We start from the raw sequence: 47,307 nt of genomic DNA, 5'->3' as shown, positions 1-47,307 counted from the left end.
CGTGCTCCGTGCTCCGTGCTCCGTGCTCCGTGCTCCGTGCTCCGTGCTCCGTGCTCCGTGCTCCGTGCTCCGTGCTCCGTGCTCCGTGCTCCGTGCTCCGTGCTCCGTGCTCTGTCTAGAGCATGGCTTTTGATAAGTTCAAAACGTTCTTTTTCACTCGAGATCTGATAAAACGTATTCACATCTTCTTTTAAGAAATAATGCAAATATGGGCGTGGCTCCATGAAGAAATTTTTACTTGCTTCCTTTAATTCATGCATGCTGATAATAGATGTTGCACAGATCATACCGACCAGTATCCAAGAGTGTTGTTTACGTACCAGCCACATAAGCCAAAACATTAAAATGATACAAATAAATAAGGTGTAGGGGTATTCAATGAGTTCACTGAGGAAAAGAAGAAAGGTGTCGATGAAATAAATTTGCTCACCTTCCCACCTATAGCCGATGAGCCAAGTCGTCAGGGGAACACTAAATAACAATACCATATAAATAGATAGCTTTTTAATCATATAATCACTTCCTGTTAAATAATATCCTAAAGGCAATACCACTAAAAAAGTTATATCGTTTTTGTATGATGGTCGAAGCATAACGGATAATTTCAGAATAAGCTATGATATGAAGCCAAAGAACAGATAATATTATGATTCTTTACTATAAATAACGCTTTCCACGGATTGTTGACGTTATCTGACGCGGCATTCAAACGGATAATGGAACAAACCGTACGGATTGTTCGTTAAACGGGTATAAGCGTGAATAAAAAAGCTTCTTTTAAGTTGCCTTAAAAGAAGCTGTTAATAATCGAGAAGGGAAGATTAGAAATCCATCAATTCTTTTTCTTTATCCGCCAAAATTTCATCGACTTTTTTGATGTAAGTATCGGTGATTTTTTGTACGTCTTCTTGCGCTTTACGCTCTTCGTTTTCACTGATTTGTTTTTCTTTCTCTAATGCTTTGATTTTATCATTCGCATCGCGGCGCACATTACGGATAGCCACTTTGGCTTGTTCGCCTTCGCCTTTCACGATTTTGATTAAATCGCGACGGCGCTCTTCCGTTAACGGCGGAAGCGGAACGCGGATGGTTGTACCTGCGGAAGACGGGTTTAAACCGAGATCGGAGGTTAAAATCGCTTTTTCTACCGCACTGATTAAAGAACGATCAAATACGGTGACCGCTAATGTACGGGCATCTTCGGCGACAACGTTAGCCAACTGGCGGAGCGGAGTCGCGGAGCCGTAGTAATCTACTTGAATGGCATCCAATAAGCTTGGTTGTGCGCGGCCGGTACGGATTTTAGCAATGTGCCCTTTTAATGCTTCCAAGCTCTTCTCCATACGATCTTGCGTATCTTTTTTGATTTCGTTGATCATTATTTTGTTCCTTTGATATAAACGATAAAACGCTCGAATTCTACCTAATTTCTACGCTTTTTCCTAGTGTTAAGTGAAAGGCTTATGATAGACTTTGCATACTTCCGCGCATGACAAGCGGTCAGATCATTCCCATTTTTTGCAAAACAAAAAGAGGTAATTATGTACCAACAACATATTTTGGCAGAGTTGAAAGAAGCTGCAGACGTTTTAGATAAATTTATTCAAGATGAACATAACCTAAAATTGATTCAGGAAGCGGCGTTGTTAATTTCAAACAGTTTTAAGCAGGGCGGAAAAGTGCTTTCTTGCGGTAACGGCGGTTCTCATTGCGATGCGATGCATTTCGCCGAGGAATTGACCGGGCGCTACCGTGAAAATCGTCCGGGTTATCCTGCCATTGCGATTTCGGATGTCAGCCATTTAAGTTGCGTCAGTAATGATTTCGGCTATGAATATGTGTTTTCCCGTTATGTTGAAGCGGTCGGGCAGAAAGGAGACGTTTTATTCGGGTTATCGACATCCGGTAATTCAAAAAATGTCTTAAATGCCATTCAAGCGGCGAAAGCGAAAGGCATGAAGGTGATTGCCATGACCGGTAAAGACGGCGGGCAAATGGCAGGATTGGCGGATGTGGAAATTCGCGTACCGCATTTCCGTTATGCAGACCGTATTCAAGAAATCCACATTAAAGTTATTCATATTTTGATGATGTTGATTGAATTTGAAATGGCGAAAGAGAGATAAAAAAGGGCGCAGATCAAAATCTGCGCCTCTCTTTTATATTTTGTTTTTACGGCTTTTTTTCCATTTCCAAAACAGAAAAAGTCCGCCGATGACTAAGAGAATCCAAATGACCATCTGTCCGCGGTGAATTTGTTCTTTTAGCCAATCTAAGTTTTTTGCACCGAAATCACCTAAATATACCCAAATCGGCACGGAGATAATCGCCGCGACAAAATCCACGATAAGAAAGCGGGTGAATGTTACGCGGCGGGTAATACCGGAGACCAAATAAACCACGGCGCGCAATCCCGGTAAGAAACGTGCGACAAACAGTAATTTCCAACCCTGCTTTTCAAAACGCTCTTGCACAATGACAAAACGCTCCGGCGTCGCAATTTTTCGAATTAACGGGAAGGTTAAAATTTTCGTGCCGTAAATGCGCCCCAACCAATACATGGTGCTGTCACCGACTAATACGCCGAGCATACTGACGACCAACATCCAATGCACATTGGTATAACCCAAACCGGAAATTACGCCTCCCGACACCAAGGTAATGTCTTCGGGAATCGGTACGCCGAATCCGCACGCCAACAATACTAAAAAGACAGCCCAGTAACCGTAGCTACTAAAAAAATGAATGAGATATTCCATTAATTCTCCTTAATGATTTAAATTGCGAACAGAGCTACGTTCAACGAGTTCCGGATAGAATTCCAACACTTTCGGTTCGGATGATGTTTCACTGTGTTGGATCCTGTCTAAGAGTAAGTTCAGTGCCATTTGTCCTAATCGGGTTTTCGATTGGTGAATCGTGGTTAGCGGCGGCGCATAGAAACGGGAACTGTGGATATTGTCATAACCGATGACGGAAATATCTTGCGGAACCGACAAGCCTTTTTCGGTAATAGCTGAAATCACGCCTAACGCCATAGCGTCACAGCCGCAAATCACGGCAGTCGGTAAGTGCTGAAGTTTAAGCAGATTATTCATGCTTTCATAGCCGCCTTCCGGCTGGAAATCATTTTCAAAAATCCACTCTTGACGAATCAGTAAGCCCGCTTCGGTCATGGCTTTGACGAAACCGTCATAGCGTGCTTTTGCCGTGGTTTTGTACAAGTCGCCGGCAATAATGGCAATATCACGATGACCTTTGTCGATTAAGTAACGGGTTGCCATATAACCACCGTCAAAACTGTGATCGATAATACGATCGCTCTTACCGTCGTTCGGACCCCAATCCATGACCACCATCGGGATGTTCGTGCCGTTAAACAAGGCAAGTGAATTTTCGGTATATTCGGAACACATGACCAAAATCCCGTCAACCCGCTTCGTCACCAGCATATCCAAATGATTTTGGATTTTCTCCGGTTCGTTTTGCGTATTACATAAAAACAATGAATAGCCCTGTCGATAACAGTATTCTTCAACCGCCAATACAATTTCGGCGAAGTAAGGCGCTTCGCTGGTGGTAATGATCATGCCGATGGATTTCGTGGTATTGACTTTTAAACTGCGTGCCACGGCACTCGGCGAATAGTTTAATGCAGATACTGCATCCCAAACTGCCTTGGTCGTATCTTCAGCCACAAATCTTGTTTTATTAATCACGTGAGATACGGTTGTGGTTGAAACGCCGGCAAGTTTGGCAACATCTTTAATGGTAGCCATAAATTCCCTCACTTAAAAAATTCGGGCTATTATAGCTAACTTTAAGAAATAGCATAAATAAAATAACTGCTTGCATTGCATTTTTAACAAATCGTTTTAGAATAACCGCGTGTTCAAATCAAATTTAGGAGAATCAGCCATGGGAACATTTGGTTATGCGATGCTGACGGTAGTCGGTGCATTGGGAATGATTGTGATATTTGCCTATAATATTTTCTAACAAATATAATACGGAGATGGTGAGTCAGCGACATTGACTCGCCATTTTTATTGCCTTTATTTCTTATCGCCGTATGACTAAACTTACCTTCGCAACACTTTCATTGAATGAAAACGGCACGCCCGTTTCCGAACAATTTGACGATATTTATTTTTCCACCCAAGACGGTTTGGCGGAAAGTCGGTATGTTTTCCAAGACGGTAATCAGCTATGGCAGAAATGGCAATCGCATTCGCGAGCCCATTTTGTGATTGCCGAAACCGGCTTCGGGACCGGTTTAAATTTTTTGGCGATTGCCGAACAATTTGAACGTTTTCGGGCGGCGTTTCCGACCCACCCCTTAACCCGATTGTATTTCATTTCATTTGAGAAATTTCCGCTCACCTCGGCGCAATTGGTGCAAGTTCATGCGAACTATCCTCAATTTGCAAAATTTTCGCAAAAACTGACCGCTTGTTGGCAACCGAGACAGGTGGGGTGTCAGCGTTATCATATTGACGGAATTTACCTCGATCTGTGGTTCGGTGATTTGGCGGAAAATTTACCGCAATTGGGCGATCGGGCGGCAGGTTCAATCGATTGTTGGTTCTTGGACGGTTTTGCCCCCGACAAAAATCCTGACATGTGGAATGAACGGCTTTATATGCAGATGTTTCGTTTAACCCGTTTAGGCGGCTCTTTTGCCACCTTTACCGCAGCAAGTCAGGTGAGACGGGGATTACAAGCGGTCGGTTTTGAGGTGAAAAAACGCAAAGGCTTCGGTAAAAAGCGGGAAATGTTGTGGGGCGAAAAATTACATGAAATGTCACCGACGGCTTATCGTTTCCCTTATTTTTTCCAACCGTCCTCGCAGGACGAGGACGACGTTGCGGTTATCGGCGGCGGGGTCGCGAGTTTGTTTATCGCATTATCTTTATTGGAGCGCGGGAAAAAAGTCACGTTGTATTGTAAAGACGAACAGTTGGCGCTTAATGCCTCGGGCAATAAACAAGGGGCGATTTATCCGCAACTCAGCGACGACGATGAGCGCAATGTTCGTTTTTATGTGCATGCGTTCGATTACGCCTTGCAGCGATTGGCACAACTTAGCGAAAAGGTGGAATTTGAATGTGCTTTGAGCGGGGTGGCGCTGTACGCCTATAACGACAAAACGGCAAAAAAATTACACCATATTGCAGAACAAGGTTGGGATGACGCGCTTTACCGGCTCTGTTCCGCCGTGGAATTGAGTGATTTATTGGGATTGACGGTGCCGAACGGCGGTGCATTTATGGCTCAAGGCGGGTGGTTATCACCGCAGCAGCTTGTGCAACAGGGCTTTCGCTATTTGGAAACATTGGGATTACGCATAGAATTGAATCACCATGTCGAATCGATTCGGTTTGAAAACGGTCAGTGGCATTGGTTACATCAAGGAAAGACGATTTCCCACCAAGTCATGGTGTTGGCAAACGGACATACGCTGACCGAGTTTGCCCAAACGAAAGGCATTCCGCTTTATCCTGTACGCGGGCAAGTCAGCCAAGTTCCGACAACGCCGCTACTCTCAACGTTACAATGCGTGGTCTGTTACGACGGTTATTTGACCCCGATGTCGCCAAGCACTCAAACGCATTGTATCGGTGCAAGCCACGTGCGTGATAATGCGGATAACGGTTTCAGCATTGCCGAACATCAGCAAAATATTGCAAAACTTCAACAAAATCTGACCGCTTGTGATTGGACGGAAAATATCGATCTGTCGCAACACCTTGCCAAAGTCGGCATTCGGGCGGCATTTCGGGATCGTGTGCCGATGGTCGGTGCCGTACCACAGTTTGCCGAACAGAAGCGGCAGTATGCGAATTTATACAATCAATTACGCCGTAGAGAAGCGATTGAACCGGCGGCATATTATCCGCAATTGTATATGGTGGCGGGGCTTGGTTCGCGCGGATTGACAACGGCACCGTTGCTGGGCGAAATCTTGGTAAGTCAATTGTGCGGGGAACCGATACCGTTGAGTGAAGAGATTCTACATAATTTAAGCACCAACCGAACGTGGATGAGGCACTTATTAAAAGGCAGAACGGGATAAGCGGTCGGCAGCACACGGTATCACCACATTTGCAAAATTCGAGCCGAAACCGACCGCTTGTCAAACAGCGAAATTAGGCGTTATTCAATAAGAAAATCCCCTTATTCATTAAGTGAATATAATGTTGTTGGCGGTTTTCATCGTAATGTTCGGGATTGAGATTCACCAAAATTTCTTTACCTTGCCAACGCACGACCACTTCCCAGTGATTACCCATGTAAACGGCGTGCTTGATTTCGCACCGCTGATTCTCATCGCCTTGAGCCAATAGCTGAACGGCTTCAGGTCGAATACCGACCAAACAATCGCCGTTCGGCACATTGAAACGTGCCGCGTCTTCTAACGTAAAACGGAACGTGCCGATCTGAATGGTATCTTCCGTCCGTTTGCCGTCCAAAATAGTCGACTCGCCCATAAAATTGGCTAAAAACAGCGAATTCGGCTGCAAATAAAGCATTTTGGCGGTGTCTTTTTGTTTAATGATGCCCTTATCCATTACGATAACTTCATCGGACACCGCAAAAGCTTCGGTTTGATCGTGCGTCACATAAAGTGAAGTTATGTTTAACCGTTGTTGCAATTCGCGAATTTTTTCCCGCATGGAACGGCGCAAATTCGCATCCAAGTTACTGAGCGGTTCGTCAAACAGTAACACTTTCGGTTTGAGAATCAAGGCGCGCGCCAAGGCAACGCGCTGTTGTTGACCGCCTGAAATTTGATCGACATAACGATCTTCAAAACCGGCAAGATCGACCAATTCCAACGCTTCTTTTACCCGCTGTTGGCGCTCGGCTTTCGGCACGCCTTGCATTTTTAAGCCGTAGCCGACGTTATCGCCAATCGACATGTGTGGAAACAGTGCGTAGGATTGAAACACGATACAAATATCGCGCTGTTGAATCGAGCTGTGGGTGACATCTTCACCGTCAATGAAAATTTGTCCGCTGGTCGGGCTTTCCAAACCGGCAACCAAACGTAATACGGTAGTTTTACCGCAGCCGGACGGTCCGAGTAGTGTGACCATGGTGCCTTTTTTGATCGACAAGGTTAAATTATCAATAACCGTGGCTTTGCCAAAGGATTTGGTTACGTTTTTTAAAACTAAAAAATCACGTTGTTGTTCCATGTTGTTATCCTTAATTCATTTTTTTCGCTTTAGAGCGGGCGATGCGGGTGTCTCCCACAATCCAGTCAAATAAGAAGATGATTGCCATCATGACGACGATTAAGATCGAACCGTACGCGATAGCGATACCGTATTCGCCGTCTTCCACCCGATTTAGGATGTAGGACGTCGCCACTCGGGTATCCGCCGTAACGAGGAAGACAATGGCGCTCACGGTTGTCATCGCCCGTACAAAGCTGGTAACTAAGGCGGAAAGTAACGCCGGTTTGAGTAACGGCAATACGACGAAGAAGAGGGTTTTCAGTGAACCGGCTTTGAGTGATAGGGACGCTTCATCCAGTGATTTATCCAATTGTCCGAGTCCGGCTATGGCGGCGCGCATACCGACAGGCATGTTCCGCATCACCATAGACAAAATGATGATAATACCGGTACCGGTCAGATAGATCGGTGCATTGTTAAAGGCAAGGATATACGATACCCCGGCAACGGTGCCAGGAACGGCAAAGCAGAGCAGTGTTAAAAATTCCAAGGTTTTTTTTCCTTTGAAATCGCGGCGGACGGTAATGTAGGCGATCAACAAACCGAAAAGTGCCGTAATCGGGGCGGCACTTGCCGCAAAGATCACGGTTTGAATTAATGACGGCCATGCACCGTCGCTAAAACCTTGTCCGAAGAGGCTGCGGTAATTGTCTAATGTCAGCGTGTAATCGACCCCCCAGTTTACGGTAAAGCTGCCGTAGAAAATACTGCCGTAGAGTACAAGGTTAAATAACACCCAAGCACTGAGCGTTGCAATAATCGCAGCTTTCATTGTACCGGGTAAATCTTGAACGTCTCCCCGATAGGATTTCCCTGAAACGGTGACATACGAGCGATTACCGATCCATAAGTATTGAATGACGAAGATCGCTAAGGAAAAGACCAATAAGATGGATCCTAACGTACTGGCGGAGGCGTAATCCAATTGTGAGCCGGCGATGTAAAAATAGATTTGCGTGGCGATAACGTCGAAGCTTCCTCCCAATACCAATGGTGTACTGAAATCGGCAAGGGATTGAATCACGACAACCAAAAAGGAGTTGGCAAGCGCCGGTTTTAACAGCGGAAAGATGATGTTAAAAAACGCTTGATAACGGTTTGAACGTAATGTGTATGCGGCCTCTTCAACAGATGGATGAATCGATTTTAATGCTCCCTCCAAAATCATAAATGACATTGGTGTCAGTGCCAGTGTATGAGCGATGACAATGCCGGTAAAGCCGTAAAGCCAGTTATTATTGAAGCCTAAATATTCGACAAGAAATGCCGTGACGTAACCGGAACGTCCGAGCATCAGGGTTACTCCGAGTCCGACCACAAACGGCGGTGTGACGATCGGTAAAATGGAGAAAATTTTACCGATAAATGCCGTACGTTTGGCGATTCTGGTCGTGTACAGCGCAAAGGCAAGGCCGAATAAGGTGGAGAGAATGCCCACCGTGGTCGCGACGCTTAATGAGTTTGTGATGACGCGCAGTACATAAGGCTGTTTTAATATGCTAACGACTTGGCTCGGTACGAATTCACTGCCGTCATAGAACATGGAGATAAAAATGGCGACGGTCGGATAGACGATAAAGAAGAAAATCAACAAAATAATGCTGATTAATGAGGCAATGATAAAGCGATCGCCTTGCATGATTTTCAAGTTAGCCAGCGCATTGGTCGCTAAGGCAATCAGGGTAACAATGATAAACATCACCGCATAGCCGAGGCTGACTTTGGCAATAATTGCCGAAATAAAAATAAACAGAAAAAGCACGGCAATACCGAGTAATTCTATTTTGCTGCGTAATGGACTTTGGGTTTTATTAGGAATTAAAAATGCCAACAGTGGTAAAAACCAAGCCCAAGTCACATTGAGGCTTGACCAGCCCATTGCGGCAAGAAATTCATCGGATGTCGATTCAAATAAGCCGTAATCCAAAGCGATTGACGGCATGAGTGCAAAGCCCAAAAAAGAAAGCAGCACCCAAAAAGGCGGTCGGGAAAAAAAAGCAGTTTGCATAAGACCTCACAAAAATAATTTTTGTACAACGGGTTCTGTCGTGCGACACAGTATCTATGCCGAATATAGAATTAACGGACGATATGTTAAACGTTTCCCCCTACATTATGTAGGGGGATGAGGATAAAACGCAGGCGATTAAGCAACATTGCCGATTAATTGGCTAATTTCACTTCGGATACCCATTTATCGATTAAACGTTTACGCTCGTCGGTCGAACCGTATTTCTCAAAATTATAGTCGATCAACTTCAAGGTTTTCGGATCGAGTGAATACGGTGAAGGTTCCGCCGTCGTATTGGTCAATACTTGGAAGGCTTCACCTTTTTGCCATGAAAGCTCTTGAGCTTCTTTGGACAATGCCCAATCGACGAACAGTTTGGCATTCTCCAAGTTGCGGGAGCCTTTTAAAATACTGACACCGCCTAATTCATAACCAGTTCCTTCACTCGGTACGACCATTTCGATATTGGCGCCGTTTTTCTTCTCAACGGAATAGTCATGCAGGAAACCGATACCGATAGTGGTTTCGCCGCGGGCGGTATTACGGGATGGTGTAATACCGGATTTGGTATATTGAGAAACGTTTTTATGCAATTTTTTGAAATAATCAAACGCTTTTTCTTCGCCCCAAAGCTGAACGAAGGTTGCAATTGCCGTGTATGCCGTCCCGGAACTTTGCGGATCGGCAATTTGGATTTCACCGGCTAAGCGCGGGTCGAGCAAATCTTCCCACGAAGTCGGGACTTTTTCGATACCAAGTTTTTTCAAACGGTCAAGGTTCACGCCGAATCCTAAAATTCCCATGTAAATAGCGGACGTGTAGTTCCCTTTTACTTTTGCCGGATCGCGGAATTTTTCTATGATTTGAGACAGATTCGGGGATTGATAGGCTTCTAGTAGCCCCATTTCACCGGCTTGAGATTGCGGATCAAAGGTCCCGCCGTACCATACGTCGGCCTGCGGGTTATTTTTTTCCGCTTCGACTTTTGCCAAGGTGCTACCCGAACCGTTACGGATAAATGAGACTTTTACATCGTATTTTTTACCGAAAGCTTGGGTTTCCTGTTCGCACATTAAATTGGTCGCACTGCAATAAACGACCAAACGCCCGGCGGCATTGACTTCGGTTGCGATCACAGAACTTAAGAATAAAGAAGAAAGAGCAAGAGAAAGCGTTTTGAGTTTCATAACGTATCCTTTTAATTATCAGATGGAAAACGTTACCACTATAACGAATTTTGAGACTGAAAACTGTGAGTTCATTCACAAATAAATCAATAAACTATAAAAATTTTACATATTCTTAAGCATGAAGCTGTAAGTTCTCCTTTTGAACCTCGTCTAATCGCATGCCAATATTGAATTGGCTAAGTTAGTCAACATTGTTATTCATTATTTCTGATTGAAGGAGATTTCAAATGAAAAAATACACATTTACCGCATTAATCGCACTTGTCACCATGTCAGCTTATGCAGCGGACAACAAAACGGAGATGAAAACGGATCAAATGCAGCCTTGTATGGAAATGAAAGGAGATAAATGCATGAAGCCGGCGGAAATGAAGATGGAAACCATGAAAGAGAAAACATCCGAACAGACGGGAATGAAATCCGAACAGATGATGGAGATGAAATCGGATGACGCGAAGAAAATGATGTCGGATGAAATGATGAAAAAACCGGAAATGAAAAAGTAATCCGACATAAAACAAGCGGTGGGATTTGCAAAATAATTTGCAAATCTCACCGCTTGTAATCTATTGCATATAAGGTAAAACGCTATTTTTTACTTATTGCACCTAAAATGCCGCGCATAATTTGCTTCGTTACTTGGTTGCGCAAATTCCGTCCGACGGATTGCGCCACACTGCCGACCAATTGTTCGGCGATGCTTTGTTCGCTTTTTTTCTTCGTGCCGAAAATACTGCCGAGCATACCGCCGAGGAAACTCTCTTCTTCCGCTTTGGTTTGCTCCGCCGCCTGTTGCTGTGCTTGGCTTTGGCTGTTCAGTACTTCAAATGCTGATTGATTATCGACGAATTGACTGTAGTGAAGATATAAGTCATCCTGCCTTACTAAGGCTATACGTTCGTCGGCTGAAATCGGTTTTAATTGGCTTTTCGGCGGATAAACATAAGCAATTTCCACCGGTGTCGGCATCCCTTTTTCGTCTAAAACGGAAATTAACGCTTCTCCTACGCCAAGCTGGGTAATGGCTTCCACGACATTGACCGACGGATTGGCACGGAAGGTTTCGGCGGCGGATTTGACCGCTTTTTGATCTTTCGGGGTAAAGGCGCGTAGCGCATGTTGCACGCGGTTACCTAATTGCCCTAAAACCGATTCGGGTAGATCCAACGGATTTTGTGTCACAAAATATACGCCGACCCCTTTTGAACGGATCAAGCGAACCACTTGTTCGATTTTATCGACCAATACTTTCGGCGCACCGTCAAACAATAAGTGGGCTTCATCGAAAAACAGCACGAATTTCGGTTTGTCGGGATCACCAACCTCCGGTAAATTTTCAAACAGTTCCGCCATAAACCACAGCAAAAATGCGCCGTACATCCGCGGTGAATTGATCAATTTTTCCGAATTCAAGATATTGATGACACCGCGTCCGTCGCGGGTTTGCATCCAGTCGTTTAAATCCAGAGCAGGCTCACCGAATAGATTTGCAGCGCCTTCGTTTTCAAGAGCGAGCAAGGCGCGTTGAATGGCTCCGACGCTGGCGGCGGAGACATTACCGTATTCCAATTGGAACGTTTTGGCGTTCTCCGCCACGAATTTGAGCAGGGTACGCAAATCTTTCAGATCGATAAGGAGCAAACCTTTATCGTCGGCGACACGGAAGACAAGATTTAATAAACCTTCTTGGGTGTCGTTTAAATTCAACAAGCGGGCGAGGAGCATCGGCCCCATTTCGGAAATGGTGGTGCGCAGCGGAATACCGCTTTCGCCGAACACATCCCAAAATGAAACGGGAAACCCGGATAAATAGCCTTCTCCGCCGAGATTGAATTGCTCGATACGTTCTGCAATTTTCCCTTGATAACTGCCCGCTTGTACCAAACCGGACAAATCACCTTTTACATCCACTAAAAAAACCGGTACGCCGTCATCACTGAACGCTTCGGCTAATTTTCTTAAGGTGACGGTTTTTCCCGTTCCGGTTGCCCCGGCAATCAAACCGTGGCGGTTTGCCATTTTGGCCGTTAAAGCAATATGTTGACCGTTTTTGGTTTGGGCAATGGCGTAACTCATAAATTCTCCTCATAAATAACCGACAAGCGGTCAGATTATTGTTGTTTTTTGCAAATCGTGTGAATCGGGTTATCTGCGTCTGTTGTTTGTTATCCGTGAGCGGTTTCGATGCGGTTTCGGTAACGTCAGTAGCGATTGGGCGTCATATTGACTGACCGGAATGGCATGTCCGATATATTCTTCGATTGCCGGTAAATTAACCGCGTAACGCTCACAGGCGAAGCTGATGGAAATGCCGCTTTCTCCCGCTCGACCCGTGCGCCCTATGCGGTGAACGTAATCTTCACGATCGTCCGGTAAATCGTAATTAAACACATGCGTGACATCGGCAATATGTAATCCGCGTGCGGCGACATCTGTGGCGACTAAAATATCCAAATGACCTTGAGTAAAGCTGTCCAACAATGCTAAGCGCTTTTTCTGCGGAATATCGCCGGTCAGCAAACCGACACGATGACCGTCGGCACTTAAATAGCCCCAAATTTCTTCACATTTTTGTTTGGTATTGGCAAAGACAATGCAACGCTCCGGCCATTCTTCTTCCATCAATGTCAAAAGTAACGCCATTTTGTCTTCATTTGAAGGATAGAACAGTTCTTCTTTAATCCGATGTCCCGTGCGTTGTTGCGGTTCGATTTCGACATATACCGCATTGTGCATGTCTTCAAAGGCTAATTCACGGACACGGTGGGAAAGGGTGGCGGAAAAGAGCATGGTTAAACGGTGTTCGGGCGAAGGGCATTTGCGCATGAGATAGCGGATATCTTTGATAAAACCGAGATCGAACATCCGATCGGCTTCGTCCAACACCACGACTTGAATTTTATCCAAGTTAATGATGCCTTGTTTCACATAGTCGATTACCCGCCCGGTCGTACCGACTAAAATATCTACGCCTTTATTGATTGCCTGTAACTGTTTTTCATAGCCGTCGCCGCCATAAGCCAGCGCAAGGCGGAAACCGCAATGTTTGACGAGCAATTCTGCATCCGAGGCAATTTGTACCGCCAGTTCGCGTGTCGGTGCAAGAATGAGCGCCTTCGGTTGGTGGGCGTTCGTTTCCACATCATGATGAAGCAGATAGTGGAAGGTGGCAATTAGAAACGCCAAGGTTTTTCCCGTTCCCGTTTGAGCTTGTCCGGCAATATCTTGCCCGTTTAGGGTGTGAGGCAGTGTTTTGGCTTGAATCGGCGTGCAAAATTCAAATCCTTTGCTGTCCAACGCCGCTAATACGCTGTCGTGAATCGGGAAATCAATAAAACGTTGTTCGGTAAGGTGTTTAGACATTATGTTCTCCTATGGGCGACAAGCGGTCGGTTTCAGTAAGCGATTTGCAAAATATTTTCGAGATCTTACCGCTTGTTCAGCCTTTTGCGCTAAACAGAAAAATTGGCGAAAAAGATACCATAAATGAAGGATTTTGAGTAGAATCTTGCTGATTTTTCAGTATTAATTTCAACAATAAGGAACATCATGATGTCTGCAAACACCACACCGAATCTTAAACAGCGCCATTTTTTACGTTTAATGGATTTTACGCCGAACGAAATTCAATATCTGCTTGATCTTTCCGCTAAATTGAAAGCCGATAAAAAAGCGGGTAGAGAAGTGCCGACGATGAAAGGTAAAAACATTGCGCTGATTTTTGAAAAAAGTTCAACCCGTACCCGCTGTGCCTTTGAAGTCGCGGCGTTCGACCAAGGCGCGAACGTCAGTTATATCGGGCCGAGCGGTTCACAGATCGGACATAAAGAGTCGATGAAAGATACCGCCCGCGTGTTGGGCAGAATGTATGACGGCATTCAATATCGCGGTTATGGTCAAGAGCTGGTTGAGATTTTAGCCGACTATTCGGGCGTACCGGTTTGGAACGGGTTAACCGATGAGTTTCATCCGACTCAAATTCTTGCCGATTTTCTGACGATGATCGAACATTCCGATAAGCCGTTGAACCAAATCAAATTAGCGTATTTAGGCGATGCCCGTAACAATATGGGCAATTCGTTTGTCGAAGGGGCGGCATTAATGGGCGTGGATCTGCGTTTAGTGGCGCCGAAACAATTTTTCCCTGAACAAGCATTATTGGACGAAGTGGCTGAAACGGCAGCCAAAACAGGGGCGAAGATTACTTGCACCGAAGATGTTGCTGCCGGCGTAAAAGACGTTGATTTCGTTTATACTGATGTTTGGGTTTCTATGGGCGAGCCGGAATCGGCTTGGGAAGCTCGCATTAATTTGATGAAACCGTATCAAGTCAATGCGGATCTGATGAAACTGACGGGCAATCCGAATGTGAAATTCCTGCACTGTTTACCGGCTTTCCATGACGATCAAACAACCGTCGGTAAAGAAATTGCGGCAAAATACGGCATGAACGGCTTAGAAGTGACTGATGAGGTGTTTGAATCTGAAGCGTCTATTGTGTTTGATGAAGCGGAAAACCGTATGCACACGATTAAAGCGGTGATGGTAGCGACATTGGGTGACCAGTAGTAAACTTCTTTATGATAACTTCACTTCTGCATTAATCTTTTTAATGCAAGGCTGAGAAAAAATCACTATCTAACAGACTGAAAACTGCGTAAAATGGCGCAGTTTTTTATTTCGCAAACGATTACTTAATTTATAGGAGAATCCTTAAAATGTTAAGACGTGATATGAATATCGCAGATTACGATCCCGTATTATGGCAAGCAATTCAAGACGAAAACCGTCGTCAGGAAGAGCATATTGAGCTGATTGCTTCGGAAAACTATGCAAGCCCGCGTGTGATGGAAGCACAAGGTTCACAATTCACCAACAAATATGCGGAAGGTTATCCGGGTAAACGCTATTACGGCGGTTGTGAATATGCCGATATCGTTGAACAATTGGCGATTGACCGTGCCAAAGAGTTATTCGGCGCAGATTATGCGAATGTGCAGCCTCATTCCGGTTCACAAGCAAATGCGGCCGTTTATGGTGCGTTATTGACGCCGGGCGACACGATTTTAGGGATGAGTCTTGCACACGGTGGACACTTAACTCACGGTGCTTCAGTCAGCTTCTCAGGAAAAGTGTATCACGCAGAACAATACGGTATCACCGCTGAAGGGGTTATCGACTACGATGCACTTCGTCAACAAGCGCATGAAGTAAAACCAAAAATGATTGTGGGCGGTTTCTCTGCTTATTCTCAAATCGTTGACTGGGCAAAAATGCGTGAAATCGCAGATGAAGTCGGCGCTTATTTATTCGTCGATATGGCGCACGTTGCAGGCTTAGTGGCTGCGGGCGTTTATCCGAGCCCGCTTCCGCATGCCCATGTTGTGACTACAACAACCCACAAAACATTAGCGGGTCCGCGTGGTGGTTTAATTCTTTCCAATGCGAAAGACGAAGAAATTTATAAAAAACTACAAAGTGCCGTGTTCCCGCGTGAACAAGGTGGTCCATTAGTCCACATTATTGCAGCGAAAGCCGTTTGCTTTAAAGAAGCGTTAGAGCCTGAATATAAGGTTTACCAACAACAAGTGGTCAAAAATGCAAAAGCAATGGTGGAAGTATTCAAACAACGTGGTTACAACGTTGTTTCAAATGGTACCGAAAACCACTTATTCTTAGTTGATTTAGTCAGCCACGGTTTAACCGGTAAAGCGGCTGATGCTGCGTTAGGTAAAGCAAATATTACGGTCAACAAAAATGCCGTGCCGAACGATCCGCAAAAACCGTTTATTACCTCCGGTATCCGTGTCGGTACACCGGCAGTCACCCGCCGTGGTTTTAAAGAAGCGGAAGTTAAAGAGCTTGCCGGTTGGATGTGCGATGTGTTAGACAGCATCGGTAAAGAGAACGAAGCGGCAGTGATCGAAGCAACGAAAGTTAAAGTACTCGAAATCTGCAAACGTTTACCGGTTTATCCGTAGTGTATCCTGTTTTTTTAAGGTAAACCCCGAATCATCGGGGTTTTATTTTTGTGGAGCGATTATGGTTCTTTATTTTGTGATTTATCTTATTGGTATCAATGCACTGAGTGCCTATATGATGTATTCGGATAAGCAGAAATCCAAGAAAAAAGCGTGGAGGGTACCGGAGTCCAATCTCTTCTTTTTGTGCGTAAGCGGTGGATTTCTCGGTACGTACTTGATCATGAAACACTTCAAACATAAAACCAAACATTGGCAGTTTCACTTTGCGGTCATTGTGTCTGCCTTTGTTTGGTTATTGTGTATTCCCGGATTTTATTGGTATTTACAGGTTTAGGTGATCGACGTTATTAAATTCAACCAATTGTGCTTGACCGTTTTCCACTCGAACAATACTGATTGCCGTGTTGGCAACAAATTTATGTTGTTTCTGTTGCGTGGCATGTCTAAAGTCGTGCCAATGAATTCCCTTTAATACGGCGGTGAGCAGTGTGAGTGTCATGCCGTGGGAGACAATCAAAATATTTTCTCCGTCTTGATGGCGGGCGATAATTTGATTAAAGGCGTTCATAATACGTTGATAAAATTGTTCAAACCCTTCGCCTTGGTTTTCTTTTGCCGAATAATTTTTAGGATCCGTTCTGAATAAAATATATTCGGGATGGTTGATAAGCTCTTCTTTGTGCTTGCCCTCCCAGTTTCCAAAGTGAATTTCATTTAAGCCGCGGTGGTGAAAATGTGGGATATCCCGTTCACCGATAATATAATCCGCCGTATCCTGCGCCCGTTTGAGCAAACTGGAATAGCATGCGCTAAACGGTATATCCGAGAGTTTTTGACCGGTCAATTTTGCTCCGTAAATGCCTTCATCGACAAGAGGAGAATCCTCCGTGCCTTGTAATAAACCGGCGTCGTTCCATTCCGTACGACCATGACGAATTAAATAAATATTCAATGCCATTTGCTTTCCTTAATATAAAATAATCGGCTATGCTTAGCACTGATTTGATACTTAACATACCCGATATGATGAACACTCATTTTACGATTTGCTACCGACATCCTGATTTTGTGATTATCAATAAACCGGCGGGTGTCAGCGTGCATAAAGATGAACAAGCGGTCGGTTTGACCGAATTAGTTGCAAAACAATTGAGCGTTGAGCAAGTTTGGCTTGTCCATCGGCTGGATAAAACCACTTCAGGCTTGCTTATTCTAGCACTAAATAAAGCAGCGGCCGCTTATTTTTTGACGCTATTTACCCATCACCGAATACAGAAAACATATTGGGCGTTAAGTTCCCAAAAGCCGAAAAAAAAGCAAGGGAAGATCGTCGGTGATATGAAAAAAAGTCGAAACGGCGCTTGGAAGCTTTGCCACACTCATGAAAATCCTGCCGTTACTCGGTTTGCTTCGTATTCCGTTGCTCCGCATCTGCGTCATTTTATTTTGCAGCCCCAAACAGGAAAAACCCATCAGCTGAGGGTGGCAATGAAAAGCCTCGGCAGCCCGATTTTAGGCGATGAACTTTATGGCGGGGAAAATGCGGATCGTGTCTATTTACATGCCTGTCAGCTTGAGTTTATCTATCAGGAGCTGCCTGTTTGTGTTCATGCACTACCTGAAAGCGGTCAGTTTTGGCAAGAAATTTACAAAGATAAACCGCCGCTATCGCAATAATCTGTACTGTCCGGAATATACGGTCGTTTTTCCTTTACGAGTGAAGGCGAGCAGGGAAAAATGATGCTGTCGGGCAATTTCAACCGCCATTTCGGTTGTCGCCGAGATGGCGCAAAGCATCTCGATGCCACAGGCTAGGCATTTTTGTACCATCTCATAGCTGGCACGGCTGGTGACGAACACAAAGCCAAGCGGCATTTCTGTTTTTGCATACCAACCGAGCAGTTTGTCGAGTGCAACATGGCGTCCGACATCTTCACGAATGGCAAGCAGTTGTCCGTCGGGGCTGAAAAATGCGGCGGCATGGCTGGCTCCCGTCTCTTTTGCAAGGCACTGGGCTTGTTCTAATTGTGCAAGGCAGCCGTCTAAAATTCGAGGATCAATATTTGACAAGCGGTGAGATTGAGGGAAGTTTTTGCAACTTTGTTGAACCTGCTCAAGCTGTTCTACGCCGCAAATACCGCAGCCGGTTCTGCCTGCCATCGAGCGACGTTTTTCTTTTAATGCGGCGAATTGTCGTGTGGCAATCTCCATTTGAACTTCAATGCCGAGACAACTTTCAATGATATCCAAACCGTAGAGTTCGCTTTTATTGGTCAAAATGCCTTCGGCAAGCGAAAAGCCCAAGGCAAATTCATCCAAATTATGCGGCGTACACATCATTACCGTATGAGAAATACCGTTATAGACCAGTGCCACCGGGACTTCACGGATCAAATTTTCTTCCGTTTCCGAACACGTTATGACGGTGTGATTATCGGTCTCTATCTTTTCAGCTTTAAATTTTTTGATCCAGTTCACATTATTCCTTAAATTTTTGTTTATAAAGTAGTTTATTTTGTTAAAAAAATGTATCATACGTAAGATTTTGGCTTACATTAAATTCAATATACTTTGGGGTAAAACATTTGCCACAGATGTAAATAATGGTGGAATAATAGCACTAAATGGTTGATTATGTGGGCTAAATTTTATTAATTTAGTGGATAAACGCCGCGAAAGCGGTTTAGGAGTGATTTATGCAGGTCAGTAGAAGAAAGTTCTTCAAGATCTGTGCAGGTGGTATGGCAGGAACCTCTGCGGCTGTGTTGGGATTTGCTCCGGCAACAGCGTTAGCGGCACCTCGCGAATACAAACTGTTACGTGCCAAAGAAACACGTAATACCTGTACTTACTGCGCTGTGGGTTGCGGGATGTTGTTATATAGCCTCGGTGACGGTGCAATGAATAGTAAAGGGAAGCTGATTCATATCGAAGGCGACCCGGACCATCCGGTCAGTCGAGGGGCATTATGCCCGAAAGGCGCGGGTGCGTTAGACTATGTGAACAGCGATCGCCGTGTCCGTTATCCGGAAGTGCGTGAACCGGGTTCAAAAGAGTGGAAACGTATTTCATGGCATGAAGCGATTGAGCGTATTGCACGTCACATGAAAGACGACCGTGATGCCAACTTCGTTGAGAAGAATGAAGCCGGCGATACGGTTAACCGTTGGATGACGGCGGGTTTCTTGGCAGGCTCTGCATGTAGTAATGAAACCGGTATTCTGACTCAAAAATTCGTACGTTCCCTCGGTATTGTTTTTACAGATAACCAAGCGAGTATCTGACACGGACCAACGGTAGCAAGTCTTGCTCCATCATTTGGTCGCGGTGCGATGACCAACCACTGGGTTGATATTAAAAACTCCGATCTTGTTATTGTCATGGGCGGTAATGCGGCAGAAGCACACCCTGTCGGTTTCCGTTGGGCGATTGAAGCGAAAAAACAAAACGGTGCGAAGTTAATGGTGGTTGATCCACGCTTTAACCGTTCTGCGGCGGTTGCTGATATTTATATGCCGATCCGCTCCGGTACGGATATTGCTTTCCTATCCGGCGTCATTCGCTATTTGCTCAAAAATGACAAAATTCAACACGAATACGTTAAACATTACACGAACTCGACTTTCTTAGTAAATGAGAACTTCAAGTTTGAAGACGGTTTATTCTCCGGCTATAACCCGGAAACCCGTACTTACGACCGTTCAACTTGGGGTTATCAATTTAATGAAGAAGGTCAACCGATTCGTGATATGACCTTACAGCACCCACGCTGTGTTCTCAATATGTTAAGAGATCACGTGGAACGCTATACACCTGAAATGGTTGAACGTATTACCGGTACACCACAAAAAGATTTCCAAATTTTCTGTGAAGAGATTGCGAAAACCTCAGCACCGGATAAAGCGGCAACCTTCTTATATGCGTTAGGTTGGACTCAACATACCGTGGGTTCACAAAACATTCGTTCTATGGCAATTATCCAGTTACTTTTAGGTAACATTGGTGTTGCAGGTGGCGGTGTGAATGCATTACGTGGACACTCAAACGTTCAAGGTATTACCGATTTAGGTTTATTCCCGAACCGTTTACCGGCTTATATTGCATTACCGGGCGAAGCAGATACGTCATTAGAGAAATTCTTAGGTCGTATTACACCAAAACAACTGATGAAAGATCAGGTGAACTATTGGACTAATACACCGAAATTCATGGTAAGTATGCTGAAATCGTTCTATGGCGATAAAGCAACGAAAGACAATGAATTTGGATATCACTATTTACCAAAACTACCGAAAGGTGGCATGGATCATCTGAAATATATTGAGCAGATGTATCAAGGTAAAGTGAACGGATATTTCTGCCAAGGGATGAACCCGATTGCCTCTTATCCGGATTCACAAAAAATTATTAAGGCATTAAGTAACTTAAAATACCTTGTTATTTTTGATCCATTAATTACCGATACTTCAGAATTCTGGAAAAACTATGGCGAATTCAACGATGTGAAAACTGAAGAGATTCAAACGGAAGTCTTCCGTCTACCGACAACTTGCTTTGCGGAAGAAGACGGTTCAATCGCTAACTCAGGTCGTTGGTTACAATGGCACTGGAAAGGCGCAGAGCCACCGGGTGAAGCGAAAACGGACGGTGAAATTCTTTCTGAAATTCGTGCAGAGTTAATCCACCTCTATCATAAAGAAGGCGGAAAAGCACCGCTTGAACCGTTAGAAGCGATGAGCTGGAACTATGCGAACCCGCTTGAACCGAAAGCGGAAGAAGTGGCGAAAGAAAATAACGGTTATGCATTAGAAGACTTACTTGATGCAGACGGTAACGTGATTCTCAAAAAAGGTCAGCTACTGTCAAGCTTTGCGCAAATGCGTGACGACGGTACGACTTCAGGGGCATGTTGGATCTATACGGGTCAATGGACTGAGAAAGGTAACCAAATGGCAAACCGTGATAACTCAGACCCATCCAACTTAGGCAATACTTTAGGTTGGGCGTTTGCATGGCCGATGAACCGTCGTATTATTTATAACCGTGCTTCAGCGGATTTATCCGGTAAACCATGGAACCCGAAACGTCAATTAGTGAAATGGAACGGTAAAAATTGGAACTATGTGGATGTGGCAGACTTCGGCACTGCACCACCAAATAGTCCGACATTACCGTTTATCATGCAGCCTGAAGGCGTGAGTGGCTTATTCGTACGTGAACGTATGACTGACGGTCCGTTCCCGGAACATTATGAGCCAATGGAAACCCCTATTGGAACAAACCCATTACATCCGAATGTGGTTTCAAGTCCGGTTGCTCGCATGTTTGACAGCGATAAAGCACAATTAGGTACTTCTGCGGAGTTCCCTTATGTTGCAACAACCTATCGTTTAACAGAACACTTCCACTATTGGACGAAAAACGCATTACTCAATGTTATTGCTCAACCGGAGCAATTCGTTGAAATTGGTGAGGCCCTAGCGAAAGAAAAAGGTATCAACAATGGTGATACGGTGAAAGTCAGTTCTAAACGTGGTCACATTAAAGCGGTTGCAGTTGTAACTAAACGTATTCGTTCGCTTGTTGCGGATGGTAAACCAATCCATACGATCGGTGTCCCTATCCACTGGGGCTTTGCGGCAACGACAGGGGCGAAGAAAGGTTACTTTGCCAATAACTTAACCGTTCGTGCAGGGGATGCGAATACATTTACACCTGAATCGAAATGTATGTTAGTCAACATTGAGAAAGTGGGGGCATAATATGGGTGCTGTACAATCACAAAACATTATTAAAGCCTCTGCAACATCTTTTTTGACACCAGCACCTCATGCGCGTGATCATCAAGTTGAAGTGGCAAAACTGATTGACGTAACAACCTGTATCGGTTGTAAAGCGTGCCAAGTGGGTTGCTCCGAGTGGAATGATATCCGCTCGACACCGGAAGAGTGCGTCGGCGTATATGACAACCCGATCGACTTAAATGCGAAAGCATGGACGGTGATGAAATTCAACGAAGTTGAAGAGAATGACCGCTTAGAATGGTTAATCCGTAAAGACGGTTGCATGCACTGTACCGAGCCGGGCTGCTTAAAAGCGTGTCCGGCACCGGGTGCGATTATTCAGTATGCTAACGGTATTGTTGACTTCCAGTCAGATAAATGTATCGGTTGCGGCTACTGTATTGCAGGCTGCCCGTTTAATATTCCGCGTATGAATCCGGAAGATCATCGTGTATATAAATGTACGTTGTGTGTCGATCGTGTCACCGTAGGTCAAGAGCCTGCTTGCGTGAAAACATGCCCGACGGGTGCAATCCGCTTTGGTAGCAAAGAAGAGATGAAAGAATATGCGTCCAAACGCATTGATGACTTAAAATCTCGCGGCTACGAAAATGCAGGTTTATATGATCCGGAAGGTGTAGGCGGTACGCACGTCATGTATGTCTTACACCATGCGGATAAACCGGAACTTTATTCCGGTTTACCGAAAGATCCAAAAATTGATATGAGTATCACCCTTTGGAAAGACGTACTCAAACCGGTTGCCGCAGTTGCAATGGGCGGTTTAGTCCTTTCCGAAATCGCGCATTATATTGCCGTAGGACCGAATACCGAGGAACTTGACGAGCATGAAGAACATGGTGAAGAACATAAAGGAGGTAAAGATGAGTAAGGTTCAGATCCCAAATGATCACAAAATCATACGCCATAAATTACCTGCACGTTTGAGCCATTGGCTACTTGTGATTTGTTTTTTTACCACGGGGTTATCGGGGTTGGCATTCTTCTTCCCTGATTTTGCATGGTTAGTGGATATTTTAGGAACACCGCAATTAGCAAGAATGATTCACCCGTTCACGGGTATCATCATGTTCCTTGCTTTCGTAAATATGGTTCGTATTTACTGGCATCATAATATCCCGGAAAAAAATGACTGGGTATGGTTGGCCAATATTGTTGAAGTACTAAAAGGTAATGAACACGCAGTTTCGGACAATGGTAAATATAACCTTGGACAAAAATTGCTGTTTTGGACATTGATTTTAGCGATGTTCACTTTATTGATTACCGGCATTATTATGTGGCGTCAATACTTTGCGCATAACTTCCCAATCCCCGTGATTCGGATTGCGATCCTGCTCCACTCAGCCTGTGCGTTTTTGCTCTTTACCGGCATTATGGTACATATGTATATGGCGTTTTGGGTAAAAGGCTCCATTCGAGGTATGGTTGAAGGTTGGGTTACTGTACGTTGGGCGAAAAAACACCACCCGCGTTGGTATCGTGAAGAAATTCTGCCTGAACTTGAAAAAGAGTTAGCGGAAAAGCAAAAACAAACTAAGTAAATAGTGAGAAAAGTGCGGTAAAATGCCGCACTTTTATTTTATTCAGAGAGAACATATGAGTATTCGAATTTTACCTGAGAGTGAGATCAAACAAGCGGCGAGTTCGTTTTACAGCCCGCCTTTATTATATGCTAATCCGAAAAGCCTATATGCCCGCAGAGCAAAACGGCTACGCCAATTAGCGGAAAATAACCCGTTTGGCGACTATTTAGAATTTGTCGCCAATATTGTGGAAGTTCAGCTGGATTTATTGGAATCCAAGCCGATTGCAAATATTTCGGCAAAACTGACCGCTTGTTTGGAGAACAACCAAGGACATAAGCTGTTAGATAAAAAAACATTTGAACGTTCAAGCGAATGGCGTGAATTACTGTTTGCATTCATTGAAAAATTTAAACCTTATGCAACGGATAATATTCAACCGACATTGGAATGGTTGGAGAAAGCATCAACCGGTGAATTGGAAGAACTTGCCGATCACTTGTTGAACGAGCGTTATGAAAGCGTCGGGGCGGATAAAGCCGTGTTTATTTGGGCGGCGTTATCGTTATATTGGACACAATTAACCCAGCAATTACCACGCAATACCCAAACGGAAGTCGGAGAACGTCATACCTGCCCGGTATGTGATTCGGCGCCGATTACCAGTGTGGTACATTTCGGTGATACTCAAGGCTTACGTTATTTGCACTGCTCATTATGTGAAAGCGAATGGAACGTCGTACGGGCGAAATGCTCTAATTGCGATCAGTCGGGCAAACTGGATTATTGGAGTTTAGACAGTGCGGATGCTGCAGTAAAAGCAGAGACTTGCGGAGACTGCGGAAGTTATCTGAAAGTGCTTTATCAAGAAAAAGATCCCTATGTTGAGCCGGTCGCAGACGACCTTGGTACACTTTTTCTCGATGCGGAAATGGAAGAAAAAGATTTTGCACGCAGTGCGATTAACCCGTTTTTATTTCAAGTCGAATAACCTCTCAACTTTCTTTCGGCGCATACAACATATGCGCCTTTATTTCATTCCGAATCGACAAAATTCCCCCATTGATACTGTTTTCTGATATAATTCGGCACAATTTTTCGGTAAATTTGCCGTTCTCTTTTTTTATAAAAATAGGAATAACAATGTCTGAACAAAATCAATCAACTAGCTATGATTCTTCCAGCATTAAAGTATTACGCGGGCTTGATGCCGTACGTAAACGCCCGGGAATGTATATTGGGGATACCGATGACGGTACAGGCTTACACCACATGGTTTTCGAGGTCGTCGATAATGCGATTGATGAAGCGTTGGCTGGATATTGTGAAGACGTTGTCGTCACCATCCATTCTGATAATTCCATCTCGGTGCAAGATGACGGACGAGGCATTCCGGTCGGTATTCACCCGGAAGAAGGCGTTTCCGCCGCCGAAGTTATCATGACCGTGCTCCACGCCGGCGGTAAATTTGATGATAATTCTTATAAAGTTTCGGGGGGATTACACGGCGTAGGGGTATCCGTTGTGAATGCATTATCGTCTAAATTACAGCTGACGATTCGCCGAGAAGGGCATGTGCATGAGCAATTTTATAGTTTGGGTGAGCCTGATGCTCCGTTAACCATCATCGGTGAAACGGAAAAAACCGGAACTACAGTCCGTTTTTGGCCAAGTTACGATATCTTCAAAAATAAAACCGAATTCGAATACAAAATTTTATCCAAACGGTTACGTGAGCTCTCTTTTCTGAATTCCGGCGTTTCAATCAAACTTATTGATGAACGTGACGGTAAAGAGGAACATTTCAAATATGAGGGCGGTATTCGCGCTTATGTCGAATATTTGAATGAAGGCAAAAACCACATTCACGCCACGCCTTTCTATCTTTCAACGGAAAAAGACGGTATCGGTGTAGAAGTATCGTTGCAATGGAACGATTCTTACAATGAAAACGTATACTGTTTTACCAACAATATTCCGCAACGAGACGGCGGTACGCATTTAGCCGGCTTCCGCGGCGCATTAACCCGAGCACTGAAAAATTATATGGATAACAGTGGCAAAATCAAAAAAGCCGATGCCAATATTGATGCTTCCGGTGACGATGCACGGGAAGGATTGGTTGCCGTTATTTCGGTCAAAGTGCCGGATCCGAAATTCTCATCACAAACGAAAGATAAATTGGTTTCTTCGGAAGTTCGCCCGGCGGTTGAAAGCTCCATGTATGAAGCATTACAAGAGTATTTGTTGGAAAATCCGAATGATGCTCAGAATATCGTCAGTAAAATTATTGATGCGGCACGGGCGCGTGAGGCGGCTCGTAAAGCCCGTGAAATGACCCGTCGTAAAGGTGCGTTGGATTTAGGCGGTTTGCCGGGCAAACTGGCAGACTGTCAAGAAAAAGATCCTGCGCTATCCGAGCTTTACTTGGTGGAGGGGGATTCTGCAGGCGGCTCTGCAAAACAAGGGCGTGACCGTAAAAATCAAGCAATTTTACCGTTGAAAGGGAAGATCTTAAACGTGGAAAAAGCGCGTTTTGACAAAATGCTTTCTTCACAAGAAGTGGCGACTTTAATTACGGCGCTTGGTGCAGGGATCGGGCGTGATGAATACAATATCGAAAAACTGCGCTACCACAAAATCATTATTATGACCGATGCGGACGTTGACGGTGCGCACATTCGAACCTTGTTATTAACTTTCTTTTACCGTCAAATGCCGGAATTGATCGAACGAGGTTACGTCTATATTGCTCAACCACCGCTTTATAAGGTGAAAAAAGGCAAACAGGAAAAATATATTCAAGACAATAACGAAATGGAGCAGTATGAATTGGCGTTGGCGCTGGACGGCGCAGCATTATATGTCAGTGAAAATGCACCGGCTTTGAGCGGCTTGGCGTTAGAAAATCTGATCGCAGAATATAATAATGTCCAAAAATTAATTGAACGTTTGGCGCGTCGTTATCCGACGGCATTGACGGACGAATTGATCTACCAAGCGCCGTTATCGGCCGAATTTGTAAAAAATGAGGCGGAAGTGACCGCTTGGAACAACAAATTCGTTGAAACGTTAAATGAAAAAGACAGCAGCGGCAGCAGTTATCAAGCTCAAATATTTTATAATGCGGAACGTCATATCTATGAACCCGAAGTTATCATTAAAACGCACGGTATCGACACCACTTATCGATTGGATTTCAACTTTATTACCGGCAATGAATATGCCCGAATTACGAAGTTGGGCGAACAATTGCGCGGTTTGTTGGAACCGACGGCATATGTGGCGCGCGGAGAAAGACAACAAGCAATAGACAGTTTTGCCAATGCGATTGATTGGTTGGTGAAAGAATCCCGTAAGGGGTTGACCATTCAACGTTATAAAGGATTGGGAGAAATGAATCCGGAGCAGCTTTGGGAAACCACAATGGATCCGGTTGCCCGTAAAATGCTGCAAGTGACCATTACGGATGCTATTGCCGCCGATAAACTCTTTACTACGTTAATGGGAGATGAAGTCGAGCCTAGACGTGACTTTATCGAAAATAATGCACTATATGCGAATTTGGATATTTAACCTATCCGAACCAAAACCCCGAGGCATCGGGGTTTTGAACTATTGGTCTAAATTTTGCAAAAAACTCTCTGTATCTCACTGCTTGTTTCCTACCAAATCAGCGTAAAATCGCTTATAATCTCGCCCTTTCTAACTCAAATGAATTAAACCGAATTTATTTTTAAAAATCTTAAGGTAATACAATGTCTGAAGTCGAAAACCAAGAATTAGATCTGAACGGTGAAATGATCGCTCGCCGTGAAAAACTAGCTCAATTGCGTGAGCGTGGTAATCCGTTCCCGAACACATTCCGTCGTGAAGATAAAGCTGAAGATCTTCACGCAAAATATGATGAAGTCGATGGTGAAGAACTCAAAGCCAAAGAAATTCCTGCGGTAGTTGCAGGGCGTATTATGTTACGTCGTGTGATGGGTAAAGCGACATTTGTTACTATCCAAGATGTCAGCGGTCAGATCCAGCTTTATGTGGCACGCGATAATCTGCCTGAAGGTGAATATGAAAACACCGTGGGCTTATTGGATTTAGGCGATATTGTCGGCGTAAAAGGCACACTATTTAAAACGAAAACAGGCGAATTAACCGTTCGTGCAGCTGAGTTACAACTGCTAACCAAGGCACTTCGTCCGTTACCAAACAAACATAAAGGCTTAACAGACCAAGAAACCCGCTACCGTCAGCGCTATTTAGATCTTATTGCGAATGAAGAATCTCGCCGTGCCTTTGTAATCCGCTCAAAAGTAGTATCAGGTATCCGCCAATTTTTCTTAGAGAAAGATTTTATCGAGGTGGAAACCCCGATGTTACAAGTGATCCCGGGTGGTGCGGCGGCGAAACCGTTTATTACTCACCATAACGCGTTAGATGTGGATATGTATCTGCGTATCGCTCCGGAGCTTTATTTAAAACGTCTTGTGGTCGGCGGTTTTGAGCGTGTATTCGAGTTAAACCGTAACTTCCGTAACGAAGGAGTGTCAGTCCGTCATAACCCTGAATTTACGATGATCGAATACTATCAAGCCTATGCGGATTACCACGATTTAATGGATAACACCGAAGAATTATTACGCAAATTAGCCTTAGATATTCTTGGAACAACGACCGTACCTTACGGTGAATATGTGTTTGATTTCGGTAAACCGTTTGAACGTATCACCATGCACGAAGCGATTGTAAAATATGGCAACGGTATTTCAATGGACGATCTACACGATTTCGACAAAGCGGTGGCGATTGCCAAAGGCTTAAACATTGAAATTCAAAAATCGTGGGGCTTAGGTTCAATCGTCAATGCAATTTTTGAAGAAGTGGCGGAACATCAGCTTATTCAGCCGACATTCTTAACATCTCACCCTGCGGAAATCTCACCGCTTGCACGTCGTAATGATGAAAATCCGGAAGTGACAGACCGTTTTGAATTATTTATCGGTGGACGTGAAATCGGTAACGGTTTCTCAGAATTAAACGATGCCGAGGATCAAGCAGAACGCTTCCAAGCACAAGTCGAAGCAAAAGAAGCGGGTGATGATGAAGCGATGTTCTACGATGATGATTTCGTTGTCGCCCTTGAACACGGTTTACCACCAACAGCAGGCGAGGGTTTAGGTATCGATCGTTTAGCGATGATTTTCGCTAATGTGCCGTCCATCCGTGACGTGATTCTCTTCCCGGCGATGCGTCAAAAATAATTTTTCTTTATGGTTCAGGGCGTTTTATACGTCCTGAATCGTCTCTACAAGCGGTCACTTTTACGATTCATTTTGCAAAAATGGCTAGAGGGCAATATGTCAGAGCAAACAAACCACCGCGGACTTGCATGGACGGCAGCGATTGCCTTTTTCATGCTCTTGCTTGATTCTACGATCCTCAATACCGCATTACCGGCGATTTCCGAAAGCTTGAATGAATCGCCCCTTGAAATGCAATTGGCGGTGATTAGTTATGCATTGAGCGTTGCAACCTTTATCCCTTTGAGCGGTTGGCTTGCCGACAGACTCGGTACCCTTACGTTGTTTCGTTTTTCAACACTGCTTTTTGCATTAGGTTCGATTGCTTGTGCCTTATCCGATTCATTGGCTATGCTGGTGTTAGCCAGAATTATCCAAGGTATCGGTGGCGCCTTTATGATGCCGGTTGCCCGTCTGAGTATTCTGCGCATCGTGCCGAAATCACAATTGGTCCCCACTTGGAATTTAATTGCAATGGCAGGTTTGATCGGACCGGTAACCGGTCCGATTGTCGGTGGTTGGCTGGTGACTAATGCGTCTTGGCATTGGATTTTCTGGATTAACGTGCCGATCAGTTTGATCGGTATTGGGGCGGCGGGAAAATTCATGCCCAACGTTAAAGGGGAAAAAACACGGTTGGATATTGTGGGTTTTTTGTTGCTGGCATTCGGACTGGTTGCTTTTACTTACGGGCTGGAACGTTTGGCAAACAATTTACAGAAAACGGATACGGCGTTGGGCATTTTAAGCGTAGGGATTATCGCTACGATAGCTTATGTGATCTATGCACGTAAAATATCTGCCCCATTATTTCCGTTGAGCTTATTTCATATTCGCACATTCCGAATCGGCTTGACGGCCAATTTATTGTTCCGCTTAGTCACCTTTTCCGTGCCGTTTTTGTTACCGATTATGCTTCAGGTTTCGTTTCATTACAGTGCTGAAGCGGCGGGCTGGATGCTGGCACCGATGGCGATCAGTTCAATTTTGGCAAAACCGATCACGGCGCGGATCCTCAATCGCTTCGGTTATAAAAAAACCTTATTGCTTGCTTCGGCGATAACCGGCATGTCTACCGCTTCATTCGGTTTGCTTGATTTAACTACATCGTTCGGGATTTTGGTGATCGCAATTATGTTTTACGGGGCGATTACGTCGCTGATGTTTACTTCAATCAATACCTTGTGCGTCGGTGATTTGGAGCAAGAGACCGCTAGTACAGGTTCAACCATGTTGAGTATGGTGCAACAAATCGGTAGCGGTATCGGCGTTGCCGTTGCGGCGGTACTGTTAAGTGTGTACCGTTTACAGATCGGTGAAAGTACCTCGACACAGCTACAGCAAGCCTTCGGCTACACCTTTTTCAGTACGGCAATCTGTTGTCTTCTGTTAGTTTGGACGGTCAGTCGCTTGCACGATACGGACGGTGAAAACTTAAAACAACGGAAAGAGTAAGCATACAAGCGGTGAGTTCAGCGATAAATTTTGCAAAATATTGTCCGAAACGGACCGCTTGTCAGCCTAGAAATTTCTGAATAGCGCGAATCACGGCTTCCGGTTTTTCAGCGTGAACCCAGTGGTCGGCATTGCTGACAATAAAGGATTTTGCTTGCGGAAACTGCGCCAAAATCGTTTGTGTGTCTTTTTCTTGCAAATAATCGGATAACGCGCCTTTAATAAACAGTGTCGGTTTATCGACAAATACCTCCTGCCACCCCATTAAATGCGGGTAATTTTGTTTTAAGCCCGAAAGATTGAATTTAAACGATTCGGGGCTTTGCGGATCAAACGATTTCAACATAAATTGTTGTATGCCTTCGTCGCTAATCCCTTGTGCTATCGCCAATTTGGCTTGTTGGCGGTTGGCGGGTTTTTGTGCTTTGACGGCAAATAAGCCGGCGAAAATACCATTGTGGCGGTGAAGCGGGTAGGCGACGGGAGCAATATCAATCACCACTAAACGTTCGACTAACTCCGGCGCGATATGGGATAATGTCATCGCCGTTTTTCCCCCCATCGAATGTCCGACGAGGATCGTTTGACGAATATTCAGCATGTTGAGCAGATCCTGCAGATCTTCCGCCATTAACCGATAATTCATTTGCTCGGAATGAAAAGATTGTCCATGGTTACGTAAGTCGACGCGGAGAATGTCATATTGCTCGATAAAAGCGCGGGCAATGATGCCTAAGTTATTGAAATCGCCGAATAAACCGTGTAAAAAGACCATGGTTTTAGGCGGACGGAGCTTTGGATTTGAAGCCTGTTGTAACTGATAGTGAAGAAAAGTTTTTTCTGTCATAAAAATATTTAAAATTTATCCAAATATGCGATCAAGATCCTGAAAAAAGGAATCGGATTGCGTATAATGCCTAGAATTTTTTGTAATCAAGCTATTTAGGGGATCGATATGAAAACAATCGAAGTCGATGATGAATTATATCATTATATTGCCAGCCGGACTCAAGCGATCGGTGAAAGCGCATCGGATATTTTACGTCGTTTATTACGTTTGCCGGCTTCACCGCAGCCGTTCGTGCTTGTGCAAGAAAATATGATTGATGAATTAAAAAGCCTCGCAAAAATGCCGAAAAAGAAACAGGGGCTGACCAATCAGGATAGAATCGTTAAGAAAATCGAGTTTTTATTGGCATCCGGCGCATTCAATAATGAACCTAAAGTCGTCAATCGCTTTCTGGCGTTGCTGTCGGCACTTTATCTTGCCGATAACGACGGTTTTGCACACGCGGCGGAAAATATTCAAGGCAGCGAGCGGATTTATTTTGCCCGCGATGAAAAAACGATTTTGGCAACGGGTAGCAGTGTCAAAGCAAAACAAATTCCGGAGTCGCCGTTTTGGGTCATTACAAATAATAATACGGAACGTAAAGGCATTATTTTATGCGCCTTAATGAACTCAATGGATTTACCGGAAGCGTTGGTGGAACGCGTTAAGACGCTTTTTGTTTAATCGATGACGGAACCTGCATTTTTCCCAAGCACTCATTGGGCGGTAGAGGCTCCCCAACGCACAGCGATTGTTTGGGAAAAAGGTGATTCTACTTATTTGGATTTTCTTCCTTCAACCCTATCTTGGCAACGTTGGCATCAGCTTGTCGCACAGGCGGTGACGTTTTTACATGATCTCGGTGCAAAACAGAATTACCTGTTAGCTTATCTTGGTACTCATCGTTTATGCGGTGTGTTGTGCTATTCCGCCGCTATCGCGATGGGAGCCCGTATATTGATGCTAAATCCGGCAATGACGGTATCACAGCGGCAAACGATCCTTGCCGAGAATGTTGTGGACGTGCTGATCACGGAGGATGATTTTGCAAAATTCAATGCAGATCTGACCGCTTGTCAGTTAGCCTCATGGGACAGCTCGACACCAAGTACCTTGACTTTGACTTCCGGTTCCTCTTCTACGCCGAAAGCTGTTGTTCACACGGCTCGGCAACATTTAGCCAATGCGGTGGGCGTGTGTGAATTTATGCAGTTCGGTGCGGAAAATTCATGGCTGTTAAGCTTGCCGCTGTTTCATGTATCAGGGCAGGGGATTGTTTGGCGCTGGTTAAGCGTCGGTGCGACGTTATTTATCAGTGAAGATAAAGATAATTTTTGGCAAATGTTGGCGCAGGTTTCTCACGCCTCGCTTGTGCCGACGCAGCTACAGCGCTATTTGGCACAATTGGCGTCATCCGTACGACTTTCTCAGCACATTTTATTGGGCGGGGCGGCAATTCCGGCGGAATTAATTGCGCGGGCGCAGCAATATCAAATCAGTACTTATGCCGGCTACGGTATGACCGAAGCGGCATCAACCATTTGTGCCGCCAAAGGCGATACGGATAACGTCGGTAAACCTTTGCGTGGGCGCGAAGTACGTATTGTTGAGGGAGAAATTCGGATTAGAGGCGGTTGCCTTGCGTTAGGTTACTGGCAGCAAGGCAAGATTGTGCCGTTACCGAATACGGACGGATGGTTTCCGACCAAAGATAAGGGGCGATGGAATTCTGACGGCAATTTGGTTGTCCTAGGAAGATTGGATAATATGTTTATTTCGGGGGGAGAGAATATTCAACCTGAAGAAATCGAACGAGTATTATCGGGGTGTGAGCAGGTAAATAATGTAATTATCGTACCTTATCAAGATGATGAATTCGGCGAAAGACCTGTCGCCTTTGTAGAGTTTGTCGGTGGGTTTCATTTACAAGCGGTCACTTTATTACAGCATTTTGCAAAAATGCATTTGGAAAAATTTAAGCAACCTATCCGTTATTTGCCGTTAGATCAGGAGACATGGCAAAGCAGCGGTATCAAAGTCTCAAGAACACAATTAAAAGCCTATGCGGCAAAGATATTAAGAGAACACAATGATTAAAACACTAACTTGGAGTATGCTGATTTTATCGCTATTCGGCTTTCCCGTTGTCGGTAAAGCGGAAGTTTCCGGTGCGGAGGCGATCAAAAGTCAATTGGAGTCCGTGAAAAGTCAGGGAACGGATGATGCGGCGTTGTTGGCTAAAAATTTAGAAGAAGCGTTAGCTTTCATTGAAAGAGCGAATAAACAGCAAGTGGCACTGGATGAGCTGGAAAGTAAAGTCAAAAATGCGGCAAAAACGGCAGAAAAATATCAGACGAATATTAAAGCGTTATTGGAAGATTTAAATTCGGTACAGTATGAGTTTAGTAAATTAACGGCATCAGAATTAGATAAGAAACAGGTTGATACCCGTCAGGCATTACAGGATATTCAAACATCATTAAATGAAGTCAATGCCGGTTTGACCAATTATCGTGCAGCTTTAGAGCAAAGTCGTAAACAAATTAATGAAAATAATCTACAAATAGAAAAGATAAATAACTGGAAAAATAATAGTCAAGCAAGTAATTCCTTGATTGAAAAATATAATGCCGAGTTAAAATATTTAGATGTCAGTAATAAATATAATCTGTTTTTAGGGCAGAATGTTGATACGTTAATTTCTCTTGAAGAAACGAAACGTAATGAAATTACGTTACAACAACAACTATTACAACATCAATTAACCCGATTGCAGGAAGTACTGAATGAAAAACGTTTAAAAGAATATGAAGCCCAAGCAAAACAGGCGGAAGAATTAAAAGCGGCAAACAAGGCGGAAAGTCCGATTATTCAGGAAGAGTTGACGTTAAATACGGATTTGAGCCAATATCTGGTGGAACAAACTCAAAAGGCAAACCTTTTATCTAAGGATAATTTGCGTGCAAAAAACGTCTTGGATGCGTTGACTCAAACCCAGCATAATATAGAAGAGCAGATTAGTGCGTTACAAGGTACATTGGTTCTTTCCCGTATTATTAATCAACAAAAACAGGCGTTGCCGACGGATAGTTTGGTCAAAGGATTGGCAAAAGATATTGCCAGATTACGCGTAGATATTTTTGATCTTACCCAAAAACGGGATGAACTGTATAACATTCCTAATGTGATTACCAAATTGGAAACGGATAATAAGATTTTATTTGATGATAATGAAAGACAAACATTGAATGACATTTTAAAAGAACGTGAAAAAATCTTGGTGGATTTAATTAAAACGTTAAATTCCCAATTGAATTTATCCAATGAGATTGAATTAACACAACAACAAATTGTGACGTTAAGTGATTCGTTACAAAGTAAATTACAACAACAAAGTTTTTGGGTTCAAAGTAATAATCCGATCGATTTATCTTGGGCGAAAGAATTTCCTAAATTGGCAATAGCCGAAATTTCGATATTAGCCAAATATTTAGGATTTGATAATTTGGGGCAAAATCTGCCTTCAACGGCGGCGTTTATTTTTGTATTGTTGATGATCTATATCATCCTGATTTGGAAAAAGCCGGTCATTAAGACCCGTTTGGCAACAATAGCCAATCAAGTCAATACCTTAAAAAACGATAGCCATTGGCATACGCCCGAAGCTATGTTTTGGACCGTGATATTAACGCTACCCGGAGCACTTATCTTTTTAGTGATTGCGACGGCGGTGCTCTATTTATTCGTGCCGGATCCGCTTGCTGCATGGGGATGGGTGACGAAAGCATTAGCCTATTGGGTGTTTTTCGCGACAATCCTTTCATTACTGCGTCCGAACGGGTTGGCTTACCGTCATTTCGGTATGCCGCAAGCCAGTAATGAAATTTTCCAACGTATTATTAAACAATCGGTTTGGATCGTCGTTCTTTTATTGGTCTCCTCGATTTTCTCCCAGATAGAATCTATCGGTTTTACGAATGACGTGATCGGGCAGGTTATGACGATCATCGCTTTGGCATTGTGTTTGTTTGTTGTCAGACCATTGCTTGATCGCGGTATTCAAGAGTATGAAAATGCCAAAACGGAAGACGGTACGAAACGCAGTGTGAGCTTGTTTAAATTATTGCGTTTGGTGCTGTTCATTGTACCGGTATCGTTGATCATTTTGATTGTATTGGGGTATTACTATACTGCCGTTTACTTGATTGAGCATATCGTAAAAAGTTATGTGATTGCACTTGTTTGGGTCTTCGGGCGTTATTTTGCTTATCGCTCTTTGACCATTTCGTCACGTCGTATGGCATACCGTCGTTTGCAGAAAAAGCGTGAAAAAATCAGGGAACAGGCTCAAGAGCAGGGTAAAGACGATCCGAAAGAAAAACCGGAAGAAGTGATTAAAATTTCAACGGTAAACGAACAGATTTTCCGTATGGCGGATTTGATCGGTTGGTTGGTTTTGTTTGTTGTTTTATATACGATTTGGTCGGATTTGATCAGTGTGGCCTATTATTTGAACGGCATCGTGTTATGGGAGCAAGTAGAGGTCACGGCAAAAGGCAGCGTAGTCGAATCCGTGACGATTCTAAATATTATCCGCTCAATAGTGTATATCATGATTACCTATGTTTTGGTAAAGAATATCGCCGGTATTTTGGAAGTGACTTTTTTCTCTCGGATGAAACTGTCTAAGGGAACGCCACATACGATTACGGCGGTACTGACTTATGTTATCGTGACGATCGGCTGTATTTCGGCTTTTACCTCGCTAGGTATTTCCTGGAGTAAAATTCAATGGGTATTTACCGCACTGTCAGTCGGTTTGGGTTTTGGGGTCAGGGAAATTTTCGGTAGTTTTGTTTCCGGTACGATTTTATTATTTGAACGCCCTGTCCGAGTAGGCGACAAAGTCACGGTGGGTAATTATTCGGGGGTTATTACCCGAATCAGATTGAGATCGACAACCTTGGTGGATGATGAGAATAAAGAAGTCGTATTACCGAATCAAGCCTTTGTGACAGATCGCTTTATTAACTGGACGCTCAATAACACCGTAACCAGATTACATATTGCGATGAAAATTAATACCGGTGCGGATTTAACGTTAGTTCGTCAATTATTATTGCAAGTTGCCGCTGAGGCACCGAAAGTCATGGATGATCCGGAACCGAAAGTGAATTTACTCGGTTTTGGAGAAGGATGGATTGAACATGAATTGACCGTTTTCGTCTCTGAGCTGGATGATCGTTCGTTAACTCGAAACTTCTTATATCAACGCATTGACGAGCTATTTAAACAACATCACATTAATATCGCATTTAATCAACTCGGTGTACATATCCGCAATGATGAAAATGCAACGGTGCAAACATTAACAAAAACAGCATAAAAGGACTACAGTATGGCAGGAAACAGTATCGGACAACTTTTCAAAGTCACGACCTTCGGTGAATCTCACGGCATTGCATTAGGGTGTATTGTCGATGGTGTGCCACCGAATATGGCACTGACGGAAGCGGATTTACAACCGGATTTGGACAGACGTAAACCGGGAACCTCTCGCTATACGACACCGCGTCGGGAAGATGACGAAGTCCAAATTTTATCAGGGGTATTTGAAGGAAAAACGACCGGGACAAGCATTGGTCTCATCATTAAAAACGGTGATCAACGTTCGAAAGATTACGGCGAGATTATGGATAAATTCCGTCCGGGGCATGCTGATTATACCTACCAACAAAAATACGGTATTCGTGATTATCGTGGCGGCGGGCGTTCTTCTGCGCGTGAAACGGCAATGCGTGTAGCAGCAGGTGCTATTGCGAAAAAATATTTGAGAGAGCAATTCGGTATAGAAATTCGCGGGTATTTATCCCAAATAGGCTCGGTAAAAATTAACCCGGAAACCGTTGCGGATATTACAAAAATAAATTGGGAACAGGTTAACAGTAATCCTTTTTTCTGTCCGGATCCCGTTGCCGTTGAACAATTTGACAAATTGATCCGTGAATTGAAGAAAGAAGGCAATTCCATTGGCGCCAAATTAACGGTAATTGCCGAAAATGTTCCCGTCGGTTTGGGAGAGCCGGTTTTTGACCGCTTAGATGCCGATCTTGCCCATGCCTTAATGTCAATCAACGCCGTAAAAGGAGTTGAAATCGGGGATGGCTTTGATGTCGTCGAACAAAAAGGAAGTGAACACCGTGATGAAATGACGCCTCAGGGTTTCTGTTCAAATCATGCGGGCGGTATTCTTGGCGGAATCAGTTCAGGGCAACCGATTATTGCACATATCGCATTAAAACCGACCTCCAGTATTATGGTGCCGGGGAAAAGCGTGAATGTTCGTAATGAACCGGTTGATATTGTGACGAAAGGTCGCCATGATCCCTGTGTCGGTATCCGTGCGGTACCGATTGCAGAAGCCATGACAGCAATAGTGTTGCTCGATCACTTATTACGTTTTAAGGCTCAATGTCGATAAAAAACAGGCGGTAAGAGAATTCCTTACCGCCTGTTTTTTTATTCTTTATCCGTTTTTTTTGCCGCCGCATGTTCCGCCATTTTTTTGCGGATTTCACGACGTTCTTTTGATAATTCCGCATTACGGATCATGTAATCATCGACACGGTTTTCGTAGTCGTCACGCATTTTGGTAATAATGGCGCGAATATCACTGATTGACATGGTGTCAGTAATATATTCGTTTAGATTATCCAATAGTAAGACCCGTTTTTGGTTATCGCGGATCTTACGCTCATTATCAGCTGTTTCTCTTAACAATTTGTTTTTCAAACGATAGAGGTGCACATACTCTAACATGTCTTGGAAAGATTGTTTTTTTGCGTCCATTTACAGCTCCTGTGTGTAGATAAAAAAATATAGAAGGAATGCTAGACTGTTTGGCGCATTTCGTCAAAAGGTTTATCGTAAATTTGATGACAACTTGCGTTAAATCATAAACTGCTAAAACAACGTCTGTTTAGTGCTTAAAAATAAGTCTGTTATCCATTATGAGAAGTATGATAAAATTCACAGATTATTGTTAAAGAAGATTATTTGGAGAAACAAATGACGAGTGCGAATAAACGTTCGGTGCCCACACTTTTTTCAGAAAAAAACGATATATATTGTCATCAAGTTCGTATTGTATTGGCTGAAAAAGGCGTGCCTTATGAAATTGAAAATATCAATCCCGGAACCATTTCCGAAGATTTGATGGAAGTTAATCCGCGAGGGACGATACCGACGTTAGTGGATCGCGATTTGGTTTTGTTTAATGCCCGTATCATTATGGAATATTTGGATGAACGTTTTCCACACCCGCCGCTCATGCCGGTTTACCCGGTGTTACGTGCGCAGTGCCGTTTAAATATGCACCGTATTCAGCAGGATTGGTATTCCTTGATGGATATCGTAAACAAAAATCCGGAAACCGAAGAAGCGCAACAAATATTGAAGCAGCTTCGCGATGAAATTTTATCGTTAGGTTCGGTATTTGCCGATTCGGAATATTTTTTAAGTAATGATTTCAGCTTGGTTGATTGCTACATCGCCCCGTTATTGTGGCGCATGCATAATTTAGGCGTTGAATTCAGCGGCGCAGGCAGCAAAGCGGTGAAAGCTTATATGAGCCGAGTGTTTAAACGTGACAGTTTCGTGCAATCTGTCGGCGGAAGCGCACCGAAACATTTAATGGATGAGAAAGATTAATGAAACCGTTACGTCCTTATCTTTATCACGCGTATTTTAGTTGGATTGTCGATAATGATCATACGCCCTATCTGCTCGTCAACGCAGAATATGCCGATGTGGATGTGCCGCGCGAGTTCGTTCGGGACGGTAAAATTATTTTAAATATTGCTCCCCGTTCTGTCGGGCAATATATCGTGAATGATGAATCAATCAGTTTTAATGCCCGTTTTCAAGGAATGTTACGAGATGTTTATATTCCTTTCGGAGCGGCAGAAGCCATTTATGCTCAGGAAACCGGTGACGGCGTGATGTTCCAAGAAGAAGACTATTACACGGAAGCGATGTATTTGGAACGCACGAAACAAACGGTAAACTCGGAAAACAAACCGAAAAAAGCAGTGAAGAAAAAAGTATCACACTTAAAATTAGTGAAATAAATTAAACGGATTTAAAAAAACAAGCGGTCGGTTTTGCATCAAAATTTGCAATATTTTGTTCGGAACCGACCGCTTGTTTTTCTTTTCAGACTGAACGTTAAAATACGCTTGCATTCTTTTTTTTGATCGATTATCTTACTGTGCGAAACTGCACTAGTTTAGTAGTGCATTAATAGATTAAAAAAAGGAACTGCTATGAAATTCTCTAACACTTTGCTTTTCAGTGCATTAAGTTTATTTGCCGTCCATTCATTCGCTCAAGACAACGTACAACATGTTGCGATTACCGCAATTGTAGAGCATCCCGCTTTAGACACTATTCGCCAAGGTGTCATTGAGGAGCTGGCGCGGGAAGGGTTTGTCGATGGTAAAAATATCAAAATCGATTTTCAGTCGGCACAAGGCAGTACCGCAACGGCGGCACAGATTGCCCGTAAATTCGTGGGTGACAAAGCGGATATCATTATTCCGATTACTACCCCAAGCGCGCAACCTGTGGTTGCGGCAACCCGTAGTATTCCGATTGTCTTTTCAGGTGTCACCGATCCGGTTGCGGCAAAATTGGTGAAATCATGGGAGCCAAGCGGAACAAATGTGACGGGAATATCCGATCATAAACCGATCGAACCTCAGCTGGAATTGATTAAAACCCTAGTGCCGAAGGTGGCTTCTCTCGGCTTTGTTTATAGTGCGGGTGAAGTCAACTCAACGATTGTATTGGATGAGCTACAACAAGCGGCGAAAAAAATGAATATTCAAATAGTACCGGTTGCGGTACAACGCAGTGCGGATATTGGTACAGCCGCCCGTAGCTTAAACGGCAAAGTTCAAGCGATTTACATTACGGAAGATAATGGCGTCGTATCGGCGTATGAAGCATTACACAAAGCCGCATTGGAAGCCAATATTCCGGTCATTGCGGCTGACCGAGATACGGTAAAACGTGGCGCTCTGGCGGCTTATGCGGTGAACCAATACGATATCGGTAGTGAAACCGGTAAAGTGGCGGCACGAGTATTACGCGGTGAAAAAGCAGGGCAGATAGCCACACACGGTGTAAGCAAAATGGAGCTGTCGATCAATCAACAAACGGCAAAGGAATTGGGGATTGCTATTCCTGAAATCTTAAGTAAAGAAGCAAAAGAACAATTTTAAATTTGCAAAATAAAGTGAAAAACAGACCGCTTGTAGATGATACTGCAAGCGGTTTTTTGATGCATTAACTCTCTCTTTTCACAATGAAGTGAGCGAGTTCGCGAAGGGCGGTAGTGTCGAAAGGTAGTTCTGACAATGTCGCCAAGGCGGAAAGATACAATCCCTCGGCTTTTTGTTTTGCACCGTCCAAACCGAGTAATTTAGGATACGTGCTTTTATTTAACGCTTCATCCGCCCCGACCGTTTTGCCGATTTTGTCACTGTTGCCGATAATATCCAAAATATCGTCCTGCACTTGAAACGCCAAACCAATCGCCTTGGCATAATCGGTCAGTTTCTGTTCGATTAATTTGTCCTCAGTATAGTCTGACAAATTAAAGCCCATCAGCACGGCCGCCACAATCAATGCGCCGGTTTTATTACGATGGATTAACTCCAGATCTGTCAATGACACGGCTTTATTCTCCGACTGTAGATCCAAACTTTGCCCCAAACACATACCGCGCGCTCCCGCAGATTTGGCTAACCATTGGATTTGATTCACTTTTTGGGCGTTGCAGAGGTGCGGATCGGTCGAGATCAGCTCAAACGCAAAGCTTTGTAACGCATCACCTGCGAGAATCGCAGTGGCTTCATCAAAAGCGATATGGCAAGTTGGTTTACCACGGCGCAGTTTATCATCGTCCATTGCCGGTAAATCGTCGTGGACTAAAGAATAAGCGTGAATCGCTTCCATGGCGGCGGCAGAGTGATCGAGTTTGTCAAGCGATACACCGAGCATTCTGCCCGTCGCATACATTAAAAACGGGCGTACGCGTTTACCGCCGAGCAATACGGCATACGACATCGCCTCAACCAAGGGGGAACCGTGAGTTTCATAGGCCGCCAATTGTTTCGCTAAGAAAGCGTTGACGCGCTGTTGTAGTGTATGCAGATCTGTTTGTAAGGAATAAGTCATTGTTATGATCACCAAATGAAATGGTTGGTTAAAATCGTCAATATAAAGGTTTAGTAATCGGAGAGTTCGGCTTTTTCATCTTTTTGCATTAAGATCCGAATACGTTGCTCCGCATTCTGCAAACGTTCTTGCCCTTGTTGAACCAATTTGACTGCTGTTTCAAATTCGTTTAGTGCCTCTTCAAGCGGTAAATCCCCCGATTCTAAGCGGCTGACAATCTCTTCCAGTGCTTTCAGTGTGGTTTCAAAATCTTGAGTGGGTTTCTTTGCCATAGTTTTTTCCTTTGTTACAAGCGGTCATTTTACTTGAGAATTTTGCAAAAGTGGATTCTTTTCCGTTTTTCCGCTATTGTGCGCAGCTAAAATACAGGAGAAATAAGTGAAAGTAACGCAACTCAATGTATATCCGATTAAATCCACTCGGGCGTATCGGGTAGATCAAGCTTTTGTACAACCGCATGGGCTGAATTTTGACCGTGAATTTATGATTACTGAAGCGGACGGAACCTTTATTACCGCTCGTAAAGATGCGGTACTTTATCGTCTGTCTGCAATGCCGATTTCAAGCGGGATTGTCATCAATGCGGATAACGGTGAACGGTGTGTTGCGCACTACCGTGATTTCATTCAATGTCAATTGAGTGAAGTGTGGGGAACACACTTTAACTCTTTCGTGGCTTCTGACAATGTTAATCAGTGGTTGAGCGGGCTTTTCGGGAGAGAGGTACAACTCCGTTGGTTGGGGGTGCAAAGCCAACGTACCGTGAAAGGCTTTGAACCGCATCCGATGAGTTTTGGGGACAGCAATCCATTATTGCTGGTATCGGAACGGTCATTAAAGCAGGTTCAACAATGGTCTCCGGTACCGGTTTCCATGGAACAGTTTAGAGGTAATATTGTCATAGACGGGACTCAACCGTTTGAAGAAGAAACATGGCGGCGAATTCAAATCGGCGAAGTTATCTTCACATTTTCGCAATGCTGTACACGTTGTATATTAATTACACGAGATGTGCAGACATTACTATTGGACCCGAAGGCGGAGCCTTTTCGGACGTTAAAACAACATCACACGAATGAAAACGGTAAACCGATTTTCGGTATTCACTTAGTACCTGAAAACAGTGGCGTTATTCGTGTCGGTGATTCCATTACTTTACTCGATTAAGGTTAGTATGCAAAAAACAAATCGTTTTATTCTCTTTCCGATTTTCTTTTTTATCGGGATAAACCTCGTTATCTTTACGTTGTCCCGTTTGGGGCTGTCTATTTGGCAAGCTGAACGGGTTACCGCTGTAGACGGTTGGCTACCGCTTTTCCTACAGGGCTTGCGGATTGATATTGTCGCCCTTTGTTATCTATTAGGTGTACCGGCATTATTTACGGTGCTGTTCACTCATAATAATGCGCTGGGTAAAATCTGGTTGGGCATTTTGCGCGTTTGGTTGACTGTAGGTAGCGTATTCATTTTATTTATGGAAGTCGCAACGCCTGCATTCATTGAAACTTATGATTTCCGTCCGAACCGATTATTCATTGAATATCTGCTTTATCCGAAAGAAGTTTTCACGATGTTGGCAAACGGGCATTTGGTTGCTATGGTCAGTAGCCTTGCAGTAACGGTCATCGCTTCTATTGTTTATTGGAAATTAGCCGGCTGGGCGATTAAAGATTTACGTTTACCAAGTTGGAAATGGCGGCCGGTTATGGCATTGCTTATTATCGCCGTGGCGTTTGCAGGCGCTCGTTCGACGTTTGCTCACCGAGGAATTAATCCGGCAATGGTGGCGTTTTCAGGCGATCCGTTAGTCAATTCGTTAGTGTTAAATTCCGGTTATTCGGTCTTATATGCTGCACAACAATTGAAGGATGAAGACAAGTCCTCCGAACAATACGGCAAAATGGATACGGAGGAGATGTTCAACATCGTCAAAGCCAGCCGCAACCGTCCTGAAAGCGACTATATTTCCGACGATATTCCGACGTTAACGCGCAATCAAGCGAGTTATCAGGGTAAGCCGAAAAATATTGTGATTATCTTGGAAGAAAGCCTCGGTGCGCAATTTGTCGGCACACTCGGTGGAAAGCCGCTGACACCTGAATTTGATAAATTAGCGCAAGAAGGTTGGTTGTTTGAAAATATTTATGCAACCGGTACCCGTTCCGTTCGTGGCATTGAAGCCGTTACCGCCGGTTTTACTCCGACGCCTGCCCGTGCGACGGTCAAACTCACCAAGAGCCAAAACGGTTTCTTTACGATCGCGGAATTGTTGCGTCGCCAAGGGTATAGTACTTCCTTCATTTACGGTGGCGAAAAGCACTTCGATAACATGGCAAGCTATTTCTATGGAAACGGATTTGAAACCATTATTGACGAAAAGGATTACAAAAATCCGAAATTCGTTTCTACATGGGGGATGAGTGATGAAGATTTATTCGATAAAGCAAATGAAACTTTCACGGAATTGGCGAAATCGGACAAACCGTTTTTCAGCTTAGTTTTTACCTCAAGTAATCATGATCCGTTTGAGTTCCCGGACGGTAAAATTGAGCTGTTTGATAAAGAAAAACAGACGCGCAATAACGCGGCAAAATATGCGGATTATGCGATTGGGCACTTTTTCAAATTGGCAAAAGCCTCCGATTATTGGAAAAACACTATCTTTCTTGTGATTGCCGACCACGATTCACGTGTGGCGGGGGCAGACTTAGTGCCGATTTATAATTTCCACATCCCAGCACTTATTTTGGGTGACGGTATCGAAGCAAAACGCGATAATCGTTTAGTCAGTCAAATCGATATGCCGACGACCTTGCTTTCACTTGCCGGTGTCAGCGGAGAATATCCGATGATTGGTTTTGATTTAACACAAGACGTTAATCCTAACCGAGCCTTTATGCAATACGATCAAACGCAAGCGATGATGAAAGGTAATGATGTAGTGATTTTGCAGCCGAATACGCCGATTCAAGGTTATGAATATGATGTCAATGCCAAGCAGCTTAAGCCGAAAGAGCAGCCGGAGGCAATGAAAAAAGAGGCGCTTGCTCATGCACTGTTAGGCAGTTATTTATATCAACATCAGCTTTATAAGCTGCCGAAAGAAGTAAAATAGCGAATATCAATGAAAGGGGCGAAAGCCTCTTTCTTTTTGTGTAGAGAAAATGTGGTGGAAAAAGGGTGAGGGCGTTTCCAGCTGACCTCGGCACACGGAAATTTCAATTCTGGCTGCTTTCTTCCGAACCTGACCAAGTAAACCGAACACCATTGCGAGGAACCAAAAACGCCCCCATAGGATTACACGAAATGTGTAAGGATTCGGATTATAAAGAGGAATGCGCACTAAAACAAGCAAAAAGAGAAACAAGCGGTTTGATTGGTACAAAATTTTGCAAAAAATCTGCCGAATCGAACCGCTTGTCGCTTGTATTCCTCAAAGATTTGTTTTAAAAATAGCGTTTTTTAACTTTCAGGAGAAGCTATGTCTCATGCCCTTACTCATTTGATTCAATTATTGACGCTGGAACGTTTGGATGACGGACTGTTCCGCGGAGAAAGCGAAGACCTCGGTTTTCCGCAAGTGTTCGGAGGACAGGTTGTTTCGCAAGCATTGGCGGCGGCAATGCAAGTCGTGGATGTAGAACGTGATTTACATTCTTGCCATGCGTATTTTTTACGAGCGGGCGATGCGGCGTATCCGATTATTTATGAAACGGAAATTTTGCGGGAAGGGCATAGCTTTACGGCGGTCAGTGTGAATGCCAAACAGCATAACGAAATTATTTGTCGGGTCATGACGTCTTTTCACACTCGGGAATCCGGTTTTGAACATCAAGTGAACATGCCGAATATTGAAAAATCGGAAGGCTTTTACTCTGAAAATGAATTGATTCATTCTCTAGCCTTAATGTTACCGATGCCGTTACGTGAAAAATTTCAAGCGGAGCGCCCGTTTGATGTACTCATCAAGTATCCGAATGATCCGTTTAACGGTCATCAACTTCCTCCGGAGCAGTATTTATGGACTAAAACAAACGGTGAAGTACCTAAGGATCGTCGTTTGCAACAATGCTTGTTTGCTTATTTTTCCGATTTTCACTGTATTTTGACCATGTTGCATCCCCATGAACGCGGTTTTATGCAACCGGGATTGAAAATTGCCACCATTGACCATGCTATTTGGTTTCATCGTGATTTTGATTTCGGTGATTGGTTGCTATTTTGCTTGGAAAGCACCAATGCTTATGGAGCAAGAGGATTAACGCGCGGTCAGGTGTTTGATCAAGCGGGAAATTTAATTGCGTCTTATCAACAAGAAGGATTAATTCGGGATTTGGTGTAAAATTTCATCAGTTAAATCAGATAGTGTAAAATAAACTAAAATTTAGCTTGACTTGACATTGACTTTTGTTTACATTAATACCTGTTTTGACTCAGTAGTTAATATTGAGAATGAAACAGTCGTACAATAAAGAAAATTTTATTCATTCATTAATCAATATTACGATAGGCCAAACAGGATGTTTGGTCTTTTTTTATCTTTTTGCTCATCATCAAAAATTCCTTTACAATTCCAATCGATTTTCCTTTTTTATTTTGAACAAACTATGATTGATTTCCGTCCTTTTTATCAACAAATTGCTACAAGCCCGCTTTCTGCATGGCTGGAAACCTTACCTTTACAGCTAAAACAGTGGGAGAAACAAACTCACGGCGAGTACGCCAAATGGGCTAAAGTGGTTGATTTTCTTCCGGAAAACGAGGTAAGCGTCAACCTGCGTGATCGGGTTGAATCGATCCCGATTGAACCGTTAAGTGCGGGCGAAAAGCAGCGGTTGGTTTATCATCTAAAACAGCTCATGCCTTGGCGCAAAGGTCCTTATCATTTGCACGGTGTACATGTTGATTGTGAATGGCGTTCCGATTTTAAATGGAATCGAGTGCTGCCGCATTTATCTCCGTTGAAAGATCGAATCATTTTGGATGTTGGTTGCGGGAGCGGTTATCATATGTGGCGAATGGTCGGTGAGGGCGCCAAAATGGTTGTCGGTATTGATCCGACGGAATTGTTTTTATGCCAATTTGAAGCGGTCAGAAAGCTATTGAATAACGATCGTCGTGCGAATTTGATTCCGCTAGGTATCGAGCAAATGCAGTCGTTGCATGCGTTTGATACGGTATTTTCCATGGGTGTGCTATATCACCGAAAATCGCCGTTGGATCATCTTTCGCAATTGAAAAATCAATTGTCGAGAGGTGGCGAACTGGTACTGGAAACCCTGGTGATTGATGGTGGTGTGAACGATGTTTTGGTGCCGATCGACCGTTATGCCAAAATGAAAAACGTGTATTTTATTCCGTCTGTCGCAGCATTAGTGAACTGGCTTGAAAAAGTCGGCTTTAGAAACATTCGCTGTGTGGATCAAGCCGTAACAAGCCTTGAAGAGCAGCGTAAAACCGAATGGTTGGAAAATGAGTCATTAATTGATTTTCTCGATCCGCAAGATCACCAAAAAACCGTCGAAGGCTATCCTGCACCGAAACGGGCGGTCATCATTGCAAATAATCCATAAAAACAGACCGCTTGTTGATCTGCCCCCCAAAAGTTGGACAGGTTACTCACGTAAATATTGAGCTCGGTATTGTGCCGGGCTCAATCCTTTTAAGTCGGGTTTAATTCGTTTTTGGTTGTAATACACCAAATATTCTTCAATTTCTG

Annotated in this window: 40 protein-coding genes, 1 other RNA gene and 1 pseudogene; 25 read left to right on the top strand and 17 right to left on the bottom strand. The window is 43.9% G+C overall.

The window, feature by feature from the left end; translation table 11 throughout:
• A pseudogene (locus ACEYKX_RS11515) lies at positions 1 to 512 on the bottom strand (hypothetical protein); the annotation flags it as partial.
• Between the two features lie 309 nt (positions 513 to 821).
• Positions 822 to 1,379, bottom strand: a complete 558-nt coding sequence (frr, locus tag ACEYKX_RS11510; RefSeq protein ID WP_373766161.1) for a ribosome recycling factor — start codon at positions 1,377 to 1,379, stop codon at positions 822 to 824.
• A 162-nt stretch (positions 1,380 to 1,541) separates the two neighbouring features.
• Between frr and lpcA the strand changes: the two genes are divergently transcribed.
• Complete coding sequence (gene lpcA / locus ACEYKX_RS11505; protein ID WP_373766160.1) at positions 1,542 to 2,126, top strand: D-sedoheptulose 7-phosphate isomerase; 585 nt, start codon at positions 1,542 to 1,544, stop codon at positions 2,124 to 2,126.
• Between the two features lie 33 nt (positions 2,127 to 2,159).
• Here the strand turns inward: lpcA and ACEYKX_RS11500 are convergent, their stop codons facing one another.
• Together ACEYKX_RS11500 and purR are read right to left on the bottom strand one after the other, a co-directional pair.
• Positions 2,160 to 2,759, bottom strand: a complete 600-nt coding sequence (locus ACEYKX_RS11500) for a DedA family protein (RefSeq protein ID WP_373766159.1) — start codon at positions 2,757 to 2,759, stop codon at positions 2,160 to 2,162.
• Positions 2,760 to 2,768: 9 nt separating this feature from the next.
• Positions 2,769 to 3,779, bottom strand: a complete 1,011-nt coding sequence (gene purR, locus ACEYKX_RS11495; protein WP_373766158.1) for an HTH-type transcriptional repressor PurR — start codon at positions 3,777 to 3,779, stop codon at positions 2,769 to 2,771.
• A gap of 293 nt (positions 3,780 to 4,072) precedes the next feature.
• Here purR and mnmC point away from each other — a divergent pair, with 293 nt between their 5' ends.
• The gene (mnmC, locus tag ACEYKX_RS11490) at positions 4,073 to 6,076 is read left to right on the top strand and encodes a bifunctional tRNA (5-methylaminomethyl-2-thiouridine)(34)-methyltransferase MnmD/FAD-dependent 5-carboxymethylaminomethyl-2-thiouridine(34) oxidoreductase MnmC (protein ID WP_373766157.1); all 2,004 of its coding nucleotides are present in this window, start codon (positions 4,073 to 4,075) and stop codon (positions 6,074 to 6,076) included.
• Positions 6,077 to 6,149: 73 nt separating this feature from the next.
• On the opposite strand, the gene fbpC is transcribed toward mnmC, so the two are convergent.
• The 3 genes from fbpC to ACEYKX_RS11475 form a co-directional block, all read right to left on the bottom strand.
• Positions 6,150 to 7,202 carry a ferric ABC transporter ATP-binding protein gene (fbpC, locus tag ACEYKX_RS11485; protein WP_373766156.1) on the bottom strand — a complete coding sequence of 351 codons (1,053 nt, stop codon included), beginning with the start codon at positions 7,200 to 7,202 and terminating at the stop codon, positions 6,150 to 6,152.
• A gap of 10 nt (positions 7,203 to 7,212) precedes the next feature.
• Positions 7,213 to 9,252 (bottom strand): ABC transporter permease, encoded by a 2,040-nt coding sequence (locus ACEYKX_RS11480; RefSeq protein ID WP_373766155.1) that lies wholly within the window; start codon positions 9,250 to 9,252, stop codon positions 7,213 to 7,215.
• A gap of 155 nt (positions 9,253 to 9,407) precedes the next feature.
• Positions 9,408 to 10,442, bottom strand: a complete 1,035-nt coding sequence (locus ACEYKX_RS11475) for an ABC transporter substrate-binding protein (protein ID WP_373766154.1) — start codon at positions 10,440 to 10,442, stop codon at positions 9,408 to 9,410.
• Between the two features lie 230 nt (positions 10,443 to 10,672).
• Here ACEYKX_RS11475 and ACEYKX_RS11470 point away from each other — a divergent pair, with 230 nt between their 5' ends.
• Positions 10,673 to 10,951 (top strand): hypothetical protein, encoded by a 279-nt coding sequence (locus ACEYKX_RS11470; RefSeq protein ID WP_373766153.1) that lies wholly within the window; start codon positions 10,673 to 10,675, stop codon positions 10,949 to 10,951.
• 82 nt (positions 10,952 to 11,033) lie between these two features.
• Here the strand turns inward: ACEYKX_RS11470 and ACEYKX_RS11465 are convergent, their stop codons facing one another.
• A complete protein-coding gene (locus tag ACEYKX_RS11465) occupies positions 11,034 to 12,521 on the bottom strand; it encodes a helicase HerA-like C-terminal domain-containing protein (RefSeq protein WP_373766152.1) in 1,488 nt (495 codons plus the stop codon).
• Positions 12,522 to 12,590: 69 nt separating this feature from the next.
• Entirely contained in the window at positions 12,591 to 13,808 is a 1,218-nt protein-coding gene (gene rhlB / locus ACEYKX_RS11460) for an ATP-dependent RNA helicase RhlB (protein ID WP_373766151.1), read from the bottom strand.
• A 189-nt stretch (positions 13,809 to 13,997) separates the two neighbouring features.
• Between rhlB and argF the strand changes: the two genes are divergently transcribed.
• The 3 genes from argF (at position 13,998) to ACEYKX_RS11445 (ending at position 16,763) form a co-directional block, all read left to right on the top strand.
• On the top strand, positions 13,998 to 15,014 hold the full coding sequence (gene argF / locus ACEYKX_RS11455) for an ornithine carbamoyltransferase (protein WP_373766164.1): 1,017 nt from the start codon (positions 13,998 to 14,000) through the stop codon (positions 15,012 to 15,014).
• A gap of 149 nt (positions 15,015 to 15,163) precedes the next feature.
• On the top strand, positions 15,164 to 16,426 hold the full coding sequence (gene glyA / locus ACEYKX_RS11450) for a serine hydroxymethyltransferase (RefSeq protein ID WP_373766150.1): 1,263 nt from the start codon (positions 15,164 to 15,166) through the stop codon (positions 16,424 to 16,426).
• 61 nt (positions 16,427 to 16,487) lie between these two features.
• Positions 16,488 to 16,763 carry a DUF1294 domain-containing protein gene (locus ACEYKX_RS11445; protein ID WP_373766149.1) on the top strand — a complete coding sequence of 92 codons (276 nt, stop codon included), beginning with the start codon at positions 16,488 to 16,490 and terminating at the stop codon, positions 16,761 to 16,763.
• Here ACEYKX_RS11445 and ACEYKX_RS11440 read toward each other — a convergent pair.
• Entirely contained in the window at positions 16,752 to 17,387 is a 636-nt protein-coding gene (locus tag ACEYKX_RS11440; RefSeq protein WP_373766148.1) for a histidine phosphatase family protein, read from the bottom strand. The genes ACEYKX_RS11445 and ACEYKX_RS11440 overlap by 12 nt on opposite strands.
• 68 nt (positions 17,388 to 17,455) lie before the next feature.
• Here ACEYKX_RS11440 and ACEYKX_RS11435 point away from each other — a divergent pair, with 68 nt between their 5' ends.
• Positions 17,456 to 18,106, top strand: coding sequence for a TIGR01621 family pseudouridine synthase (locus ACEYKX_RS11435; RefSeq protein ID WP_373766163.1), 651 nt, complete (start codon positions 17,456 to 17,458; stop codon positions 18,104 to 18,106).
• Here the strand turns inward: ACEYKX_RS11435 and fdhD are convergent.
• Complete coding sequence (gene fdhD, locus ACEYKX_RS11430) at positions 18,095 to 18,907, bottom strand: formate dehydrogenase accessory sulfurtransferase FdhD (protein WP_373766147.1); 813 nt, start codon at positions 18,905 to 18,907, stop codon at positions 18,095 to 18,097. The two genes, ACEYKX_RS11435 and fdhD, sit on opposite strands and share 12 nt — an antisense overlap.
• A gap of 218 nt (positions 18,908 to 19,125) precedes the next feature.
• On the opposite strand from fdhD, the gene fdnG reads away from it, so the two are divergent.
• The 7 genes from fdnG to ACEYKX_RS11395 all read left to right on the top strand — a co-directional run bounded on the left by fdnG (position 19,126) and on the right by ACEYKX_RS11395 (position 30,514).
• A complete protein-coding gene (gene fdnG, locus ACEYKX_RS11425) occupies positions 19,126 to 22,191 on the top strand; it encodes a formate dehydrogenase-N subunit alpha (protein WP_373766146.1) in 3,066 nt (1,021 codons plus the stop codon).
• A 1-nt stretch (position 22,192) separates the two neighbouring features.
• Positions 22,193 to 23,104 carry a formate dehydrogenase subunit beta gene (gene fdxH, locus ACEYKX_RS11420; RefSeq protein ID WP_373766145.1) on the top strand — a complete coding sequence of 304 codons (912 nt, stop codon included), beginning with the start codon at positions 22,193 to 22,195 and terminating at the stop codon, positions 23,102 to 23,104.
• Complete coding sequence (locus tag ACEYKX_RS11415; protein WP_373766144.1) at positions 23,097 to 23,777, top strand: formate dehydrogenase subunit gamma; 681 nt, start codon at positions 23,097 to 23,099, stop codon at positions 23,775 to 23,777. The genes fdxH and ACEYKX_RS11415 overlap by 8 nt, the downstream gene beginning before the upstream one ends.
• A 55-nt stretch (positions 23,778 to 23,832) precedes the next feature.
• The gene (gene fdhE, locus ACEYKX_RS11410) at positions 23,833 to 24,750 is read left to right on the top strand and encodes a formate dehydrogenase accessory protein FdhE (RefSeq protein ID WP_373766143.1); all 918 of its coding nucleotides are present in this window, start codon (positions 23,833 to 23,835) and stop codon (positions 24,748 to 24,750) included.
• Between the two features lie 152 nt (positions 24,751 to 24,902).
• On the top strand, positions 24,903 to 27,335 hold the full coding sequence (gyrB, locus tag ACEYKX_RS11405; RefSeq protein ID WP_373766142.1) for a DNA topoisomerase (ATP-hydrolyzing) subunit B: 2,433 nt from the start codon (positions 24,903 to 24,905) through the stop codon (positions 27,333 to 27,335).
• A 182-nt stretch (positions 27,336 to 27,517) separates the two neighbouring features.
• Positions 27,518 to 29,020 (top strand): lysine--tRNA ligase, encoded by a 1,503-nt coding sequence (gene lysS / locus ACEYKX_RS11400; protein WP_373766141.1) that lies wholly within the window; start codon positions 27,518 to 27,520, stop codon positions 29,018 to 29,020.
• A gap of 96 nt (positions 29,021 to 29,116) precedes the next feature.
• Complete coding sequence (locus ACEYKX_RS11395) at positions 29,117 to 30,514, top strand: DHA2 family efflux MFS transporter permease subunit (RefSeq protein WP_373766140.1); 1,398 nt, start codon at positions 29,117 to 29,119, stop codon at positions 30,512 to 30,514.
• A 61-nt stretch (positions 30,515 to 30,575) separates the two neighbouring features.
• Here ACEYKX_RS11395 and ACEYKX_RS11390 read toward each other — a convergent pair whose 3' ends face one another.
• The gene (locus tag ACEYKX_RS11390; protein ID WP_373766139.1) at positions 30,576 to 31,361 is read right to left on the bottom strand and encodes an alpha/beta fold hydrolase; all 786 of its coding nucleotides are present in this window, start codon (positions 31,359 to 31,361) and stop codon (positions 30,576 to 30,578) included.
• Positions 31,362 to 31,469: 108 nt separating this feature from the next.
• Between ACEYKX_RS11390 and seqA the strand changes: the two genes are divergently transcribed.
• From seqA to aroC, 4 genes are read left to right on the top strand one after another with little or no spacing between them, the layout of a single operon-like run.
• Positions 31,470 to 32,030 carry a replication initiation negative regulator SeqA gene (gene seqA, locus ACEYKX_RS11385; RefSeq protein WP_373766138.1) on the top strand — a complete coding sequence of 187 codons (561 nt, stop codon included), beginning with the start codon at positions 31,470 to 31,472 and terminating at the stop codon, positions 32,028 to 32,030.
• Between the two features lie 3 nt (positions 32,031 to 32,033).
• Entirely contained in the window at positions 32,034 to 33,443 is a 1,410-nt protein-coding gene (gene menE / locus ACEYKX_RS11380; RefSeq protein ID WP_373766137.1) for an o-succinylbenzoate--CoA ligase, read from the top strand.
• Positions 33,436 to 36,732: a mechanosensitive channel MscK gene (mscK, locus tag ACEYKX_RS11375; RefSeq protein WP_373766136.1), complete on the top strand. Its 3,297-nt coding sequence runs from the start codon at positions 33,436 to 33,438 to the stop codon at positions 36,730 to 36,732. Before menE ends, mscK begins: the two co-directional genes overlap by 8 nt.
• 12 nt (positions 36,733 to 36,744) lie before the next feature.
• On the top strand, positions 36,745 to 37,827 hold the full coding sequence (aroC, locus tag ACEYKX_RS11370; protein ID WP_373766135.1) for a chorismate synthase: 1,083 nt from the start codon (positions 36,745 to 36,747) through the stop codon (positions 37,825 to 37,827).
• 38 nt (positions 37,828 to 37,865) lie between these two features.
• On the opposite strand, the gene ACEYKX_RS11365 is transcribed toward aroC, so the two are convergent.
• The gene (locus ACEYKX_RS11365; protein ID WP_373766134.1) at positions 37,866 to 38,195 is read right to left on the bottom strand and encodes a DUF496 family protein; all 330 of its coding nucleotides are present in this window, start codon (positions 38,193 to 38,195) and stop codon (positions 37,866 to 37,868) included.
• A 219-nt stretch (positions 38,196 to 38,414) separates the two neighbouring features.
• Here ACEYKX_RS11365 and ACEYKX_RS11360 point away from each other — a divergent pair, with 219 nt between their 5' ends.
• The 3 genes from ACEYKX_RS11360 (at position 38,415) to ACEYKX_RS11350 (ending at position 40,630) form a co-directional block, all read left to right on the top strand.
• Positions 38,415 to 39,056, top strand: a complete 642-nt coding sequence (locus ACEYKX_RS11360; protein WP_373766133.1) for a glutathione S-transferase N-terminal domain-containing protein — start codon at positions 38,415 to 38,417, stop codon at positions 39,054 to 39,056.
• Positions 39,056 to 39,475: a ClpXP protease specificity-enhancing factor gene (locus ACEYKX_RS11355; protein ID WP_373766132.1), complete on the top strand. Its 420-nt coding sequence runs from the start codon at positions 39,056 to 39,058 to the stop codon at positions 39,473 to 39,475. The genes ACEYKX_RS11360 and ACEYKX_RS11355 overlap by 1 nt, the downstream gene beginning before the upstream one ends.
• 195 nt (positions 39,476 to 39,670) lie before the next feature.
• Positions 39,671 to 40,630 carry an ABC transporter substrate-binding protein gene (locus ACEYKX_RS11350; RefSeq protein ID WP_373766131.1) on the top strand — a complete coding sequence of 320 codons (960 nt, stop codon included), beginning with the start codon at positions 39,671 to 39,673 and terminating at the stop codon, positions 40,628 to 40,630.
• A 64-nt stretch (positions 40,631 to 40,694) separates the two neighbouring features.
• Here the strand turns inward: ACEYKX_RS11350 and ispA are convergent, their stop codons facing one another.
• Both ispA and xseB read right to left on the bottom strand, forming a co-directional pair.
• Positions 40,695 to 41,588: a (2E,6E)-farnesyl diphosphate synthase gene (ispA, locus tag ACEYKX_RS11345; RefSeq protein ID WP_373766130.1), complete on the bottom strand. Its 894-nt coding sequence runs from the start codon at positions 41,586 to 41,588 to the stop codon at positions 40,695 to 40,697.
• A 50-nt stretch (positions 41,589 to 41,638) separates the two neighbouring features.
• Positions 41,639 to 41,860 carry an exodeoxyribonuclease VII small subunit gene (gene xseB / locus ACEYKX_RS11340; protein ID WP_373766129.1) on the bottom strand — a complete coding sequence of 74 codons (222 nt, stop codon included), beginning with the start codon at positions 41,858 to 41,860 and terminating at the stop codon, positions 41,639 to 41,641.
• A gap of 106 nt (positions 41,861 to 41,966) precedes the next feature.
• Between xseB and ACEYKX_RS11335 the strand changes: the two genes are divergently transcribed.
• Together ACEYKX_RS11335 and ACEYKX_RS11330 are read left to right on the top strand one after the other, a co-directional pair.
• Positions 41,967 to 42,755, top strand: coding sequence for an MOSC domain-containing protein (locus ACEYKX_RS11335; protein WP_373766128.1), 789 nt, complete (start codon positions 41,967 to 41,969; stop codon positions 42,753 to 42,755).
• Positions 42,756 to 42,762: 7 nt separating this feature from the next.
• The gene (locus tag ACEYKX_RS11330; RefSeq protein WP_373766127.1) at positions 42,763 to 44,703 is read left to right on the top strand and encodes an LTA synthase family protein; all 1,941 of its coding nucleotides are present in this window, start codon (positions 42,763 to 42,765) and stop codon (positions 44,701 to 44,703) included.
• Positions 44,704 to 44,774: 71 nt separating this feature from the next.
• Here ACEYKX_RS11330 and ffs read toward each other — a convergent pair.
• An RNA gene (gene ffs, locus ACEYKX_RS11325) (signal recognition particle sRNA small type) lies at positions 44,775 to 44,872 on the bottom strand.
• A 197-nt stretch (positions 44,873 to 45,069) separates the two neighbouring features.
• Between ffs and ACEYKX_RS11320 the strand changes: the two genes are divergently transcribed.
• Complete coding sequence (locus ACEYKX_RS11320; RefSeq protein WP_373766126.1) at positions 45,070 to 45,930, top strand: acyl-CoA thioesterase domain-containing protein; 861 nt, start codon at positions 45,070 to 45,072, stop codon at positions 45,928 to 45,930.
• A gap of 265 nt (positions 45,931 to 46,195) precedes the next feature.
• A complete protein-coding gene (gene cmoB / locus ACEYKX_RS11315; RefSeq protein WP_373766125.1) occupies positions 46,196 to 47,161 on the top strand; it encodes a tRNA 5-methoxyuridine(34)/uridine 5-oxyacetic acid(34) synthase CmoB in 966 nt (321 codons plus the stop codon).
• A gap of 42 nt (positions 47,162 to 47,203) precedes the next feature.
• Here cmoB and ACEYKX_RS11310 read toward each other — a convergent pair whose 3' ends face one another.
• The gene (locus ACEYKX_RS11310; RefSeq protein WP_373766162.1) at positions 47,204 to 47,302 is read right to left on the bottom strand and encodes an IS3 family transposase; all 99 of its coding nucleotides are present in this window, start codon (positions 47,300 to 47,302) and stop codon (positions 47,204 to 47,206) included.
• Positions 47,303 to 47,307 lie beyond the last annotated feature (5 nt).

Origin of the sequence: Glaesserella sp. (genome assembly GCF_041817755.1) — a bacterium.
Classification (GTDB): Bacteria; Pseudomonadota; Gammaproteobacteria; order Enterobacterales; family Pasteurellaceae; genus Glaesserella.
Note: the sequence above shows the minus strand (reverse complement) of the source record. Positions and strands in the feature narration are given on the sequence as shown.

Coding starts and splice junctions, on each gene's coding strand:
- purR (WP_373766158.1), bottom strand. CDS start 3,779: ATGGCTACCATTAAAGATGTTGCCAAACTTGCCGGCGTTTCAACCACA.
- ACEYKX_RS11360 (WP_373766133.1), top strand. CDS start 38,415: ATGACGAGTGCGAATAAACGTTCGGTGCCCACACTTTTTTCAGAAAAA.
- glyA (WP_373766150.1), top strand. CDS start 15,164: ATGTTAAGACGTGATATGAATATCGCAGATTACGATCCCGTATTATGG.
- ACEYKX_RS11355 (WP_373766132.1), top strand. CDS start 39,056: ATGAAACCGTTACGTCCTTATCTTTATCACGCGTATTTTAGTTGGATT.
- aroC (WP_373766135.1), top strand. CDS start 36,745: ATGGCAGGAAACAGTATCGGACAACTTTTCAAAGTCACGACCTTCGGT.
- ispA (WP_373766130.1), bottom strand. CDS start 41,588: ATGACTTATTCCTTACAAACAGATCTGCATACACTACAACAGCGCGTC.
- lpcA (WP_373766160.1), top strand. CDS start 1,542: ATGTACCAACAACATATTTTGGCAGAGTTGAAAGAAGCTGCAGACGTT.
- ACEYKX_RS11500 (WP_373766159.1), bottom strand. CDS start 2,759: ATGGAATATCTCATTCATTTTTTTAGTAGCTACGGTTACTGGGCTGTC.
- ACEYKX_RS11440 (WP_373766148.1), bottom strand. CDS start 17,387: ATGGCATTGAATATTTATTTAATTCGTCATGGTCGTACGGAATGGAAC.
- ACEYKX_RS11390 (WP_373766139.1), bottom strand. CDS start 31,361: ATGACAGAAAAAACTTTTCTTCACTATCAGTTACAACAGGCTTCAAAT.
- ACEYKX_RS11470 (WP_373766153.1), top strand. CDS start 10,673: ATGAAAAAATACACATTTACCGCATTAATCGCACTTGTCACCATGTCA.
- rhlB (WP_373766151.1), bottom strand. CDS start 13,808: ATGTCTAAACACCTTACCGAACAACGTTTTATTGATTTCCCGATTCAC.
- fdhE (WP_373766143.1), top strand. CDS start 23,833: ATGAGTATTCGAATTTTACCTGAGAGTGAGATCAAACAAGCGGCGAGT.
- ACEYKX_RS11320 (WP_373766126.1), top strand. CDS start 45,070: ATGTCTCATGCCCTTACTCATTTGATTCAATTATTGACGCTGGAACGT.
- fbpC (WP_373766156.1), bottom strand. CDS start 7,202: ATGGAACAACAACGTGATTTTTTAGTTTTAAAAAACGTAACCAAATCC.
- ACEYKX_RS11465 (WP_373766152.1), bottom strand. CDS start 12,521: ATGAGTTACGCCATTGCCCAAACCAAAAACGGTCAACATATTGCTTTA.
- menE (WP_373766137.1), top strand. CDS start 32,034: ATGACGGAACCTGCATTTTTCCCAAGCACTCATTGGGCGGTAGAGGCT.
- argF (WP_373766164.1), top strand. CDS start 13,998: ATGTCTGCAAACACCACACCGAATCTTAAACAGCGCCATTTTTTACGT.
- mscK (WP_373766136.1), top strand. CDS start 33,436: ATGATTAAAACACTAACTTGGAGTATGCTGATTTTATCGCTATTCGGC.
- ACEYKX_RS11435 (WP_373766163.1), top strand. CDS start 17,456: ATGAACACTCATTTTACGATTTGCTACCGACATCCTGATTTTGTGATT.
- seqA (WP_373766138.1), top strand. CDS start 31,470: ATGAAAACAATCGAAGTCGATGATGAATTATATCATTATATTGCCAGC.
- ACEYKX_RS11415 (WP_373766144.1), top strand. CDS start 23,097: ATGAGTAAGGTTCAGATCCCAAATGATCACAAAATCATACGCCATAAA.
- ACEYKX_RS11395 (WP_373766140.1), top strand. CDS start 29,117: ATGTCAGAGCAAACAAACCACCGCGGACTTGCATGGACGGCAGCGATT.
- lysS (WP_373766141.1), top strand. CDS start 27,518: ATGTCTGAAGTCGAAAACCAAGAATTAGATCTGAACGGTGAAATGATC.
- cmoB (WP_373766125.1), top strand. CDS start 46,196: ATGATTGATTTCCGTCCTTTTTATCAACAAATTGCTACAAGCCCGCTT.
- ACEYKX_RS11365 (WP_373766134.1), bottom strand. CDS start 38,195: ATGGACGCAAAAAAACAATCTTTCCAAGACATGTTAGAGTATGTGCAC.
- ACEYKX_RS11350 (WP_373766131.1), top strand. CDS start 39,671: ATGAAATTCTCTAACACTTTGCTTTTCAGTGCATTAAGTTTATTTGCC.
- fdxH (WP_373766145.1), top strand. CDS start 22,193: ATGGGTGCTGTACAATCACAAAACATTATTAAAGCCTCTGCAACATCT.
- xseB (WP_373766129.1), bottom strand. CDS start 41,860: ATGGCAAAGAAACCCACTCAAGATTTTGAAACCACACTGAAAGCACTG.
- mnmC (WP_373766157.1), top strand. CDS start 4,073: ATGACTAAACTTACCTTCGCAACACTTTCATTGAATGAAAACGGCACG.
- ACEYKX_RS11330 (WP_373766127.1), top strand. CDS start 42,763: ATGCAAAAAACAAATCGTTTTATTCTCTTTCCGATTTTCTTTTTTATC.
- ACEYKX_RS11480 (WP_373766155.1), bottom strand. CDS start 9,252: ATGCAAACTGCTTTTTTTTCCCGACCGCCTTTTTGGGTGCTGCTTTCT.
- frr (WP_373766161.1), bottom strand. CDS start 1,379: ATGATCAACGAAATCAAAAAAGATACGCAAGATCGTATGGAGAAGAGC.
- ACEYKX_RS11445 (WP_373766149.1), top strand. CDS start 16,488: ATGGTTCTTTATTTTGTGATTTATCTTATTGGTATCAATGCACTGAGT.
- ACEYKX_RS11475 (WP_373766154.1), bottom strand. CDS start 10,442: ATGAAACTCAAAACGCTTTCTCTTGCTCTTTCTTCTTTATTCTTAAGT.
- gyrB (WP_373766142.1), top strand. CDS start 24,903: ATGTCTGAACAAAATCAATCAACTAGCTATGATTCTTCCAGCATTAAA.